Annotated in this window: 59 protein-coding genes (2 of these 59 only partly in view); 31 read left to right on the forward strand and 28 right to left on the reverse strand. The window is 51.3% G+C overall.

All coding sequences use genetic code 11. The features are described 5' to 3' along the window. The 4 genes from prxU to SYK_RS08995 all read left to right on the forward strand — a co-directional run. On the forward strand, positions 1–553 hold the 3' portion of the coding sequence (gene prxU, locus SYK_RS08980; RefSeq protein ID WP_281759923.1) for a thioredoxin-dependent peroxiredoxin. The gene continues 173 nt to the left of window position 1, outside the view; only the last 553 of its 726 coding nucleotides appear in the window; the start codon falls outside the window, past its left edge; it ends in the stop codon at positions 551–553. 80 nt (positions 554–633) lie between these two features. Continuing rightward, positions 634–975, forward strand: a complete 342-nt coding sequence (locus SYK_RS08985; protein WP_281763257.1) for a cytoplasmic protein — start codon at positions 634–636, stop codon at positions 973–975. A 396-nt stretch (positions 976–1,371) separates the two neighbouring features. Then, complete coding sequence (locus tag SYK_RS08990) at positions 1,372–2,856, forward strand: sodium-dependent transporter (RefSeq protein ID WP_281759924.1); 1,485 nt, start codon at positions 1,372–1,374, stop codon at positions 2,854–2,856. Between the two features lie 9 nt (positions 2,857–2,865). Further along, positions 2,866–2,967, forward strand: coding sequence for a MetS family NSS transporter small subunit (locus SYK_RS08995; RefSeq protein ID WP_281759925.1), 102 nt, complete (start codon positions 2,866–2,868; stop codon positions 2,965–2,967). 156 nt (positions 2,968–3,123) lie between these two features. Here the strand turns inward: SYK_RS08995 and trhA are convergent, their stop codons facing one another. The 5 genes from trhA to SYK_RS09020 all read right to left on the reverse strand — a co-directional run bounded on the left by trhA (position 3,124) and on the right by SYK_RS09020 (position 7,022). Next, entirely contained in the window at positions 3,124–3,765 is a 642-nt protein-coding gene (gene trhA, locus SYK_RS09000) for a PAQR family membrane homeostasis protein TrhA (protein WP_281759926.1), read from the reverse strand. A gap of 97 nt (positions 3,766–3,862) precedes the next feature. Beyond that, on the reverse strand, positions 3,863–4,318 hold the full coding sequence (locus SYK_RS09005; RefSeq protein ID WP_281759927.1) for an RrF2 family transcriptional regulator: 456 nt from the start codon (positions 4,316–4,318) through the stop codon (positions 3,863–3,865). Positions 4,319–4,453: 135 nt separating this feature from the next. Next, positions 4,454–5,035 (reverse strand): hypothetical protein, encoded by a 582-nt coding sequence (locus tag SYK_RS09010; RefSeq protein ID WP_281759928.1) that lies wholly within the window; start codon positions 5,033–5,035, stop codon positions 4,454–4,456. Then, positions 5,032–5,628, reverse strand: coding sequence for a cobalt transporter CbiM (gene cbiM, locus SYK_RS09015; RefSeq protein ID WP_281759929.1), 597 nt, complete (start codon positions 5,626–5,628; stop codon positions 5,032–5,034). The genes SYK_RS09010 and cbiM overlap by 4 nt, the downstream gene beginning before the upstream one ends. A gap of 146 nt (positions 5,629–5,774) precedes the next feature. Further along, positions 5,775–7,022, reverse strand: a complete 1,248-nt coding sequence (locus tag SYK_RS09020) for an HD domain-containing protein (protein WP_281759930.1) — start codon at positions 7,020–7,022, stop codon at positions 5,775–5,777. A gap of 229 nt (positions 7,023–7,251) precedes the next feature. On the opposite strand from SYK_RS09020, the gene SYK_RS09025 reads away from it, so the two are divergent. Then, positions 7,252–8,031: a substrate-binding periplasmic protein gene (locus SYK_RS09025; RefSeq protein ID WP_281759931.1), complete on the forward strand. Its 780-nt coding sequence runs from the start codon at positions 7,252–7,254 to the stop codon at positions 8,029–8,031. 102 nt (positions 8,032–8,133) lie between these two features. Here the strand turns inward: SYK_RS09025 and rlmD are convergent, their stop codons facing one another. Then, entirely contained in the window at positions 8,134–9,504 is a 1,371-nt protein-coding gene (gene rlmD / locus SYK_RS09030; protein ID WP_281759932.1) for a 23S rRNA (uracil(1939)-C(5))-methyltransferase RlmD, read from the reverse strand. A 68-nt stretch (positions 9,505–9,572) separates the two neighbouring features. Between rlmD and SYK_RS09035 the strand changes: the two genes are divergently transcribed. Continuing rightward, positions 9,573–9,878 carry a hypothetical protein gene (locus SYK_RS09035; protein WP_281759933.1) on the forward strand — a complete coding sequence of 102 codons (306 nt, stop codon included), beginning with the start codon at positions 9,573–9,575 and terminating at the stop codon, positions 9,876–9,878. Then, a complete protein-coding gene (locus tag SYK_RS09040) occupies positions 9,875–10,147 on the forward strand; it encodes a hypothetical protein (RefSeq protein WP_281759934.1) in 273 nt (90 codons plus the stop codon). Before SYK_RS09035 ends, SYK_RS09040 begins: the two co-directional genes overlap by 4 nt. Here SYK_RS09040 and SYK_RS09045 read toward each other — a convergent pair. Next, positions 10,144–10,926, reverse strand: a complete 783-nt coding sequence (locus SYK_RS09045; RefSeq protein ID WP_281759935.1) for a DUF3108 domain-containing protein — start codon at positions 10,924–10,926, stop codon at positions 10,144–10,146. The two genes, SYK_RS09040 and SYK_RS09045, sit on opposite strands and share 4 nt — an antisense overlap. Positions 10,927–11,067: 141 nt before the next feature. Between SYK_RS09045 and SYK_RS09050 the strand changes: the two genes are divergently transcribed. After that, complete coding sequence (locus tag SYK_RS09050; protein WP_281759936.1) at positions 11,068–11,556, forward strand: CBS domain-containing protein; 489 nt, start codon at positions 11,068–11,070, stop codon at positions 11,554–11,556. Positions 11,557–11,623: 67 nt separating this feature from the next. Further along, on the forward strand, positions 11,624–12,346 hold the full coding sequence (locus SYK_RS09055; protein ID WP_281759937.1) for a class I SAM-dependent methyltransferase: 723 nt from the start codon (positions 11,624–11,626) through the stop codon (positions 12,344–12,346). Positions 12,347–12,427: 81 nt separating this feature from the next. On the opposite strand, the gene SYK_RS09060 is transcribed toward SYK_RS09055, so the two are convergent. Continuing rightward, complete coding sequence (locus SYK_RS09060) at positions 12,428–13,441, reverse strand: HD-GYP domain-containing protein (RefSeq protein ID WP_281759938.1); 1,014 nt, start codon at positions 13,439–13,441, stop codon at positions 12,428–12,430. Continuing rightward, entirely contained in the window at positions 13,441–14,883 is a 1,443-nt protein-coding gene (gene pyk / locus SYK_RS09065) for a pyruvate kinase (protein WP_281759939.1), read from the reverse strand. Before pyk ends, SYK_RS09060 begins: the two co-directional genes overlap by 1 nt. Before the next feature lie 282 nt (positions 14,884–15,165). On the opposite strand from pyk, the gene SYK_RS09070 reads away from it, so the two are divergent. From SYK_RS09070 to SYK_RS09155, 18 genes are all read left to right on the forward strand, one after another. Beyond that, positions 15,166–15,612: a division/cell wall cluster transcriptional repressor MraZ gene (locus SYK_RS09070; RefSeq protein ID WP_281759940.1), complete on the forward strand. Its 447-nt coding sequence runs from the start codon at positions 15,166–15,168 to the stop codon at positions 15,610–15,612. Continuing rightward, positions 15,612–16,592, forward strand: a complete 981-nt coding sequence (rsmH, locus tag SYK_RS09075; RefSeq protein WP_281759941.1) for a 16S rRNA (cytosine(1402)-N(4))-methyltransferase RsmH — start codon at positions 15,612–15,614, stop codon at positions 16,590–16,592. Before SYK_RS09070 ends, rsmH begins: the two co-directional genes overlap by 1 nt. Then, on the forward strand, positions 16,589–16,873 hold the full coding sequence (locus SYK_RS09080; protein WP_281759942.1) for a hypothetical protein: 285 nt from the start codon (positions 16,589–16,591) through the stop codon (positions 16,871–16,873). The genes rsmH and SYK_RS09080 overlap by 4 nt, the downstream gene beginning before the upstream one ends. 51 nt (positions 16,874–16,924) lie before the next feature. Then, a complete protein-coding gene (locus SYK_RS09085) occupies positions 16,925–18,886 on the forward strand; it encodes a penicillin-binding transpeptidase domain-containing protein (RefSeq protein ID WP_281759943.1) in 1,962 nt (653 codons plus the stop codon). Further along, positions 18,861–20,390, forward strand: a complete 1,530-nt coding sequence (locus tag SYK_RS09090; RefSeq protein WP_281763258.1) for a UDP-N-acetylmuramoyl-L-alanyl-D-glutamate--2,6-diaminopimelate ligase — start codon at positions 18,861–18,863, stop codon at positions 20,388–20,390. Before SYK_RS09085 ends, SYK_RS09090 begins: the two co-directional genes overlap by 26 nt. Then, complete coding sequence (locus SYK_RS09095; protein WP_281759944.1) at positions 20,387–21,775, forward strand: UDP-N-acetylmuramoyl-tripeptide--D-alanyl-D-alanine ligase; 1,389 nt, start codon at positions 20,387–20,389, stop codon at positions 21,773–21,775. Before SYK_RS09090 ends, SYK_RS09095 begins: the two co-directional genes overlap by 4 nt. After that, positions 21,772–22,848: a phospho-N-acetylmuramoyl-pentapeptide-transferase gene (gene mraY, locus SYK_RS09100; protein WP_281759945.1), complete on the forward strand. Its 1,077-nt coding sequence runs from the start codon at positions 21,772–21,774 to the stop codon at positions 22,846–22,848. Before SYK_RS09095 ends, mraY begins: the two co-directional genes overlap by 4 nt. Before the next feature lie 13 nt (positions 22,849–22,861). After that, entirely contained in the window at positions 22,862–24,166 is a 1,305-nt protein-coding gene (gene murD / locus SYK_RS09105) for a UDP-N-acetylmuramoyl-L-alanine--D-glutamate ligase (RefSeq protein ID WP_281759946.1), read from the forward strand. After that, on the forward strand, positions 24,159–25,283 hold the full coding sequence (gene ftsW, locus SYK_RS09110; protein ID WP_281759947.1) for a putative lipid II flippase FtsW: 1,125 nt from the start codon (positions 24,159–24,161) through the stop codon (positions 25,281–25,283). Before murD ends, ftsW begins: the two co-directional genes overlap by 8 nt. Further along, the gene (murG, locus tag SYK_RS09115) at positions 25,280–26,359 is read left to right on the forward strand and encodes an undecaprenyldiphospho-muramoylpentapeptide beta-N-acetylglucosaminyltransferase (RefSeq protein WP_281759948.1); all 1,080 of its coding nucleotides are present in this window, start codon (positions 25,280–25,282) and stop codon (positions 26,357–26,359) included. The genes ftsW and murG overlap by 4 nt, the downstream gene beginning before the upstream one ends. A 62-nt stretch (positions 26,360–26,421) precedes the next feature. Then, complete coding sequence (murC, locus tag SYK_RS09120; protein ID WP_281763259.1) at positions 26,422–27,810, forward strand: UDP-N-acetylmuramate--L-alanine ligase; 1,389 nt, start codon at positions 26,422–26,424, stop codon at positions 27,808–27,810. Positions 27,811–27,819: 9 nt separating this feature from the next. Continuing rightward, the gene (gene murB / locus SYK_RS09125) at positions 27,820–28,701 is read left to right on the forward strand and encodes a UDP-N-acetylmuramate dehydrogenase (RefSeq protein WP_281759949.1); all 882 of its coding nucleotides are present in this window, start codon (positions 27,820–27,822) and stop codon (positions 28,699–28,701) included. After that, entirely contained in the window at positions 28,698–29,564 is an 867-nt protein-coding gene (locus tag SYK_RS09130; RefSeq protein WP_281759950.1) for a cell division protein FtsQ/DivIB, read from the forward strand. The genes murB and SYK_RS09130 overlap by 4 nt, the downstream gene beginning before the upstream one ends. A gap of 48 nt (positions 29,565–29,612) precedes the next feature. Next, entirely contained in the window at positions 29,613–30,848 is a 1,236-nt protein-coding gene (gene ftsA / locus SYK_RS09135) for a cell division protein FtsA (RefSeq protein WP_281759951.1), read from the forward strand. Positions 30,849–30,912: 64 nt separating this feature from the next. Continuing rightward, positions 30,913–32,175, forward strand: a complete 1,263-nt coding sequence (ftsZ, locus tag SYK_RS09140) for a cell division protein FtsZ (RefSeq protein ID WP_281759952.1) — start codon at positions 30,913–30,915, stop codon at positions 32,173–32,175. A 32-nt stretch (positions 32,176–32,207) separates the two neighbouring features. Beyond that, on the forward strand, positions 32,208–33,866 hold the full coding sequence (locus SYK_RS09145) for a radical SAM protein (protein WP_281763260.1): 1,659 nt from the start codon (positions 32,208–32,210) through the stop codon (positions 33,864–33,866). Positions 33,867–34,106: 240 nt separating this feature from the next. After that, a complete protein-coding gene (locus SYK_RS09150) occupies positions 34,107–34,859 on the forward strand; it encodes a substrate-binding periplasmic protein (RefSeq protein WP_281759953.1) in 753 nt (250 codons plus the stop codon). Between the two features lie 20 nt (positions 34,860–34,879). Next, positions 34,880–35,578: a M15 family metallopeptidase gene (locus tag SYK_RS09155; protein ID WP_281759954.1), complete on the forward strand. Its 699-nt coding sequence runs from the start codon at positions 34,880–34,882 to the stop codon at positions 35,576–35,578. Between the two features lie 128 nt (positions 35,579–35,706). Here SYK_RS09155 and glyA read toward each other — a convergent pair whose 3' ends face one another. The 8 genes from glyA to SYK_RS09195 all read right to left on the reverse strand — a co-directional run bounded on the left by glyA (position 35,707) and on the right by SYK_RS09195 (position 42,621). Further along, entirely contained in the window at positions 35,707–36,945 is a 1,239-nt protein-coding gene (gene glyA, locus SYK_RS09160; protein WP_281759955.1) for a serine hydroxymethyltransferase, read from the reverse strand. Between the two features lie 308 nt (positions 36,946–37,253). Beyond that, positions 37,254–38,492, reverse strand: a complete 1,239-nt coding sequence (fabF, locus tag SYK_RS09165) for a beta-ketoacyl-ACP synthase II (RefSeq protein ID WP_281759956.1) — start codon at positions 38,490–38,492, stop codon at positions 37,254–37,256. Between the two features lie 105 nt (positions 38,493–38,597). After that, complete coding sequence (locus SYK_RS09170) at positions 38,598–38,831, reverse strand: acyl carrier protein (protein WP_281759957.1); 234 nt, start codon at positions 38,829–38,831, stop codon at positions 38,598–38,600. A 31-nt stretch (positions 38,832–38,862) separates the two neighbouring features. Beyond that, the gene (fabG, locus tag SYK_RS09175) at positions 38,863–39,606 is read right to left on the reverse strand and encodes a 3-oxoacyl-[acyl-carrier-protein] reductase (protein ID WP_281759958.1); all 744 of its coding nucleotides are present in this window, start codon (positions 39,604–39,606) and stop codon (positions 38,863–38,865) included. Positions 39,607–39,744: 138 nt separating this feature from the next. Beyond that, positions 39,745–40,731 carry a beta-ketoacyl-ACP synthase III gene (locus SYK_RS09180; RefSeq protein ID WP_281759959.1) on the reverse strand — a complete coding sequence of 329 codons (987 nt, stop codon included), beginning with the start codon at positions 40,729–40,731 and terminating at the stop codon, positions 39,745–39,747. 76 nt (positions 40,732–40,807) lie between these two features. After that, on the reverse strand, positions 40,808–41,857 hold the full coding sequence (gene plsX, locus SYK_RS09185) for a phosphate acyltransferase PlsX (protein ID WP_281759960.1): 1,050 nt from the start codon (positions 41,855–41,857) through the stop codon (positions 40,808–40,810). Next, positions 41,850–42,029 (reverse strand): 50S ribosomal protein L32, encoded by a 180-nt coding sequence (rpmF, locus tag SYK_RS09190; protein WP_281759961.1) that lies wholly within the window; start codon positions 42,027–42,029, stop codon positions 41,850–41,852. Before rpmF ends, plsX begins: the two co-directional genes overlap by 8 nt. A gap of 73 nt (positions 42,030–42,102) precedes the next feature. Beyond that, positions 42,103–42,621 carry a YceD family protein gene (locus tag SYK_RS09195; protein ID WP_281759962.1) on the reverse strand — a complete coding sequence of 173 codons (519 nt, stop codon included), beginning with the start codon at positions 42,619–42,621 and terminating at the stop codon, positions 42,103–42,105. Positions 42,622–42,830: 209 nt separating this feature from the next. Between SYK_RS09195 and rpmB the strand changes: the two genes are divergently transcribed. The 3 genes from rpmB to SYK_RS09210 all read left to right on the forward strand — a co-directional run bounded on the left by rpmB (position 42,831) and on the right by SYK_RS09210 (position 44,656). Continuing rightward, positions 42,831–43,046, forward strand: a complete 216-nt coding sequence (gene rpmB / locus SYK_RS09200) for a 50S ribosomal protein L28 (protein WP_281759963.1) — start codon at positions 42,831–42,833, stop codon at positions 43,044–43,046. Positions 43,047–43,514: 468 nt separating this feature from the next. Continuing rightward, positions 43,515–44,174, forward strand: coding sequence for a type 2 periplasmic-binding domain-containing protein (locus tag SYK_RS09205; protein WP_281759964.1), 660 nt, complete (start codon positions 43,515–43,517; stop codon positions 44,172–44,174). A gap of 203 nt (positions 44,175–44,377) precedes the next feature. Then, positions 44,378–44,656, forward strand: a complete 279-nt coding sequence (locus SYK_RS09210) for an SHOCT domain-containing protein (RefSeq protein ID WP_281759965.1) — start codon at positions 44,378–44,380, stop codon at positions 44,654–44,656. Between the two features lie 131 nt (positions 44,657–44,787). Here the strand turns inward: SYK_RS09210 and gltX are convergent, their stop codons facing one another. The 7 genes from gltX to SYK_RS09245 all read right to left on the reverse strand — a co-directional run bounded on the left by gltX (position 44,788) and on the right by SYK_RS09245 (position 51,804). After that, positions 44,788–46,185 (reverse strand): glutamate--tRNA ligase, encoded by a 1,398-nt coding sequence (gene gltX / locus SYK_RS09215; RefSeq protein WP_281759966.1) that lies wholly within the window; start codon positions 46,183–46,185, stop codon positions 44,788–44,790. 235 nt (positions 46,186–46,420) lie between these two features. Next, positions 46,421–46,642 carry a NifU family protein gene (locus tag SYK_RS09220; protein WP_281759967.1) on the reverse strand — a complete coding sequence of 74 codons (222 nt, stop codon included), beginning with the start codon at positions 46,640–46,642 and terminating at the stop codon, positions 46,421–46,423. Between the two features lie 103 nt (positions 46,643–46,745). Further along, a complete protein-coding gene (locus tag SYK_RS09225; RefSeq protein WP_281759968.1) occupies positions 46,746–47,813 on the reverse strand; it encodes an HDOD domain-containing protein in 1,068 nt (355 codons plus the stop codon). A 121-nt stretch (positions 47,814–47,934) separates the two neighbouring features. Next, the gene (locus SYK_RS09230; protein ID WP_281759969.1) at positions 47,935–49,176 is read right to left on the reverse strand and encodes an OprD family outer membrane porin; all 1,242 of its coding nucleotides are present in this window, start codon (positions 49,174–49,176) and stop codon (positions 47,935–47,937) included. Positions 49,177–49,224: 48 nt separating this feature from the next. After that, positions 49,225–49,641, reverse strand: coding sequence for a hypothetical protein (locus tag SYK_RS09235; protein ID WP_281759970.1), 417 nt, complete (start codon positions 49,639–49,641; stop codon positions 49,225–49,227). Positions 49,642–49,651: 10 nt separating this feature from the next. Then, positions 49,652–51,079, reverse strand: coding sequence for a carbon starvation CstA family protein (locus SYK_RS09240; RefSeq protein WP_281759971.1), 1,428 nt, complete (start codon positions 51,077–51,079; stop codon positions 49,652–49,654). 98 nt (positions 51,080–51,177) lie between these two features. Next, on the reverse strand, positions 51,178–51,804 hold the full coding sequence (locus tag SYK_RS09245) for an MBL fold metallo-hydrolase (protein WP_281759972.1): 627 nt from the start codon (positions 51,802–51,804) through the stop codon (positions 51,178–51,180). 59 nt (positions 51,805–51,863) lie between these two features. On the opposite strand from SYK_RS09245, the gene SYK_RS09250 reads away from it, so the two are divergent. After that, complete coding sequence (locus SYK_RS09250) at positions 51,864–53,039, forward strand: SGNH/GDSL hydrolase family protein (protein ID WP_281759973.1); 1,176 nt, start codon at positions 51,864–51,866, stop codon at positions 53,037–53,039. Here SYK_RS09250 and SYK_RS09255 read toward each other — a convergent pair. From SYK_RS09255 to SYK_RS09270, 4 genes are all read right to left on the reverse strand, one after another. Further along, positions 53,036–54,427 (reverse strand): sigma-54-dependent transcriptional regulator, encoded by a 1,392-nt coding sequence (locus SYK_RS09255; protein WP_281759974.1) that lies wholly within the window; start codon positions 54,425–54,427, stop codon positions 53,036–53,038. The two genes, SYK_RS09250 and SYK_RS09255, sit on opposite strands and share 4 nt — an antisense overlap. Positions 54,428–54,439: 12 nt before the next feature. Beyond that, positions 54,440–56,281 carry a two-component system sensor histidine kinase NtrB gene (locus tag SYK_RS09260; RefSeq protein ID WP_281759975.1) on the reverse strand — a complete coding sequence of 614 codons (1,842 nt, stop codon included), beginning with the start codon at positions 56,279–56,281 and terminating at the stop codon, positions 54,440–54,442. Between the two features lie 6 nt (positions 56,282–56,287). Continuing rightward, the gene (locus tag SYK_RS09265) at positions 56,288–57,103 is read right to left on the reverse strand and encodes a DUF4405 domain-containing protein (protein WP_281759976.1); all 816 of its coding nucleotides are present in this window, start codon (positions 57,101–57,103) and stop codon (positions 56,288–56,290) included. Positions 57,104–57,254: 151 nt separating this feature from the next. Then, positions 57,255–57,671, reverse strand: partial view of a Spy/CpxP family protein refolding chaperone gene (locus SYK_RS09270; protein WP_281759977.1) — the 3' portion only. Its footprint extends 81 nt past the window's final position; only the last 417 of its 498 coding nucleotides appear in the window; the start codon falls outside the window, past its right edge — the gene reads right to left on this strand; the stop codon is at positions 57,255–57,257.

The raw sequence follows: 57,671 nt of genomic DNA on the forward strand, positions 1-57,671 counted from the left end.
CTTCGGCTCCGTGACCCTTTCAGAATATTTAGGGCAGTGGGTCGCTCTTTGTTTCTATCCCGGTGATTTTACCTTTGTCTGAGCAACCGAAATCTCTGCGGTCGCAGAAAAAAATGAAGAATTCGAAAAGCTCGGCGTTCAGATTTTGTCAATGTCCACGGACTCCATGTTCGTTCACAAAATGTGGGATGACCATGAACTTTCCAAAATGATCACCAAAGGCAAAGTACCCTTCCCCATGCTGTCTGACGGCGGCGGTGCGGTCGGCTCCATTTATGGAGTATACGATGAAGCTGCCGGCGTTGATGTGCGTGGCCGTTTCCTCATCGACCCTGACGGAAATGTTCAGGCATTTGAAATCCTGACCCCACCGGTTGGCCGCAACGTTTCAGAAACCCTGCGCCAAATTCAGGCCTTCCAGCTCGTCCGCGAATCCAAAGGGACCAAAGCCACACCATCCGGCTGGAAACCCGGAAAACCCGTCTTAAACCCCGGCCCCGGCCTTGTGGGCAAGGTTTGGGGAGAATGGAAAGTAGAACAGGCCTTCGACTAAACTTCCATTTGACGACACTCAGGCCCTCCGGCGATCATCGGAGGGCCTTTTTCATGAATCTATACCATAATGGAGCACCCATGAACTGTCTCTATGCCTTCAACGGCGAACTCATGTGTTTTGTTCACGTCCTACTCAACGCCCTGGACATGAAAGAAAAGGGTGAGGATACCATCATCGTATTCGAGGGAGCCTCGGTCACATTAATCCCCGAGCTTGAGAAAAAGGAAAATCCGTTCAGCACCTTATATTTCAAAGCCAAGGATGCCGGACTGATCGACGGAGCATGCAAGGCCTGTTCTGCCAAATTGGGAGTCCTCGACGCGGTCAAAGAAGCGGGTATTGAATTAATCGGTGACATGGCCGGACATCCATCCATCGCCGAGTATCAAAAAAAAGGCTACACGATCATCACCTTCTAACTTTCTACCCTGCCAACAGCCCGAAAAAATTAATTTTTTCGGGCTGTTTTTCTTTTTTGTAAAAGCCAGGACAAACGACCCAAAAATCAGACGAAAAACTTAACAAAAGCACACCTCTTTTATCATTTTGTTTAAAAATATCTATATTCTTTGGCAAAATCGACACATCACCGATTTTTATTCGTCCATAAGCAATTTTTATCAGTGGACAGTCGGATTGTTTTCACATATTTGGTGAGTGCTTTTTTGGGGAAAAGCATTGAAAACGGCCTCGGACAGTACTGTACTCGTCCTGGCCCGCTTCCGTTTCTGGACAGGTCAAAACCCATGTCCGACCGCCTTTTCCCTGACCCGCCAGAGGGGCGGGAGAGAATCTCAAACTTTATAGGTGATCACATGGCTCAACGTGAACAATGGGGCTCCCGCGCCGGTTTCGTACTGGCTGCAGTTGGCTCCGCAATCGGCCTGGGAAACATCTGGCGTTTCCCTTACATGGCGTATGAAAATGGCGGCGGCGCCTTCATCATTCCTTACATTTTCGCTCTTCTCACAGCTGGTATTCCTTTCATGATCATGGAATTCGGCCTGGGACATAAATATCGCGGCTCCGCACCCAAAGTTTTCCGGTCCATCGGCTCCAAATGGGAGTTCCTCGGCTGGATGCAAGTCTTGGTAGCCTTTGCTATTTCCATCTATTATGTGGCGGTTATCGGCTGGACCATCAACTACACAGGCTTCGCCTTCAATCAGTCATGGGGCGCTGATCCCAAGGGCTTCTTCTTTGGCGAATACCTTGGTCTGACAGGTTCCCCGTTCGAACTGGGCGGCATCCGCTGGCCTATCCTCGGCGCATGCACCCTGGCTTGGGGTATTACCTGGCTCGCTATCACATCCGGCGTCCGCAAAGGTATTGAACGCGCATGTAAAGTGCTCATTCCGCTGCTGTTCGTTCTGGTCTTGATCCTCATCGTTCGCGTTGTGAACCTGCCCGGCGCCATGACTGGCCTGGACTACCTGTTCACCCCGGACTTCTCCAGACTGGCAGACTTCTCGGTCTGGGCTGATGCTTACGGCCAGATCTTCTTCTCGCTGTCCATCGGTTTCGCCATCATGCTGGCCTACTCCAGCTATCTGCCGAAAAAATCTGATATCAACAACAATGCAGCAATAACCGTGTTCATCAACTGTGGTTTCTCCATGCTCTCCGGCGTCATGATCTTCGCCGTTCTGGGCAACATGGCTGAAGCGACAGGCCAAAATGTGGCTGATGTTGCTGGTGCAGGCGTTGGCCTTGCATTCGTCACCATTCCTGCTGCTATCAACACCATGCCAGCTCCTGCTTTTGTCGGTACTCTGTTCTTCCTCTGTCTGACCATGGCGGGCGTCAGCTCCCACATCTCCATTGTGGAAGCCGTCAGTTCCTCCTTTATCGACAAGTTCGCATGGAGCCGTAAAAAGACCGCATCCATAGTCTGCGCAGCGGGCTTTGCCTTGACTCTGGTCTTCACAACTGGTGGCGGACTGCTCATTCTCGATATTGTTGATCACTTCATCAACAACCTCTGCATCCTTGGTGTTGCGCTGGTTGAGATTATCCTAATGAGCTACATTGTAGGTCTCGACGACATCCAGAAGCACGTCAATGCCACCTCCGACTTCACTGTCGGCAATGCATGGAAGCTCTGCCTGAAGCTCGTGACTGTAGCCATTCTCGGCTACTCCTTTGTCATGAACATCTACACCGACATGGGCACACCTTACGGCGGTTACGCTACCAAGGACCTGATCATGCTCGGCTGGTCACTCCTCCCTGTGGCTTTTGTCCTTGGAATGGCCCTGAACAAGCAGCAGCCCGCACGTAGCTTCGTGCGCAACGACTAGGAGTCCATAATGACAACTTCCGCTATCATCATGATGATTGTTGGCCTTGGCGTTACATGGGGAGGAGCTGTATTCTGCATGCGTCTCGCCATGAACAAAAAGAAAAACTAGGTCCATCGACTACATACAATCAGGGCGGCATCGAAAGATGTCGCCCTTTTTTATATCCACGCTTCCAATAAGACATACATGGAAAACATATCCGCATTTGCCCACAAAAAAGGCCGTCGATAAACGGCCTTTAAAGAATACTTCATTGGGATCGAACTAAACGTACCAGTACATCAAGATAAAGTGGCATGCGCTTCCGCCAATCACAAACAGGTGGAAGATTTCATGAAAACCAAAAACATGAGGCAAAGGGTCAGGCCATTTAATGGCATAGACTACAGCACCGATGGAATAGACCACTCCTCCACCTGCCAACCATGCCAATGCTGTTCCAGACATGGATTGATACAATGGATAAATCCCCACCAGCACCAACCAGCCCATGGCAAGATAGATACCAGTAGAAAGCCAGCGCGGAGCGTTCATCCAGAATATCTTCATGATGATGCCGGAAGCTGCCAGCCCCCAAATAACACCAAAAATGGACCAGCCCCATGCACCACGCAAGGGGATAAGGCAAATGGGTGTGTAGGTGGCCGCAATATAAAAAAAGATCATCGAGTGATCTACCCGACGCAAAAAACGGACCCAATAATCAGACACAGGCAACCAATGGTACAGCGTGCTGGCCGTATAAAGCAGGATCATACCTCCTCCAAAAATGGAAAAGGTGACAATATGCCACGGCATGGCAGGACTGACCGAACGCAGGATGAGCAATACAGTGCCAAGTATGGCAAGCATTGCCGCAATGCAGTGGGTTAACCCACTGACAGGATCACGTAGAGAAGATAGCACACTTCACACTCCATGATAGATGGTTAGCCAACCATACTATTACACCACTCCCCAAGCATAAACAAGTGATTGAGGTGAAGGGGATCTCCCCCGTTTTTTATGCAGTATGACGCATATCCAATGGATTCAACTGAGGCTGTGCACACTCTTCGGCATCACGCATCAAGTCTGCCAAAGTAACTGTATTCAAATGATTATACATGGCGTCAGCAGCTTCCTGCCACAGTCGGCGGGTCAGGCAAATATCCATGCGGTCGCATTCTTCCTTACCGGACCGGCATTCCACCAAAGAACCATCGCCTTCCAGTGCATGAACAACCTCACCGATGGGGATATCCGAGGCAGGAACAGCCAAAGAATGTCCACCACGTGGCCCGCGCTTGGATTTTACAAACCCGATTTCCTTGAGTTTGCGAATAAGTTTTTCAAGATATTTTGCAGACACTCCCTGACGTTCAGCAATATCCTGAATACGAACAGGACCATCCTGGCAGTTCTGTGCGATGTCGAGCATCATCCGTGTTCCGTAGCGGCTCCGAGTTGTCAGCTTCATGGGTATTTCCTTATGTCGAGTTTTCAGTAACTTGGAATAATCAGATATATTTCATGGGGGAATTATCATAAAAAAAAGGCCACGACAATCGAATCGCGACCTTTTTAGTCTGTTTCATGCAAGCAATAATGAGATTTACTCGTTTTTCCGACTCTTCATATACGCAACAATGCCGAACAAACCAAAGATGTATCCAATGCCGCCAAGAATCTCGGTGACGGATGGGCCAGAGTCGTGCATTTCTGAAAGCATTCGCTTCACAGGAGCCAATTCACGGCGCACGATGGCTTCCACATCCTTGTTGGATGGATCAACAGAGGCCACGGCAACATGCTCATGGTTGGGCGTAGTATCCGAAAAGGGTCCTTTAGCTGCGCTAAACTCCTCATACTTCACGGTCCACTCTGCCTGATGGCCTGCGCCGGCCTTAAGCAGCAGCCGCAAATCGGCCTGATTGGCCCGAACCTCAGCAGGAATCTCGAAATCAAATCGGCCTGTTTCATCCGTCTTGCCAGACAAAAGTAATTTACCGGTGGAACCGTCCCGGACCTCGATTGTTCCATCCTGCACACGACGGGTTCTGCTGTAGCCGCTGTCCGTGATAACGGTGTTGCCTTCAACGTACGCAAAGACATTCACTTTGTGCGCCTCTGACACAGCGGCAAGGCACAACGTCGCAACCATGGCCATACAAACGGCAAGAATAAGACGAGTCATGCGGCAAGCACCTCCGGTTTAACCTTGGCAAGAAATGAATACGCGAACCCGGTAATGACACCTTCCACCACCATGATGGGCAAATGGGCATAAAACAACATTCGAGCCGCATCCTGAAATCCATCACCGGACAAAGCCAGTGCGCTGGCAGTCAAAATTGTACTGAGCAGCATGGCAAAAAAACCGCAGGCAAAGGCCGCCGCAAACCGGCTTCCGTTGCCATTAATAAGCATTGGACGAAACACATAAAAACAAAGAACTGCCGGAGCAGCCATGGTAAATGTGTTCACGCCGAGCACAGTCAAACCACCAAACTGGAACAATACGGCCTGAAGAACCAATGCCACCAATATGGATGGAAAAGCAGCCCAGCCGAGTACTACACCCAGCAAACCATTCAGGATCAAGTGCCCGTTAGCAGGGCCAATGGGAACGTGGATAAGCGAAGCAATAAAAAAAGCGGCGGATAAGATGGCCACCGACATAATCTGATCGTAGTCTATTTTTTTCAACCCAATGGACGTACCGAGAACTGCAAGACCAGCCCCGCCCAAAAGTACCGGCCCAGAAAGGACCCCTTCGGATATATGCATGAATTCCGCCTCAGTCCCTCATCACAAAGAACTTGAATTTCAGTTGAATTGCCACATCGTGTTAACAATTTGAATTTTGTATACACTCTGTATTCATTCTTTTCAAGGAGTGTTTGTCGTGATGAATACGTATCGGAAAAACAAGACTAATCAAAATCAGCGAGAAGCGCGCTGACCTGCACTCCGGCAATAACCGGCTTTTCCTTGTATGTCTGTTGAATGCGATACAAAGCCTGGTGTAACTGATCAGATGAAATACCGTTTTTCAAGGCCGTATGCGCCTCGATATAAGCAGCTATTGAATCGGATACCTTCAGCAAAGGTCCATCCTTGGGGTCCAAGGTATCCAGATTGTACTCCCCGGCAAGCTTGGCATCCGAGGCCTCAATCACCTCACCGTCACGATTGATGGTGGCCTTGAATTCGGAACCGACCTCCAGGCCAAGGAAGTATTCCAACCGATCCGCGATTTCAGCGTATCCACCATCCCTGAGAGGCGTCAGTACCACCCGTTCAAGTTCAATATTTTCATACTCGTGGATCAAATCTCCGATCTCTTGTGAAGCACCCTTAACCGGCGAAATGATATCGCGCGTCAATAGCTCGGGTAGATCGTGAAACAAACCGGAAAAGAAATTATTCTGGCACCGAGCCCGGCACGCGCCCACTTCCATACTGAAAAACCATGAATACGAAGCTACAATAAACATGTGGCCGAGTACCGAGGTCTCCGGTACGCGTGGAGTCTGTGACCACCGTTTCTGGTAGCGCAGTCGACCGCACATACGTGCGAACCGGCCAAGGACATTGTCATTCTCGTTGAGCAACTCGGAAACGCCCTTCAAATCACGCAACGCTTCCAGCCGAGAAACAAAACTGTCTTCGATCTCGGTAAGCTCATGATCCATGGTATTAATGGATTTAAGCAATTTGAACTCGGAATAACTGGCATACAGATGCGCTGCATTCAAAATACGCCGGGCCAACCCTTTGTCTTCAGGCTGCATGAGATATTCGCTCATGCCGCGCATGAAGCCCTCACCCAACGGCATGATCCGTGGCTTGAGTTGATCCAAAACCCAATTGGACAAAGTTCGATAATCGTCAGGATTTTCCTTGATACGATAAAAGACCGGCGGTTTGATGTCGGTAATAATGAGGCGATACAAATAATCGTAAATGCCGCCTTCAATAATAGACTCACCAAGTGCGCGCTTGCGGGCTACGTCCATTCCCTTTGAATTAAGCAGAAAGAGCAGCCAGGCCACAATCATCTTGTGCCCCTGTTTGTCCACTTCCACTAACTCCATGGGTCGCAACTTGTCATTCCACCGCTTCATGAATGCGCCGGAAAAAATAAGTTCAAGCAAGCTCTTCCTGATGATGACAGACATGGTCGCTCCCTGTTTTCGATGAAGAAAAACAGTGCCGAAATTACGAAATGATTGCAAGAAAAGAGGGGATGAACATCGAATCACAACTTTAATTAGATAAATCCCTTCATTTGAACCTATCAATCCCGTAAATAATTTTGGTGCTTACTTCTCAACGTAACAATGATAATCTCTATATACGAATCAAATTCATATTTCATGAACAAGACACACTTCCGGCGCTAACATCATGAATATTTGGACTAAAATTGTTATCACATGGATTCTTTTTATTATCGTCTCCTTTTCTGGAGTCGTCTACGCCGCCACACCCGTCAGGGTAGTGGTTGACGCTTATAATCCTCCCAACATGTATCTTCAAAATGGTCATGCTGCCGGTTTGTACTCGCTCCTCCTTGACGCGATCTTCCAACGCATGGAGCACGATGTTTCCATTGAAGCTGTTCCATGGAAACGAGCTATGGATATGGGGGCTCAAGGAACAGCCGGAGTAGCCGGTATATACAAAACACCTGACAGACTCCTGATCTATGACTACTCTGACCCGATTTATACTGAACTGCTTTTGGTTTTTGTTCAAAAAAACAAAACGTTCACGTTCGAAAGTGTAAAAGATCTGGAAGGGAAAAGAATTGGGGTAATCCTAGGATGGTCATATGGCCCGGAATTCGACAAGGCCAGAGCACAAAAGACATTTGAAGTGGAACCAGTCAATCGAGACCAGTTGAACTTCAAAAAACTGATGGATGGTCGGCTGGACTGTGTTGTCGCGTCCAGAGAAAGCGGCTTCTATGAAATCGCACGCAAAAAACACACAGAGATTCTCCCACTCCCAAAATCACTCTTGAGTAATCCGACATATCTCGCATTTGCCAAACATACGCACAAAAAAGACTTTCTTATGCGCTTCAATGCAGCCTTACGAGCGCTCAAGGAAAGCGGTGAATACGAACTGCTCGTAAAAGACTTCATGCATGAAATCGACTTTCACACAATACCTGTACAGTAACTCCAGCGCAAAGCTCAAAACGAATATTCACGAAATGACAATAAAAAGGCCTTGGTGAACATGTTTTCACCAAGGCCTCATTTCATTACATGACAGGAATTCCTATTTACGAACCAACAAGGCAACCGTCTCGATATGATGCGTGTGGGGGAACATATCCACGGCACGCGCACGCTTGATTTCGTATTTGTCGGACAACCGTTTCACATCGCGAGCCAAGGTTGCAGGATCACAGGACACAGCCACGATTTTGGGCGGCGCCAACTGAAGAAGTGCTTTGGCCATATTTTCATGCATGCCGGAACGGGGCGGATCAACGACCACGATGTCGAACTCGGGCAACCTCTTGAGATCGCCAAGTCCATCATCCAAAGAACCAACCGCGAAATCACAGTTTTCCAAGCCGTTGAGCTTGGCAGAGGAGAAGGCCTTGGCAATGGATTCTTCACTGATCTCGAAACCGATGACGCGTTCAACAGAGTCGGCCATATATACGCCGATAGCTCCTGCGCCACAGTAAAGATCAAGCAATGTCTCAGAGCCGTCGAACTCACCATACTCACGGATGGTATCGAATAACTTTTCGGCTCCGGCGGAATTGGTCTGAAAGAATGTATTGGGTGAAATATGATAACGGGCATGTCCAACTTTTTCTTCGATGGCCTTGGTGCCGAGACGAAATTCCACATATTCACCAACAGCCAAAGTGGTGCGCTTGGAGCGAGAGGAATGGACAAAAGCAGTCAACTCAGTGAATCTTTCCACCAAGGCTTCGCCCAACGCTTCGACTTGCTTGAACTTCCGCGAGTCCGAGGTGGTGATCACATGGACCATAACCTCGCCAAGGGCAGTATGTCGGATGATAAGATGCCGCCAAAAACCATTCTGAGTCTTGGGATCGTAGGCTGCAATACCGGACTCACGACAGAACTCGCGCACCATGCGTAAAATTTCCATATCGCGTCCAGCGCACAGATGACATTCCTCGATATCGAGAACCGGAGCCAATCCCTTCTCGCCTGCCGGGAGCTGACTCCGCAGACCGAGGTGCAAGCCGCCGTCACGCCGCTCAAAAGAAAATTCCATCTTGTTACGATATTTCCAGATGGCCGGGGAAGCTGCCGGAGCATCCATGGGCACATCCACTCCGCCGATACGGGACAATGCGCTCTGAACTTGGGCTGCTTTCTGGGCAAGCTGCTCGTCATACTCAAGATTCTGCAACGCACATCCGCCGCACTGACCAAAATGCGCACACTTCGGTTCTACACGATGTGATGACGGAGTCACCAGAGTTTCGGCCACGCCCTCGGCAAAACGTTTCTTTGCGCGGACAATACGAGCTTTCACAATGTCGCCGGGCAATGCATCCGCCACGAAGACGGCCATACCGTCCACACGGGCCACCCCTCTGCCGCCAAAGGCAAGGGATTCTATAGTACATTCGATGAGATCATCTTTCTTCAAGGGCATGGTGCCTCCAGTTGGTTGCAGGAGAGGTCGTTTGACATGCTTTTAAACGGCTGTCTATTGTATTCGACATGATCGACAAGGCTACAGCCCTGCAAACCGTGTTGCGCAAGCTCAAAAAGCTCCCGATGGAGCATGCTATCGACCTGCGCACTTACAAACGCAACAGGTCTGTGGTCATTAAACGAATCGGCGAGGACGAGTTCAATGTAGTGGAAAACGGCTTCTTTGAAGAACGATTTCTCGTCTCGCTCACCAAGATGAAGAAACTCCTGAAAATCCTATTAAAAAAAGAATTTCCACGATCAACCAAGATCCGCCTTTACGACCTCGGCCCTGCCGAAGCAGATCTTCACATCAAGCGAAAAAAAATATGATGCTCGACATCGCAAACGTTGTCCCCAACACACTCACCCGCCTTAAAAAGCTCACACCGGGAAGCGGCCTCGAATTATTGACCTATAAACGTGACCGATCTGTCCACATCGTTAAAAATAACGACAACGCCTTCACCATAACGGAATCCGGCTTTCAGGAAAACACGTTTTCCTCCGACCTTAAAGGCATGAAAAAACTCCTCAAGACACTCTTGAAAAGAGAATTTCCCCGCAGCAACAAGGTACGGATGCAGGAAATTAAGATTTAATTCCCGGCAGTTTGAGTCGGCGGCGTCGCTGGCTGATAATCCACCAACTCCATGGTGAAGTGTCCCACCTTGACCTTGGACTTAACTTTGACCGGAATACGCCGGGCATCTGCCGAGAACCAGACAAGAAGTTCCGCGTCCTTGGACTTCTTGAACACTCCGGACAGATGCTTGATATCCAGCCGAACGCGAAAAGCGTCGATCATGCCAATCCCGGTTTCGATAGTCTCCATGGCTTCCACCGTGGCCTCGCCCACCACGGACTTCTTGCCGTCAGAGACGTTCGCTCCGAACTGCATGGTCTTGTAGAGTATCTGTTTGCGGAAACTGAACAGAACAGACATGGGATCAAAAGCGTCCACAGGCTGGTCGATAGTATGCTTGAGCTCGCCCTTCACATACCGCCTAGATTGATTGGTCTTCTTATCAAATACCAAATCGACCTTCTTATGATATTTCCCTTCATTCTGGTCCTTCTTATACCGCAGGGAATGATTCACATCCAGATCGGTCCATGCTTCAAGCACATCCCGAACCTTGTAGAATTTATCCACCCACGGCACCGTGGTAGCCGTTGCCTTGAAATATCGAGCCGGAACACCGTCCATGTCCGTATCGGGCATAACCTCTAATACGGCATTTCCTGCATGAATGAATGTCCAATGAATTTCATAAGTAAGCTTTTCACCTGGACCAAAAGGGACTGTCCCGGCAGCAAAAACCCGGGAGACAAACAACACAGAACAAAGCGTCAAAACGATGATAATAATTTTTCGCATATAAGCACTTTCGCCATCTTTTACCTACAAGTCAAGATGCGTGCCCCTAACCGCTTCGTTGTTATGGACAAAAAAATGCACAAACGATACGACGGAGACAAGTGATGCCCTGATAACAACACGTTGACGAGGAGAAGCCCTATGATGCTAAGAAAACGCGCCTGGGACATGATGCGCGACGAATACCCCACTGTACAGGATGACGCCAGTCTGGCCGAAACCATTCGCGTCATGCGTGAAGCCATGGTGGATGCCCCTGATTCACAGGTTGTGGTAGTCAAGAACAAGGGCGGTAAGCTCGTTGGAACTATCAACCTTTGGAAACTGTTCAAGGCAGTCAAAAAATCGGTTCTCAAGGACGATAATCTCAAAGCTGACGGCAAAGTGGATTGGGATCAGCAATTTGCTAACGCCTGCCTGATCTGCACCCAGCTCCGACTGGATGAATATCTCATTACCAACCCGCCCATACTCAAGCCCAACGACCCCATTCTCGTAGTACTGGACGTCTTCCTCAAGTCTCGTCGCGACTGGGCTCTTGTCGTTGAAGGCGACCGAGTCATGGGCGTGGTCTACGTCACCGACGTATACCGCGAAATGACCCGTGACATGGTTCAAATTTTCAAATAAACGACTGTTGACCGGCCCCGGTAATGGGGCCTGTCAACAGTCACCTTCGACACGACAAGGACAGATTTTGAAACTGGATAAAACTCTTCTCCAATTCCTGCATGGCGAAATATTTTCATCAGGATGTAGCTTTACTCTGAAAGGCTCATTCAAGGAACGAAGCCGACTCACCTATATGCAGCGCGTAGTCAAAGGGGCCAAAGTACTACACATTGGTTGCGTGGATCATACGCCGGACAAGGTGAAACGGAAACTCGCTAGAGGCGTCTGGCTTCATAAGCTGCTCATGGACAGTGCCAGCCTGTGTGCCGGAGTGGACATCAATGAGAAAGGTATCGAATTCCTTTCCGAAGAGATGAAACTTCCGCACGTCTATTGCGGCAATATCCTCACCGACGAAATCCCTGGCGTCAACGACGTTCAATGGGATTATGTGATCCTCGGCGAACTGCTGGAACATGTGGACAATCCGGTCCAATTTCTCGAGACTCTGCGCCAAAGGCCGGGGCTTGAAAAAGCCAAGTGCATCGTCACGGTCCCGAACGCGTTCCACTACAAGAATTTCAAAAAAGCTCTCAAACAGTACGAAGATATCAACAGCGATCATCGGTACTGGTTCACGCCGTACACGTTATCAAAAGTCATGGTCATGGCTGGCTATGAAGTGGACGATATTCAGTTGACGCAAGACCGTGCCTTCAAATTTTTCCCACCCATTCCGTGGTTCCTCCTGACCCGCTACCCGCTCCTACGGAGTAAAGTTGTGGCTCTGGCGTCACCACCCCAATAGATATCGAAACAACACATGCAAAAAGGCTCGAACGAAAAATTGTCCGAGCCTTTTTTGCATTCTTCTGTGAATAGTAAAAACTTACGGTTTCATCTTGAGATCCATCATGAGCAGCATCTGCAAGGCCTTGGTAATTTCACGATCATATTTAGCATCCTGAGCCAACGCCATGGATGCCGGCACCAAACCCACGGGTTCCGCGTAAGGACGCTTGGTAATCATGGCACAAAAGGAGTCGGCCACGGCACACAGGCTGCCCGCAAAATCCTGCTTGATGCTCTTGAGTGGATAACCCGATCCATTAGCCCGTTCGTGATGTTGGGTCACACACTGCTCGATTTCAGCAAATCGCAAACCGAGCTTATTGAGCATCTCATAACCAACTTTTGTATGGGCATTGATCTTACTCCGTTCATCGCCGGTCAATGGTTTTTCCTTGGAACGAATAAAAACCGGTACTTTGGCCATGCCAAGATCGTGCAAAAACAATCCGGCCAGAACATGATCAAACGTCTTACGCTTCACTCCATCAGTAAACCCTTTTTCCTTGATCTTGCCCCACAAGGCCAAACCAAGAAATCCAGTATTCACGGAATGATTTTCCAGGGAGTGTTCGGTATGAAGTCGACGAACCAACGCGCGGGAACGGCGAATATCAGTGTATAGATATTCGGAGAGAACCATGAGGTCCACCCAGAGCTTCTCGAACACGGCTTTCACCGGCTGTTCGAAAAATTCGGCCAGCCTTCGGGTCAATGCCTGAGTGAAGATGTCGGCAATCTCTTTTTCCTTGAGATTTCCGTCAACCAACACCAAATCAAGCTGGTAACTGATATGCTTAACGTACACAGAATGGTCTTCGCGTGAAACAAAGATCATCCCATCTTTGGTCATGGTGAGCAATTCTTCGATCTGCTCATTGGTCAAGCGCCCCCCCACCTTGTAGTAAGGGATAATTCGGGAAACATCTTCCTTGAACGAAAAGATATTCAACGGTGGACGGTATTTATTAAAACTGCCCAGAATGTCGGCACTGATCTGATAGTATTCCTCATTGAGACCGTCGGGGATGTCGTGTTTCTGCGCAGAAGTCATCAGTTCTCTTCTTTTTTGAGCTTTTCATACAGCTTGACCACATTGGTCTGGGTAACCGCCTTGCCTTTCTCCGGCTGCCCCGCTGTGACAACAACAATATCACCTTCCTTGAAGGCGGGAGACTGCCGAACAAATACTTCGGCGCGCTCCTGATGGTCGTCTATAACGTCCAGCGGTTCTGCAGGGATAACTCCCAATGAAAGATTTGTGAAGTGTCTAACCATAGAATCAGTACTTAAGGCATAAATTGACTGTGCGGGACGGCACGAAGACAAGATTCGCGCAGTCGCACCGGAAGTGGAATGACAAACGATGGCCCTGGCGTCCACCTTGCCTGCCAACATGGCAGCGGCGTGAGCCAAGAAGGTAGACGGATGTTCCTTGACGCCATCCGCAGCCACATTACTCAAGCCAGTCTCAAACATGTACGCTTCTATCTCGTAGGCGATCTTGCGCATGAACTTGACCGCTTCGCCCGGATACTGCCCCACAGCGGTTTCTTCTGACAGCATGACACAGTCCGCACCGTCCAGAATAGCGTTGGCGACGTCAGTTGTCTCGGCACGGGTGGCCATGGGTGAATTAACCATGGACAGCAGCATTTGGGTCGCCACGATAACGGGCTTACCCAACTTGTTGCAGGCACGAATGATCCGTTTCTGCGCCGTGGGCAATTCAGCCAGATCAAGTTCCAAACCGAGATCGCCACGGGCAACCATGATGCCGTCGGCTTCCTGAAGAATTCCATCCAAACAGTCCAAAGCTGCGGTCCGTTCAATCTTGGCAATAATGGGCACACGCCGCTTATACTGAATCATCTCGGCGCGCAGATTACAAATGTCCTCTGGCTTCTGCACAAAACTCATGGCGACAACGTCCACACCCAAATCCATACCAATGGCCAGATCAGCCTTGTCCTTGTCAGTCAACGGAGCAAGCGTGGTGGTTGTACCGGGGAAAGTGATGCCCTTTCGCGGTGGACAGATGCCAGAATTGGTCGCCACCAAACGTATGAGGTGCTCCCCTTCGATCTTGACGACTTTAAACCGGATAACGCCATCACCAAGGGCAACAGGATCGCCTTCCTTCACACCCTGCAGCATCTCGGGAATGTCGAGACAAATGAATGGCCCGCTATCTTTTTTATACTCGTCAGGTGTTCCCAACAGAACTTCAGTCCCCTTGTTGACCTCGAAAGCGCCAAGCCCCACATCACAGGTACGGATCTTGGGTCCTGACAAATCCTGAAGCACCGTCAGGGTGTATCCTGTCTCCTGCTCCAGTCGACGAATGATCTCCACCATCTTGGCAAAAAACTCTCGCCCGCCGTGAGAAAAGTTGAGTCGAAAGATCTTCGCCCCAGAAGCCACCAAATCCCTGACAGCTTCGTAAGTCTCGGTTCCCGGCCCCAGAGTAGCGATTATCTTGATATGCCTATCCATGCCAGCCTCCTTGTACAGCCCCCATTCAAACGGATGATTTACCCGAAATGGGAACGTCTTATACGCTGAATTTACTCTTTTTTTAAAAAACCCAATCCCTCAGATTTACGGCAAGTCTAGGCCGCACCCCCAAAAAAAGCAATGATACTCGATTATTTTTGCCGATCATTCTTCGGCGGAGTGGTTGACTTTCCCTTGATTTTCAAGCACAGGTGGGAAGAAGTGGAAATCAGTGTAAGATTGGTGTAAGAATGTGGGGCACACGGTTGTTCCGGGGGAAAGATGAAGTTTAAAGGTCACGCACACAGAAGTCTTGACGACAAAGGACGGCTCATATTGCCGCCCGAGTTCAAGGATTTGATCCGCGCCGAATCACCGGACGCGGTCATGGTGCTGACCATTTACGACAAACATGTCATCGGCATCACCCCGGAGCAGTGGACGTTGCTTGAAAGCGAACTTGACGGGATCAAGGCACCGAGTCGCGCCCTCCAGAACATCATTCGCCTTTTCAATCTCGGCTACACCGAAATAAAAGTCGGCAAGCAGGGACGCATAGCCATTCCCGCGCACCTGCGCAAGTCGGGCAAACTGGAAAAGGAAGTGGTGGTCATGGGAGCAGGGAAACGGTTTGAAATCTGGTCTGCAGAGAGCTTCGACCAGCTGCTTGAAGAGGACAATGACGTGTCCGCAGAGCTGGCTGAAAATAACGTCGCCCTCCCCTTCTGATGAAGCAGGGCAACAACGATCCCGCATCGCTGCACACGACTGTTCTTTTACATGAAGTTGTCGAGTGGCTTCGACCCAAACCCGGTGGCCGTTATATGGATGGCACACTTGGTATGGGCGGCCACAGTCTGGCGCTGTTACAGGCGGCAGGTGACAAAGCCGAACTTTTGGGGCTTGACCGTGACGAAGAGGCTTTGACGCTGGCAAGAAAGCGTCTCGTGGATTTCGAAAACAGGGTTCACCTGTACCACACCCCCTTCTCCGGTTTTGAGGAAGCTCTGGATGACATCGGTTGGGATACGGTTGACGGCGCGGTCCTGGACCTCGGCGTCTCCTCCATGCAGTTGGACGTTGCTGAAAGAGGATTCAGCTTTGTTCACGACGGTCCATTGGACATGCGCATGGACCCGGATTCCAACGCTTCGGCCGAAGATTTGGTCAATACGCTGAAACACGGTGATCTGGCGCGAATCATCAGAGTCTATGGGGAAGATCCCCTGGCCGGGAAAATCGCGTCTGCAATATTGAAAGCACGGGACAAGGAACGAATCACACGAACGCTCCAACTGGCGAGCATAGTGAGATTGGCCTATCCGCCCAAGATGCGGCACACAGCCCGCAATCATCCGGCGACCCGTACCTTTCAGGGACTGCGCATAGCAGTGAACAGGGAAACTGAGGAACTTGAGTATTACCTTAAAACCATCATCGGACGCCTAAAACCGGGCGCGAGAGTGGCCATCATTTCGTTTCACTCCCTGGAAGACAGGGCGGTGAAGCATTCATTTCGGGATGCTGCCAAGGGGTGCAAATGCCCCCCGCATCAACTTCACTGCACCTGCGGTGGCATACCCGAAATGAAAGTGCTCACCAAGAAACCGTTGGTCGCCTCGGAAGCTGAAAGGAACGTGAACCCCCGCGCCAGGAGTGCCAAACTCAGAGTCGCGGAGAAACTCGGACCAAACGGGGAAACCGTATGAGCAAAACCGACAAAACGCTCCTCTGGATGACACTGTGCCTCCTTGGCATGGCGCTCACTCTTGGCTTAGGAGCTGTTTGGTTGAACATTGAGCGTATGGATCTCGCCTATGATCTACGTAAGATGGAATTGAGTCTGGACCAGAAAGAGGATCTGGCAGTGAAGCTGACGGTTGAGAGGAACAACCTGGTTTCACCATATCAGCTCAAGAAGCTCGCAAGTCGGCTCGACTTGGGAGTGGCCGCGCCGGGACAGATACGGCGAATAACGGACACAAGGTAGCTTCGCGTACTGCCATATACGCGCCGCACAGTGGGAACAACAGGGATTACAATGGCAAAGGACAGAAAAAGGCGCACCGATCTAAGCGGAATCAAAATAGGGCTAGTCATAGCCTTGTTTACGGTTGCGCTTACTGGTTTGTGGGCTAGAGCCGGATGGGTTCAACTCCATGACGGCGAATATTTGGCCAACAAGGCCTCCAAACAAAGCCTCGCCGCCGAATGTGAATACGGTGAACGGGGTCGCATCTTTGACCGCAACGGTCAGATGCTCGCCACTTCTGTCGAAGCCAAATCAATTTTCGCCCGTCCCTATGAAATCGAAAACATCGATATCGCAGCAGACACCCTTTCCCGCGACCTCAAGTTGACCCGAAGAACAGTCTACAAGAAACTCAAATCCAAGAAAAAATTTGTCTGGATAAAACGGCAAGTTACAGACCGTGAAGCCTCTGCTGTTGCCAAAGCTGATCTGCCCGGCATTCGCCTGACCAGTGAATTCAATCGAATTTATCCCAATGGGCACCTTGCCGGACAGTTACTTGGTTTCGTGGACATAGATGGTCAGGGCCGGGAAGGCATGGAACTGGTTTTCAACAAACGAATGACGCCAAGCAAAGCGGAGTTCGTCGTACAACGTGATGCCACTGGCCGCCGCTTGTATCTTGACGCCCATGGACGCGAAATGGACATCAACGGTCTTGATGTCACGTTGACCATTGACACTCATCTCCAGCACGCCGCAGAACAAGCTCTTGCGAAATCCATCGCCAAATACGAAGCACGTGCGGGCATCGTACTCGTGGTCGATGTAAAATCCGGCGACATCCTCGCCATGGCTAATCAGCCCTTCTTCAATCCGAACATGGTACGCGTATCCAAACCTTCCCATAGGCGGCTGCGCCCCATTACTGATATTTACGAACCCGGTTCCACCATGAAACCGTTCCTGTTCGCTGCAGCTCTTGAAGAAGGTGTGATCGAACCGGACACCTTGATCAACTGCGAAAATGGCAGATGGCGCGTGGCCCGCAAGGTCATTCGCGACACTCACCCCGAGAAATGGCTGCCCGCGCACAAGGTCCTTCGGTATTCCTCCAATATAGGCTGCGCCAAAATCGGAATAAACATGGGCGCGAGCGTCTATCATTCATACTTGACCAAGCTCGGCTTCGGCGAGAAGACCGGCCTCGGCCTGCCTGGCGAATCGTCCGGCATTGTCATGCCTGCTACAAAATGGACATCCGTTGATCTGGCGGCCATCAGCTTTGGTCAGGGAATCGGAACAACTCCCGTTCAGCTCGCCAAGGCCTTCCTCTGCATTGCCAACGGCGGTATCACCAAAGACCTCAATCTGGTCAAACAGCCTCGAGTTGAACGTAAAAACACGGCCACTCAGGTCTTCAGTCCCGAGACCACAGCCAAAGTCCTCTCCATGATGAAGGACGTTGTCCACGAAGACGGCACCGGCCGTAGAGCCCGCATTCAGGGTATCACCATGGCTGGTAAGACAGGCACAGCCCAAAAAGCCTCTTCAAAAGGTGGTTACGGCGATCAATACCTTTCTTCCTTTGTGGCTCTTGTTCCCGCCGACGAGCCGGAACTGCTGGTCATAACCATGATCGACGAACCACAAAAATCCAACTACGGCTCCATGGTCGCGGCCCCGGTCTGCCGCGAAGTTACCGTGCGGACTCTGGCCTACCACGGCAAGCTGTCCGAAACACTCGACACCGTTGTTACCGAAAACATGTCTGTCGATTCGCTGGCCGAAGAAACACTGCCTCAAGCAGCCTCTGGACCTCTGGCGCATGTCGATACCAACGCGGTTCCGAACATTACTGGAATGCCCGTTCGCAGAGCTCTGGAGTTGTTAACTAAAATGGGAATAGTCCCTGTGCTCAAAGGCCAGGGAATGACGGTCAAAAGCCAAAAGCCCGCAGCCGGGCAACCATGGCCCACGGACCAAAACACGGAGGGTACGGATGATGTTTTTGTTCTCTGGCTCTCATAGTGGCAAGGAAAAGGACAAGGAACACGGCGTTATGGAATTTGAAACCCTGCTGAAAGAAGCGGAAAAAGGCCTTGTTGTGCGCACGGACTCGCGCAAAGTTCAGGATGGAGAATGCTTCGTCGCCATGCCCGGGACTGCGGTCCGGGGACTCGACTACATCCCCAGTGCTCTGGACAATGGTGCGCGCTATATTGTCGCACCCGAAAGTGCCCGTGATCTTGTTGCTCCCGTCGTGGAGGAAAAAGCCTTGGCCGTGTACGTGGAAAATCCCGCAATAGCTCTGGGGGAACTGGCCCGTGCCCATTTTCATCTCACAGACCGTGACGTAAAGTTGGTGGGCATTACCGGCACGAACGGCAAAACCACGACATCCTACATCATCGAGCACCTGCTCGCTTCCGCCGGTCTGAAAGTCGGCGTACTCGGCACGGTCAACTATCGCTGGCCCGGTTTCCAAATCGAAGCCTCCCTGACCACACCGGACTGCTGGATGATTCACGAACTCATCTTCAACATGAAGAAAGCCGACGTGGATGTTGTTCTCATGGAAGTATCTTCCCATGCGCTAGAACAATACCGCGTGGCCGGTCTCGACTTCAACGCCGGGGTCTTCACCAATCTCACGCAGGACCATCTCGACTATCACGGCGACATGGAAACTTATTTCAGAGCCAAAGCCAAACTTTTCAAGGATTACCCGACTGAAACCAAGACGAACATTTCCAACTACAACGACCCGTATGGCCGAATCCTCCTGGCAGAATGCCCTAATTCCATAGGCTACGGCATCGGCGAGATTTCCACTGTACGACAGGAAGTCGGTGACCGAGACATGATACAGGGCCGCATTGCCTCCATGGACGGACAGGGTATCGAACTGGAAACCACGTACAAGGGTAAAAGCTGGACCATACACTCTCCCTTGATCGGCGCTTTCAACGCCATGAACCTAATGGCCGCTCAGGCTGTTGGACTTCAACTCGGGCTCAACTGCAAAGACATGCGTTCGTTGAAAGATTTCCCAGGTGTTCCCGGCCGCCTTGAGCGCGTCATGAACGATCACGGCCTTGATGTTTTCGTCGATTTCGCCCACACACCGGATGCTCTGGAAAACGTTCAGCATACACTCAAATCGCTCAATTTCAAACGACTCATCACCCTGTTCGGCTGTGGCGGAGACCGTGACCGCACCAAACGCCCGATTATGGGACAGGCCGTGGCGCGGTATGCAGATGTGGCAGTGCTCACATCGGACAATCCCCGTTCCGAGGATCCCACGATGATCATGGACGATATCCGCCCCGGACTGGCAGGCACCCCTCAGGTTATTGAACACCCTGACCGCAAAACCGCTATAGCCATGGCCCTCAAGGAAATGAAACCAGGCGACGTTCTGTTGGTTGCTGGAAGAGGTCATGAGCCAAACCAAAAAATCAACGGTGAAATTATTCCCTTCCTTGATACGGAAGTCACCGCCCAACTGCTTGAGGAAATGTATTCGTGAATCTGACATTGGCTGACGTAGAACGCTGCCTCGGCGGCATGGCCGAAGAGGGCCACACTCAAATCGTCATCGCTTCGGTGAAGACGGACTCTCGTACAGTGGAAAAAGGCGACCTGTTCTTCTGCGTCAGCGGCGAGAATTTTGACGGTCATGAATTTGCGGCACAGGCCGTGAAGCAAGGTGCTGTCGCGATTGTTGCTTCACGTATGCTGGACGACGTAGATGCACCTGTCATCATGGTCCGCGACGCCGTAGACGCTCTGGGGCGTCTGGCCGCATGTTGGCGTGACATGTGCGGAGCCAAACTCATCGCAGTCACCGGCACAGCGGGAAAAACCACGGTCAAGGAAATGCTCTATGCTGTGGCCTCACAAAAATTCAACACGGCCAAAAACTACCGTAATTTCAACAATCAGATAGGTCTGCCCCTGTCCATGCTCAAAGCAACAGTTGAACAAGATCTTTGGATCATGGAGTTGGGCATTTCACAGCGCGGCGACATGGAAGAACTGGCCCCTATCGCCAGCCCAGACATCGCGGTCATCACCAATGTCGGCCCCGGCCATCTGAAAGGACTGGGCAACGAAGCCGGTGTCGCTCACGCCAAATCCACCCTGCTCAGGTATCTACGCCAGCCCGGTTCCGCCATTATTTCGATGGACTATCCATTACTCTGGGACGCTGCCCGCGAACTCGTGGACGCTCCTATCGGATTTTCCACCAACAACGATTCTCACACCTCCTTTGTTGCCTCGTTTCTCGGGGCCGGAGCCAGTAATCTGGGACGTTTCCGGCTTCGGACCCCCGAGGGCGAGGAAGAATTCGAGGCACCATTCTGCGGCGAACACTACGCCGAAAACTTGGCCTGTGTAGCTGCCGTGGCCCATGCTCTCGGCATGAGTCGAGCAGACGTTATTTCCGGCGTTCAGTCGCTTGAACCGGACACCCAACGGTTCTGCTGCAAACCCAACGGAGACCTCATGATCATCGACGACACGTACAACGCCAACCCCCTTTCCATGGAACGGTCCATTGAAACCGCAGCCAACATGGCTGACGGCAAACCATTGGCCCTCGTTCTCGGTGATATGCGCGAACTCGGAGACGAAGCTGTTATGCGCCATGAGGAACTCGGACGCACCATCAAGGACATCTCCCCGGCGGTTGTCTTCTACAAAGGAAACCATTTCGAGGACGTTGCACGAGAATACGGCAAGAAAATGCACAAGGTCGACACGCAGGAAGATTTCGCCCATGCGTGGCAGTCCTTCGGCGCGGCCGATGGCGTGGTTCTGGTCAAAGGATCGCGTTCCCTCAAAATGGAACTCTTCGTGTCCGCCTTATGTGCAGGACGCACTGTGAACGCCCAAGGAGGCAAACAGTGATATATAATTTTCTCGTACCGCTTTCCACGGACCTGGGTATTCTCAATGTCTTCAGGTACATCACCTTCCGCTCGGTGTGGGCGTTGTTGACCGCTCTCATTATTTCCATCGTGTTCGGTCCAGCCATGATCCGCTGGCTCAAACGCATTAAATGCGGTCAGTACATCCGCGAAGACGGCCCTCAGCATCAGGCCAAGGAAGGCACCCCGACAATGGGTGGCATCATGATCCTGATCAGCGTGGGCGTGTCCACTCTGCTCTGGGCCGACCTGTCCAACATCTACATATGGCTGACCCTGCTCGTATACTTCGGGTTCAGTGCCATCGGTTTCGCCGATGACTACATCAAAGTCGTCAAGCGACAGAATCAGGGATTGTCCGCCAAGGCCAAATTTTCCCTGCAATGTTTGGTGACTGCCGTGGCCATTGCCTTGCTCATTCAGGAGCCAGCCTATTCCACGCAACTGTCCGTACCGTTTTTCAAGAATTTCAACCCTGACCTCGGCTGGTTCTACCTGCCCTTCGCCATGGTGGTCATGGTCGGAGCGAGCAACGCGGTCAATCTGACAGACGGACTCGACGGACTTGCCATCGGTCCAATGGTCGTTGCCATGGCCTGCTTTGCTATTTTCATCTACGTGTCCGGCCACGCAAAAATGGCCGATTATTTACAGGTACAGAGCATACAGGGCATCGGAGAAGTGACCATTTTTTGCGGTGCCATGGTCGGCGCAGGGCTGGGCTTTCTCTGGTTCAACGCGCATCCGGCGCAGGTCTTCATGGGCGATGTCGGTTCACTCGGACTCGGCGGTGCACTCGGATTCGTGGCCGTACTTGCCAAACAGGAACTCCTGCTCGCCATTGTAGGCGGCGTGTTTGTTTTTGAAACCCTCTCGGTCATTCTTCAAGTCGGATATTTCAAACTGACAGGCGGCAAGCGTATCTTCAAAATGGCCCCGCTCCATCATCATTTCGAGCTCAAAGGCATCCCTGAATCCAAGATCATTGTCCGATTCTGGATTCTGTCCATACTCATGGCTCTCATGGCCCTTTCCACACTCAAACTGAGGTAATCGAGGCATCATCGTGAATCGTATCGTCCGCAACTTCATTGACCAGCACATCCTCTCCGGCAAACAAGCCGTAGTGGTTGGCGTGGGCAAATCAGGTCTGGCCGCAGCCCGTCTTCTCGACGTGCTGGGTGCCAACGTGCGCGTGGTGGACAGAAATGAAGATGTGACCGAAGACACTCTGGGTGAACTCAAAGGGAAAGTGGAACTCGTCACCGGACCGCATAAAAAGAGACACTTCTCAGACGCGGACATCATAGTGTTCTCCCCCGGTGTGCCGGTAAAAAAACTTGCCCCGGTACTGGAAGGCATTGCTCCGCACACCATGGTCTCCGAACTGGAATTTGCTTCGTGGTTCATCGAGGCTCCCATGTTGGCTGTCACCGGTTCCAACGGCAAAACCACGACGACCACACTCATTTCCGACATTCTGGAACAGGCTGGTCGCACGGTCTTCACGGGCGGTAACATCGGCGTCCCCCTGTGCGAATATCTGTTAGACATGGAACCCGCCGAAATCATCGTGCTTGAAGTTTCCAGCTTCCAGCTCCAAAACTGCCGTCTGTTCAAACCCCATGTCGGCGTATTCCTAAATTTTGCGGCCAACCACCTCGACTACCATGAGGACATGAACGAATACCTTGAGGCCAAGCTGACGCTGTTCAACCGCATGACCGGCGAAGACATCGCCCTCATGCACGAATCCATGCGTGACATCATGAAGGACCGCTCCTTCACCAATGCCCATGTCCAATGGTTCGACGCAACAGACCGCTTCGACGCCCCCCATCTTCCCGGTGAACACAACCGCTCCAACGTGGAAGCCGCATGGCAGGCAGTGAAGCAGTTCGGCGTAACCAAAGAACAGGCTGCCAAAACCATCCTCAATTTCAAACCGCTGGCTCACCGCATCGAACCTGTGGGTGAGAAAAGAGGCGTCCTGTACGTCAACGATTCCAAAGCCACCACGCTAGAAGCAGCTTTAGCCGCAGTCCGCTCTTTCGATCGTCCGGTCCGCATTCTTATGGGCGGTGTTTGGAAAGGAGGCGATGTGGTCGCTTTTGCCAAGGGCATTAAAGGTTCGGTTGTTCATGTAGGTCTGTTCGGCGGAGCCAGAGAAGAACTGGAGCCAGAACTGTCCAAATCTTTCACCGTGACATGGGATGAGACGCTGGAAAAAGCGATCAAACGGCAAACTGCCAAAGCCGATGCTGGTGATGTCATCCTGCTTTCCCCGGCCACGGCCAGCTTCGATCAGTACAACGGAATGGCCCAGCGCGGCGCGGATTTCAAACGTGTAGTTGGAGGTCTCGATGACTAACCGACTCAACGCGAAGAAAAACGGAACCGCCAGAGGCCGCATTGATCCGTGGCTGCTCACTGCCACCATGATTCTCGGCGGCTTCGGCCTCATCATGGTCCTGTCCGCATCCGGCATCATGGCCGAACGGGTCTATGGCGATAAATATTTCTTCTTCAAACGGCAACTCATGTTCACAGGCGTGGGCCTCGCTGCCATGTTCTGCTGCATGCAGATTCCCCGGCGCGTGCTCTACTCCATGACCTACATATGGGTCGGCATTGCCATCGTGTTACTCAGCATGTGTATCTCGCCACTCGGCGTCTCGGTCAACGGGGCCAGTCGATGGATCAACCTGGGGCCGGTCAACCTCCAGCCCCTAGAATATGCCAAAGTCGCGCTGGTCCTCTATCTCGCTTACTTTTTCGCCCGAAAACAGGACATGGTCCGCACCTTCTCGGTCGGTTTCCTGCCGCCTTTCCTCGTAACCGGCTTCCTGTGCGGCCTATTGTTGCTGCAACCCGATTTCGGTGGCGCGGTTGTCATGTCAGGCCTACTTTTCTTCATGTGTCTGGTGGGCGGCACCCGGTTCAGTTACCTGTTTATCTCACTCATCTTCGCAGGTGGCGCGGGCTGGTTGCTCATCTCGTCCTCCCCATACCGTTTCAAACGGTGGACTGCCTTCCTCGATCCATTCGCCTCGGCACAGAATGAAGGCTACCAATTAGTACAATCCCTGTACGCCTTCGGTTCCGGCAAAATTTTCGGCACAGGCATCGGCGCAGGCCAGCGCAAACTGTTCTTCCTGCCCGAAGCACACAACGACTTCATCATGGCCGTTGTCGGCGAAGAACTCGGCTTTGTCGGCATGTCACTTTTCTTCATCGCCATTGGATTATTCCTTATCAGAGCCTTCCGCGTGACGCTCAAAGTAGAAGACCTGCAAGACAGATTCACCGCATTCGGTGTGACCTGTATTCTTGCCCTTGGCATGATCCTGAACCTCGCGGTCGTGCTGGGAACAGTACCGCCCAAGGGTGTCGCCATGCCATTCATCAGTTACGGAGGTTCCAGCCTGACCGTTTCCTTCATCTGCGCAGGCATCCTGCTGAATCTCTCCAGGAGGGTTAAAGCATGACGCTCAACAGAGTCATTCTCACGACAGGCGGCACAGGCGGCCACATCTTTCCGGCTCTGGCTGTTGCCACGGAACTCACCCTGCGCAACAAGGGTGTTGAAATCATGTTCATGGGCGGCCCCGGCCCGGAAGGCGACATGGCGCGCAAACACGGCCTCCGTTTTCTGGAGCTCCCGGCCTCGGGCATTATGGGACGCGGCATTCCCGGTATTATTTCCGGCATGGGCTGGCTCGGAACAGGGATGCCCAAAGCCATCGCCGCAGTCTGGGGGTTCAAACCGGACGCAGTTATCGGTTTCGGCGGCTATGCGGGCTTTTGCCCGGTGGTTGCAGCCAAAATCCTCGGTATCCCCACGGCCATTCACGAACAAAACTCCGTTCCCGGCATGGCCAACAAGGTGCTAGGGAAAATGGTCAAACGAATTTTCTTAAGTTTCCCGGACGCCCTACGGGTATTCCCAACGCACAAGACGTATCTCACCGGCAATCCGGTGCGACTCGACATCATTAAAGCTGCCTCCAAACGCAGAGCCCGTCCTGAAGGCAAACGAGTTCTCATACTCGGAGGCAGTCAGGGTGCACGGCCCATCAATGATGCCGTTATCAAGGCACTCCCCTCGCTCATGGAGGCAGGTGTAACCTTGGTACATCAGGCAGGCAAAATGGATTTCAATAGAGTTCGTGCCTCCTATGAAACCGCAGGAGTCGATCCTGCACAGGTATACGAATTTATCGAGGACATGGGGACTGAATACGCGCTCTGTGATCTGGCAATATGCCGATCTGGTGCAACAACGGTCTTCGAAATCGCGGCGGCAGGGGTTCCAGCCATTTTCGTGCCTTTCCCCCAGGCCACGCACAACCATCAGACAATGAACGCCAAAGCCATGTCGGACATCGGCGCGGCCCGGTTGCTCCCTCAGTCGGAACTGACTGGGGAATCGTTGGCAACCGCCACACTGGATTTGCTCAACACCCCCGAGCAGTTGACCAACATGGAAACAGCGGCACGCGAATTCGCCAAGGTGAAAGCGGCCGCGGATATAGCGTCAGGGTTAGAAGCCCTGACGGCGTAGGAGTTATAGTTATGGCAGCACAAGGACCATACCTGACTATCGGCGGCGAAGCCTGTCCGGCAATGCGAGCTCGAGTGAACACCATTCATATGGTGGGCATCGGCGGCTCCGGCATGAACGGCATCGCAGAAGTTCTCATCAACATGGGATTTGAGATTACCGGCTCGGACTTATCTGCTTCGGCGGCAGTCAGACGGCTGGAAAAACTCGGAGCCACAGTTTTCATCGGCCATGGCGCGGACAACGTGGGCAACGCGGACGTGCTCATCAAATCCACAGCCATCCCGTCCAAAAACCCGGAACTGGTAGAAGCCCGTGAACGAGGTATTCCCATCATCCCCCGCGCTGAGATGCTGGCCGAACTCATGCGGTTGCGCACGGGTATCGCCGTTGCCGGAACCCATGGCAAGACCACGACCACCTCGCTCATGGCGACAATTTTCACGGAAGCGGGTCTTGACCCCACCGTCATTATCGGCGGCAAGCTGAACACCTATGGAGCCAATGCCCGGCTCGGCGACGGCGATTATCTCATTGCCGAAGCCGATGAGTCAGATGGTTCGTTCCTGCGTCTATCTCCGATCATCACCGTGGTGACAAACGTGGACAAAGACCACATGGACTTCTACGACAATCAGGATGCCATCGACCTGTCATTCATCCGATTCATGAACTCCATTCCCTTCTACGGCATGAACGTGGTCTGCGGTGACGACGAGGGTGTGCAACGACTGCTGCCCCTGATCAAACGCCCGTATATGACCTATGGAATCGGCCAGCAAAACCGTCTGCGCGGCGAAATCATCAGTTCTCACCTACGCTCTCTGTTCAAAGTCTATCTGGACGGCGAAGAATGGGGCGAAGTGACTGTAGCCCAACCCGGCACTCACAACGTGCTGAACTCTTTGGCCTGCATCGGCGTGGCCCTGGAAGCGGGACTGAAAAAAGAAGACATCATCACAGGTCTTGCCAACTTCGGTGGTGTGGGCCGACGCTTTGACCGCAAAGGCGAGCATAAGGGTGTCATGGTTGTGGATGACTACGGCCACCATCCGGCTGAGATTCAGGCCAACCTCAAAACCGCTAAGGAATGCTATCCTGACCGGCGGTTGGTTGTGGCCTTCCAGCCGCACCGTTTTTCACGGACTCAGGCTCTGTTCGGCGAATTCTGCAAGGCATTTACCGACGCGGATCTGCTCCTGCTCACGGAAATCTATCCGGCATCGGAATCACCCATTCCCGGCGTCTCCGGTCTTTCACTGGCTCAAGGCATCAAACAGGTGTCTGAAACCAAGGTGCAGTTTTTCCCGGATTTCGATTCCATCGAAAAACGACTCAAAGACACACTCAAACCCGGCGACCTGTTCATGACACAAGGAGCAGGCTCAATCTGGCGCATCGGCGAAAACTGGCTCAACCAGCCCGACGAACCGGACGACAACGAGGAATAAGGAACACATATGGGCCTTGAATTCATCTCCAATCCGTCGCTTTCCAAGCGAACGAGCTTACGCCTTGGCGGTACCGCCGAAGTGGAAGTCGTGGTGCGCGACAAACAGGACCTTGATGCCCTGTCCAATTTTCTCCTGAAAGAAACCCTGCGCCCCTTCGTTATAGGTGAAGGTTCCAACCTGCTGGCACAGGATGGTCAGCTCGACGTAGCCCTCATTCGAACAGAAACGCCTCCTGGGCCTGAACGGGTAGAAAAAAATGACGACACGCTCATCGTCCGTTGCGGTGCAGGCCAACGCCTGCCCGGACTGCTTGGATGGGCGCAAATGGCCGGTCTATCTGGCCTGGAAGGACTCACTGGCATCCCCGGTTCCGTGGGTGGATGCGTGGCCATGAACGCAGGCTCCTATGGCACGGAAATAGGAGATCTCGTGACCCGTGTCAGACTCTGGGCGCCCGGTCAGGGGCTTATCTGGCTGGACCGTGACCAATGCGAATTTTCTTATCGCCATTTCTCTCCCGCTATTGCCATGGGTAAATGCCTAATCTGGGAAGTGGAAATGGCCCTGAGCGAAGCCGATCCAAAAAAAGTCCGCAAGACCATGCAAGAAAACTACGAAAAGAAGAAATCCACCCAGCCAGTCACGGCCAGAACCGCTGGATGCGTATTCAAAAATCCTGAAGGACACAGTGCGGGCCGACTGCTCGACAAGGTAGGGATGAAGGGCGCCAGACTCGGCGACATGCTTTTTTCGGACATCCATGCAAATTTCCTCGTCAACAAGGGCAAAGGGACCAGTTCGGCCGCTCTGGAGCTTATTGAAATGGGCCGTATCGCCGTCAAAGAGCAATTTGACGTCAACCTCGAACTGGAGGTCATCATACTGTGAGTACCCTGACCATGGGCAAACAGAGCCGTCTTTCTCTCAACAACAAACGGAGCAAGCGAAACAATACGCTCAGGCGTAAACCGAAATCTCCGCGCAGGTTGACAGGTACAGGCCAGTTCATTGTCCGCACTATTATGAGTCTGCTTGCCCTGTCGCTCATCGCTGTTCTCGGCGTGGGGCTGCTCTACGGGTATAGACTCATGACGTCTCATCCCTATTTCGAACTCAAGGAAATCCACGTCACCGGCAATGACCGGTTGACCCATGGCGATATTTTGAACAATGCAAATGTGGCCCTTGGTCTCAACTGCATGGAAATGAACGTGGGAGAGGTTGAGCGTAAACTCTCGGCTAATCCGTGGATCAAATCCGTGACCGTACGCCGAGATCTTCCCAACCGACTGTATATCAAGGTGCAGGAAAAAGTTCCGGCTTTCTGGACCCGTAAGGGCGACGGCCTCTATTTTGCGGATGCACAGGGTGAGGACATCGCCCCCATGAATCCCGGCGAACTGGCCTCCCTGCCCATCTTAAGCGTAGCGGAAGGATTGGAAGAAGGACCACGAGTACTCACTGGCATCCTACAAAAGATCAAGGATGGGCAAACGCCTTTCACGCAATCTCAGGCGGCCTGGATCAAATTGACCAGCGCACACGAAATGGAAATTTACCTGGACGGCCACGATATGGGCAAAGGACTGACAATCAAACTTTCCACCGACAGATGGGAAGTACAGTTAGAACGCCTCAAGGTGGTCTGGCGCGACCTCATGCGCAGAAATGAATTCAAGAACGCCGCAATTATCGCGGCCAGTGGCGATAAGATTTGGATAAAGAAGCGTACTTTTCCCACAGCGGGATAAACGCATCAAAATATTACAGGATTACCGGGAATAACAGAGGAGTTACTTATGGCTAGAAATGATTTAATCGTCGGATTGGACGTCGGCACCACCAAGATATGCACTGTGGTGGGCGAGGCCTCTGAGACTGGCGTCGACATCATCGGCATCGGCACGGCTCCCAGCACAGGTCTGCGTCGAGGCGTGGTCGTCAACATCGAAAAGACGGTCCAATGCATCAAAAAATCGCTTGAGGATGCCGAACTCATGGCCGGATGTGACATCCGCACGGTCTACGCCGGAATCGCCGGAAGCCATATTCAGGGCTTCAACTCTCATGGCGTGATCGCAGTCAAGGGTGGCGAAGTCACCCAACGCGACGTGGACCGCGTCATCGAGGCAGCCAAGGCCATCGCCATCCCCATGGATCGCGAAGTCCTACACACACTGCCACAAGAATTTATCGTGGATGACCAGCGAGGCATAGCCGATCCGCTCGGCATGGCTGGTGTTCGCCTTGAGGTGAAGGTCCACATCGTTACCGGTGCGGTCACTTCTGCCCAGAACATCATCCGTTCGTGCAACCGTTCAGGGCTGGACGTTTCCAACATCGTTTTGGAATCACTTGCATCCAGCAAGGCCGTACTTTCCCCCGAAGAAAGGGAAATCGGCGTGGCTCTGGTCGATATCGGCGGTGGAACCACGGACATCGCAGTCTTTTCCAAAGACTCCATCAAGCACACCAGCGTCCTTGCACTCGGTGGTCATAACCTGACCAACGATATCGCATATGGCCTGCGGACACCCATGATGTCGGCGGAAAAGATCAAGATGGACTTCGGCTGCGCCATGGCTGATCTGGTCACGCAGGAAGAAATCATCGAAGTCCCGAGCGTGGGCGGACGTGAGTCCAGAAAAATGAGCAAGCGCGTGCTGTCAGAGATCTGCGAACCGCGCTGCGAAGAGATTCTTGCACTGGTCGATCAGGAACTCATCAAATCCGGGTTCAAGAACATGATCGCGGCAGGCGTAGTCCTGACCGGCGGCACAGTCATGATCGAAGGTATGCAAGAACTTGCCGAACAAATTTTCGACCTGCCGGTACGCATCGGAATTCCGGGTGAAGGCATTGGCGGCCTGACCGCTGAAGTCCGCAGCCCGAAATATGCCACGGCGGTCGGTCTGCTGCTCCACGGGGCCGAAGAGGAAGGCCTGCACAAGGTCCGGCCCTTCAAGATTCGCGACGATTCCGGTTTCGACCGTATCGTGTCGCGCATGAAAAAGTGGTTCACAGACATTGCTTAAGGAATGAGCTTTTTTTGAGGATACAGGGAACATTCAACAGGGAATATTCTGAGGAGGACACGTAATGGAATACTTTGAAATCGAACATGAAAGTAACGCTAAAATCAAAGTCGTCGGTTGTGGCGGCGGTGGTGGTAATGCAGTCAACAACATGATCCAATCCGCGCTCAAAGGCGTGAAATTCATCGTTGCGAACACTGACCATCAGGACATTGACAAATCTCTGGCCGAACACAAAATCCAGATCGGCGAAAAGCTGACCAAGGGACTTGGCGCAGGAGCCAACCCGGAAATCGGTCGCTCGGCTGCCATGGAATCCGTGGATCATATCCGCGAGGCTCTGGAAGGCGCTGACATGGTCTTCATCACCGCCGGAATGGGCGGCGGTACCGGCACTGGCTCCGCTCCAGTCGTGGCTCAGGTGGCCAAGGAACTCGGCGCGCTCACCGTTGGTGTCGTAACCAAGCCTTTTTATTTTGAAGGCAAACGTCGTCTGGAACAAGCTGACGAGGGTGCCAAGGCACTGTCTGAAGTGGTGGATTCCATCATCACCATCCCCAACGACCGTCTGCTCCAGTTGGCCGCCAAAAAGGCATCCTTCTCCGACATGCTGAAAAAAGCTGATGAAGTCCTGTACTACGCAGTCAAGGGTATCGCTGATCTGATTACCGTACACGGCTTGATCAACCTCGACTTTGCGGACGTAAAAGCCGCCATGTCCAGCTCCGGCATGGCACTCATGGGCACCGGAATCGCTTCCGGCGAAACTCGTGCCAAAGAAGCAGCCATGAAGGCTATCACCAGCCCACTGCTGGAAGATGTCTCCATCGAAGGCGCCAAAGGCGTACTTATCAACATCACCTGCGGCCCGGACATGCTCATTGATGAGGTTTCCGAAGCAGCAGATATTATTTACAAAGAAGCACATGACGACGCCGAGATCTTCTTCGGTACGGTCTTTGACCCGGATGCAGGCGACGAAATGCGCATCACTGTCATCGCCACCGGCATCGAAACCGTCATGGAAGATGCCGAACCTGTCCTGAGCAAGGCTGAACAGCAGAAAGTTCTGTTACTCGGCAAGCCTCGCGGTATGGGACAGCCTGCTGCAGACACGCAGCCTCGTCGTTCTGGTCACCAGCAGGTGCTCAACACCGACCGAAACATTCCTGCGTACCTGCGCAAGGCCGGTGGAGAATTGAACACCACGGAAGCACCGTCCATACAACAGACTCGTCGAGTCGTTGCCGGTCCCGGTGAAGAAGAGTTCATTTTCGAAGATGACAACTTCGAAGTCCCGGCCTTCATCCGAAAGAATGTTGACTAGGACCATGAAAACTCACGTGGAGGAAAACCGCTATCGTTAAGCGAACCCTGTATTATGGCGTCGAGGAGCCTAACGCTCCCGTCCTCGGTGGCCGGCTCCCTGTAGCTCTGGCTGTTCCAGGAGGCGATAAAGCCGCCATATCCACTCTCGGCTGGCAAGCCGTCTATCGGACGCTGACCGAGGAACCCGGCTTGGCCGTTGAACGTGTCTTCCCGGACAAGCTGGGATTGACCGATGGCGCTGATCCAAAAACACGTGAATCAAATAGCCCACTATCCTCATTCCCTGTAATCGCCTGGAGCATTACGTTCGAGGAGGACTTCCTCAGCCTTCCTCGAACGCTCCGGGCAGCGGGCGTTCCGCCTCTTGCGGCGGAACGCCCTTCTCTTCCCTTGGTCATCTGCGGTGGCCCCATTGCCTTTCTGAACCCCGCCCCTATTGCGCCCTTCATTGATCTCTTCTGGGTGGGGGAGGCTGACAAACAATTCTTAAACCTCTTCGACACACTGAAACGACTAGTCTTTGATGGCAAAGACAAGGAAGAAATCCTTGAGGCCATCAAGGATATGCCGGGAGTCTATGCCCCTGGACGCTCAAAAACGCCGGTCAAAAGACTCACATCCGGCCCGACCGGCATCTTGAACGACCCTGCGTTCTCCTGCTTCATATCGGGCCGAGCTGCTTTTCGAGACACCCTGCTGCTTGAGGTCAACCGAGGATGTCCGTATGGGTGCCGCTTCTGTGCTGCCGGGTACATCTATCGCCCGCCACGCCTCGCAAAAATAGAAGAACTCAAACGCATCGTTGAACTCTCCGATCCACCCAAAGTAGGATTAGTTGGTACAGCCCTGACTGATTGGCCCGATCTGGTTCCCTTCCTGAAATGGCTGCACAGTAAGAAAAAGAAATTTTCGCTCTCTTCCATGCGTGCCGACGGCATTACCGAAGAGTTGCTCGTCTACTTACGAGAACGCGGTATCCGTACCGTAACTCTTGCCTTGGAAGGCGCGTCTGAACGCCTTCGTCGCATGATGAGCAAGAAACTTGATTCCAAGGATTTCCTGAATGCAGTCCGACTGTGCGCCCGGTACGGGGTCAATCATCTGAAACTCTACCTCATTGTCGGATGGCCCGGAGAGACAGATGCCGACTATGAAGAACTTGAACAATTCCTCAATGAAATACTTCGCATTCGCTCTGAAGAACCGGGTGGCAAAAAGAAACACCTGATGCGCATTACCATCGGCATCAGTTCACTTGTCCCCAAGCCGTTCACACCGTTCCAGTGGGCTCCCATGATGGACGAAGCCTCTCTTGAGGCACGCATGAAGCAACTTGTTCACATGGTCAAACCTTTCAAGGGCGTCACTTTACAACACGATTCCCCCTTTCAGGCCCGACTCCAGGGCGTGCTCGCCCGTGGGGGTGAAGAACTGGCCGAATTCATCCAGCTCGCAGCTGAGCATGGCGGTTGGAAAAAAGCACTCAAACGATGGGATGGCGATCCGTCCCATATCATCGATAGAGAGCGAGACAAGGACGAAAGCTTCCCGTGGGAAGTCGTTGATGTCGGCGTCAAGCGAGAATTTCTTTGGAAAGAATGGGAAAAGGCAAAAATCGCCAAGGTCTCACCCAAATGCCCATCCATGGATTGCACCCAATGCCGCATGTGTGGAATGGAAAGAGGCTAGATTTCCAAATCACCGCCGTCCTTTTTTCCATAGACAAAATTCTCACGGAATGGACAGCCTCACATATAGAAAATATCTTTCTTATATTTATTCAAGTCATTGAAAAAACAGTTGTACTTTTAGGAACTACTTATTGTATATATCAAAACAATATCACTATGAAGTTGATACACAATGGCTTTCAGTCGACTCTCCGAAACGCTTATCGGAGAACGACAATTTTATTTACTGAGGATCTTCATGCGCCTGTTGCACGTCTTCATTGCCTTCATACTCCTGCTCATGTCGTTTACGCCATGTCAGGCAAGACAATTAATCGTTCTCTTCGGCACAGACTCCAAACCACCTAAATCTTGGAAAAAAGAAAACAGCCCTTGCGGTATCCAAGTCGATATTCTGCGTGAAATCGAATTTCGCACAGACCTGACTTTTGACATCCACATGTACCCTTGGAAACGGGCTTATATGAATGCCATTGAAGGAAGAGGGGGCATTTTCGGTCTTTCCATGACTAAAGAACGCCTGAAGATATTCGACTACTCACAAGTTATGTGCATGGATGAAATGCGCTTGATCACCCTCAAAGGACACGAATTTCCTTTCCATTCCATTCAAGACCTCAAAGACAAAACCATCGGAGTGACTCGCGGCGCTTCATACGGTGACACCTATGATAACGCGCTCGGGACCGTCTTTACGCCATGTTACGACGGCCAGCCTCTCATCAGACTTCGTATGCTTCTGGCAGGTCGCACCGATGCTGCATTAATCGGTCCCGGCAAAACCGCAATTACTTACATCGTTAGGAATGACCCTCGTCTGAAGGCCAACATCGATAAATTTTCCGTTTTGGAAACGCCTTTCAACATCGATCCCAATTTCATCGGCTTCCATAAAAGCATGCGACAAGGGGAAAACCTGCTCAAGATAAACCGAGCTCTCAAATCCATGTGGAAAGATGGAACCATATCCAGAATCGTGAATAAATATTGAGATCAAACAAACGGAGCACCATGTTTCAACGCATATTTCACGTCCAACGTCTGCTACTTTCAATACTTATTCTCACGTGTCTGCTGACAATTCCTGCTTCTGCCGATTCTCTCCCTGATGGATTTGTCCGACTCAATCAATTCATACCGGATGCCACTTACGACGTGCGTTATTACAACGGTCACAACTTCGTTGGCGTACAGATCGACGGGTACACTGCTCCGGTAGTCATCCTAACAATTCAGGCAGCCACCGCACTCAAACAAGTTCAAACCGATCTCAAGCCATTCAATCTTGGCCTTAAAATCTTTGACGGCTACCGCCCTCAACAGGCTGTCGATCACTTTGCACGCTGGGCCAAAGACATTAACGACACCCGAACGAAGCCGGAATTTTATCCTGACGTGGATAAACGCCATCTTTTCCGCGACGGCTACATAGCAGCCAAATCCGGCCACTCGCGCGGCTCCACAGTCGATCTGACCATCATCGACCTCACCACAAAAACAGAACTCGACATGGGCACCACCTTCGACTTCTTTGGTCCTAAATCCTGGCCCGACAATAAATCCATGCCGCCCAAAGTTCGCGCCAACCGAGCCCTGCTTCAATCCATTATGCGCAACAACGGCTTCACACACCTCAAAGAAGAATGGTGGCATTTCACTTTGAAGAATGAACCATATACGAATAATTACTTCAACTTTCCAATAAATTAAGCACTTCCCCTTTGCGCGAAGCGCAGACAAGAAGTTTAGGAAAAGAGAGGGATGGGGGTCCGGGGGAGACAAAAAAGCCCCGGTTCAGCATCAACTGAACCGGGGCTTTAAATTGTATAAATCTCAATCTACCAAGCGAAGAGCGGGAATTCGCGAGCAAAATCTTCGACTTCTTCGGAGATGCCTTTGAGGGCCTTGTCGTCGTTCATGTTGTTCAGAGCGGCGACAATGGCTTCGGATACCACGATCATATCTTCTTCGATCATACCACGAGTAGTCAGAGCCGGAGTACCGACACGAATACCTGAAGTCTGAAACGGAGACTTGGTCTCAAACGGAATGGTGTTCTTGTTGACGGTGATACCGGCCTTGTCCAAGGCGATCTGAGCATCCTTACCGGTGTAGTCCTTTTCGGACAGATCGAGCAGCATCATATGGTTGTCAGTACCACCGGATACAAGCTTGTAACCGGCTTCCTGCAAGGACACGGCAAGCTGCTTGGCGTTCCTGACGACCTGCTGCTGGTATTCCACGAAACCGGGAGCCAAAGCTTCGCCAAAAGCCACAGCCTTGGAGGCGATGACGTGCATAAGCGGACCGCCCTGAATGCCGGGGAAAATGTTGGAATTGAGTTCCTGTTCCAAATCTTCGCTGGAGAGGATCATACCGCCACGAGGACCGCGCAGAGTCTTGTGAGTCGTGGTGGTGGTGTAATGAGCGTGCTCAATGCAGCTTGGATGTTCACCTGCGGCGATAAGACCCGCGATGTGAGCCATATCCACCATCAACTTGGCACCAACCTCATCAGCTATCTGACGGAAACGGGCAAAGTCGATAACACGCGGATACGCGGAAGCACCGGCAATAATCATGGTCGGCTTGTTCTCTTTGGCAAGGGCTTCGACGGCATCATAATCTATGGTCTGGGTTTCCTTGGAAACACCGTAATGGACCATGTTGAAGAGCTTGCCGGAAAAGTTGACTGGAGAACCGTGGGTCAGATGACCACCATGGGACAAATCCATGCCCAGCACAGTATCACCGGGCTTGCAAGCCGCGAAGTAGACAGCCATGTTTGCCTGAGAACCGGAGTGCGGCTGAACGTTTGCATAGGTAGCACCAAACAACTCCTTGGCACGATCTCGGGCCAGGTCTTCGACCTCGTCCACATGTTCGCAACCGCCATACCAACGCTTGCCGGGATACCCTTCAGCATATTTATGGGTCAAAACAGACCCTTGTGCTTGGCGCACGGCCGTGGACACGAAATTTTCACTAGCGATCAGTTCAAGTTTAGAAACCTGACGATCAACCTCATCGGCGATGACAGCGGCTACTGCCGGATCCTGGATAAGCAGTTCTTCCATGAAGATACCCTCGTGTTGAATGTGGATGCGAATGGCTTCCCATGCCGATCACACGTCGGTTCAGTCATAACGCCGCTGTCCGAAAGTCAACTTTTTCATCGACTCCGTCCAATGGCTGCCGTCCGAATGTGCGGTATGGAGATCCGTCCTTATATAGTCACGAAAAGGTTGTTCAACCCTTTCGATTGGTCTTTGTACAGCAGAGCCTTTGTAAAGCGTTCGGGATTAGGGTGCAAGGAAAAGACGCTTCAAGAAAATTTGAAAATTGATCCCACGAAAAAAGGGAGGCCGTTTGGCCTCCCTTGTCGTTATCGTGTAAAGCGCTTGAACAGCATGCAGGCGTTGGTACCGCCAAAGCCGAACGAGTTCGACAAGGCGTAATTAGCCTGAATTTCTCGCGGCCCGTCAGCGCAGACGTCCAGATCACATTCCGGGTCAGGATTGTCCTGGTTAATAGTGCCGGGGATAATTCCCTCATGCAACGTCTTAACTGCAAAAACCGCTTCCATGCCGCCTGCCGCACCGAGCAAATGTCCGGTCTGCGACTTGTTGGCGCATATGTTGATGTTATAGGCATGATCACCAAAGACCTTTTTGATAGCCCGTGTTTCACACAGATCATTCAATTTGGTGGAGGTGCCATGCGCGTTAATGTGATCGACCTCTGACGGATCGATCTTCGCCTCACGGATGGCCGCTTCCATGGCATATGCCATGCCTGCGCCGTCTTCCGGCGGAGCGGTCATGTGGTGGGCATCACCAGAAGCACCGAATCCGACCACTTCGGCCAAAATGTTCGCACCGCGAGCTTCAGCGTGCTCCAAGGATTCCAGAAGCAACAGACCGCAGCCTTCCCCCATGATAAAACCTGTACGGTCTGCATCAAACGGGCGGGAAGCTAGTTCCGGCTCATCGTTGCGAACGGAAAGAGCTCTCATGGCGTTAAACCCGGCCACACCCAAAGGAGTTATGGTGGATTCAGAGCCACCGCAAATCATTGCGTCCGCGCGGCCCATGGCGATATCGGTGTAGGCGACGCCAACACCATGCGTACCGGAAGCACACGCGGTGGTGGTGCAAATATTAGGTCCCATGGCTCCAGCTTCAATGGACACCTGACCGGCAGCCATGTTGGCAATGAGAATAGGGATAAAAAACGGGGAGATGCGACTTGGGCCCTTTTTCAGGAGCTTGGCATGCATTTCCTCGATAGAGTGCAATCCACCCAACCCAACACCAACGACAGTGCCGACCCGAGCACGCTCGGACTCAGGGACAGTCCAACCGGCTGATTCAAACAACATCTTGGTACAGCACACCGCATATTGAGTAAAAATCTCCATGCGACGTGCTTCTTTCTTGCCGATAAAAATGGTCGGATCGAAATCCCTGACCTCACCGGCAATCTGGGTGGCATAGTCTGCAGCGTCAAATCTGGTGATCTTGCCGACTCCGGATTTCCCGGCCAGCAGATTGTCCCAACTGGTATCAGCATCATTGCCAAGGGGAGTAATGGCAGAAACACTGGTAACAACAACCCTGTTCATAATACCTATCCGTAAAGTCTACGTATTGGAATGAAAAGGAGCGTCTTCCACCACTCTGGTGTACAAGACGCTCGCAATAAATAACTTTTATTTAGTCGAGCGAATCTATTGAGCTTTCTCGATATGAGAAATAGCGTCACTGACTTTGAGGATTTTCTGAGCTTCCTCATCGTCGATTTCCACGTCAAACTCTTCTTCCATGGCCATGATCAGTTCGGTCAGGTCCAAAGAGTCTGCACCCAGATCTTCAACAAATGCTGCGCCTTCAACGACTTCGTCTGCGGACACACCAAGCTGCTCAACAATAATCTCTTTCACTTTTGCTGCTACATCGGACATAATTTCCTCCAATATCAATGTTTTTCTTAAATTACATGTACATGCCGCCATTGACTCCCAACACCTGACCGGTGATGTACCCGGCACCAGATGATGCCAGGAAGGAGACTGCGGCTGCGATATCCTCGGACTGCCCGAGGGATTTTAACGGAATTTGTGCGAGCATGGCGTCAACGACCTTTTCAGGCAGTTCGGCGGTCATGTCTGTTTCAATGAAGCCAGGAGCCACGGCGTTGACGGTAATACCGCGCCCAGCCAATTCTCTGGCTGCGGATTTAGTCAAACCGATGAGTCCAGCCTTGGCAGCACAATAGTTGGCTTGCCCGGCGTTGCCCATCTGGCCAACAATGCTGGCGATGTTCACGATGCGGCCATGACGTTGCTTGCCCATAATTTTGGACGCTTCCTTGAGGAAAACAAAACAACCGGTAAGATTGATGTGGAGAACTTTGTCCCAGTCATCATCTTTCATGCGCATCATCAGACCATCACGTGTAATACCCGCATTGTTCACGAGTACTTCAAGAGAAACCTTGCCCTTAATTTCTTCTTTGAAGAATGTGGTCACGGCTTCGCGATCGCCGGAGTCCAGTTGAAAGGCCTTGGCCTTACCACCGTTCTTTTCAATACCGGCCACCACTTCTTCAGCGGATTCAGGGCGGCTGACGTAAGTCAGGTACACTTCGAATCCGTCAGCGGCCAGCCTCTCGGCGACCGTACGTCCTATGCCACGGGAACCGCCCGTTACCAGGGCGACGTTGCTCATATCGCTCATCAATTGTCCTCGTGATGCTCGTGTTGGTCAGCACCCAATATACCAATTGGTGCCGGACTGCAAATTCCAACTCAGATTGTAACGTAAAAGTCTATTCACTATTCGTAGAGAAAAAGCAAACAAACAGCCGTTTTAATCCTAGAATTGTATCAAGGCTGCACCCCAGGTAAACCCGCCGCCAAAGGTGGGGGTCAGCACAAGGTCGCCCTTCTTGATAAATCCGGTTTTCACGGCCTCATCCAATGCAACGGGCACGGATGCGGCGGATGTGTTGCCGTATTTCTCGATATTTACGAAAACTCGTTCCTCCGGGATGTTGAACCGACGGCCCACGGCATCAATGATGCGCATGTTTGCCTGATGGGTAATAAGCACATCCACATCGGACTTTTCAAATCCATTCCGTTTGAGAATGGCTTCGCTTATGGAAGTCATGTTGCGGACGGCGTGCTTAAACACCTCGCGGCCTTGGAATTCAACAAAATATTCAGGGCCGACAGTGTCGCCCAAGGCGTAGGAGTAAGCTGAACCTCCGCCGTTGACAGTGAGTAAATCACCAAGTGAGCCATCGGCCGCCAACATGACGTCCAAGACACGGGGGCCATCGGTAATCTCACCGCCGGTCAAAACGGCTGCGCCTGAAGCGTCTCCGAAAAGGACACAGGTTGCACGGTCTTCCCAATTCATTCTGCGAGAAAGAGTTTCACTGGAAACAACCAGAACTTTACTCTCCGGCTCCAGACACAGATACCCGCGCCCGGATTGCAATGCGTAGAGAAAGCCGGAACATGCGGCCTGCACGTCAACACACATCTGGCCCTTGATACCCAGCTTTTCCTGCAAACGGCAGGCAGCAGAAGGAATCATGGAATCCGGAGTAAATGTGCCACATATGATATGGGTCAGTTCAGCAGGTTCAATGCCTGCGTCGGCCAGTGCTTTTTTGGACGATTCAAACGCCATGGAAGACGTTGTTTCACCGTCAGCAGCTATGTGCCGTTCCTTGATGCCTGTGCGGGTGGTTATCCACTCGTCAGTGGTATCGACGATTTTTTCGAGGTCAGCGTTGGTCAATATGCGCTCGGGGGCGTAACTGCCAAAGCCGCGTAGGATGAAGTTCATCATGGGTTGGGTCTGTATGCCAATGGGCAGGTGTGGTCAAGCAGTGCGATATTTTGCACAACTTAAATTATATAGAATGCTATGCGGCGGTTTTGTCAGGTTTTCCGGTCAGATCAGCATGGGCAGCTAGCCCCTCAACCAAGTGACCATTGGCGTTATTTCGAACTGAAGTGGCAGCCATACGAATACAATTAATTATTGCCAATTCGTTGGATTTACCATGCGCCACGATGACAATATCCTTCAGGCCAAGCAAAGGTGCTCCGCCATATTCGGCGTAATCAACGACTTTCTTAAACCGCTTGAATGCCCGGAACGACAACAACGTTCCAAGCTTGGACAGCCAACTGGATTTCAGTTCGTCCTTGAGGATATGACTCAGGGAATGAGCCAGACCCTCAGACAACTTGAGGGCCACGTTGCCCACAAAGCCATCGCAAACAACGATATCCACTTCACCCGTAAAGATGTCGCGGCCTTCAACATTGCCGATAAACCGAAGATCAGACTCACGCAACAAATCAAAGGCCTCACGCACAGCGGCGTTGCCTTTTCCTTCTTCCTCGCCGATGGAAAGGATACCCACAGAGGGGTCCTTCATCTCAAGGACATACCGAGCAAAAACGTCGGCCATAAGACCAAACTGCGCCAAATGCTGAGGCTTTGAGTCCACATTGGCACCCACATCAATGAGCACCACGGGATTCTTCTCCGTGGGCAAAATGCCGGCAAGAGCCGGACGCAAAACGCCCTTGATTCGACCCAAAATGAACATACCGCAAGCCACAGAGGCTCCGGAATTTCCAGCCGAAACAACGCCATCGGCATCGCCTTTTTTCACAAGATGGCAAGCCACCTGGATGGACGAATCCTTTTTGCGTCTCAACGCATCAGCAGGCTTGTCGTCCATCTCCACCACCTGCGAGGCATGGACAACGGTAATGTCCAGCCCGGCGGTGTTCAGATCGGCAAGTTCGCGATTGATATGGTCTTCGTCGCCGACAAGGGCAACAGCAATGCCTTCGCGTGCGGCTTCAACCGCAGCGGGCACGACAATGCGGGGGCCGAAATCGCCCCCCATGGCATCCACGGCAATGCGTGGTGCCCGGGTAGCGTCAATGCTAGGCATCGTCGCTGCTGACTACCTGACGCCCTTTGTAAGTGCCGCAAACAGCGCAAGCACGATGGGGCAGAGTAGGCTCGCCGCATTCGCAGTAAATGACGTTGGGAGCTGCAACCTTATCGTGGGAGCGGCGCATGCCCTTACGGGACTTGGATGTCTTTTTCTTGGGGACTGCCATGATGTATACCTCTTAATATTTATTTTTAATCTTCACCTCGCCGTGGATAGCTGGGCCATCCGGGCAAGGGGCGTTACTTTATCTTCAAGTTGCGGAAAACTGCAAGCCTTTCGTCGCCCTCTTCCTGCTCACATTCGCATTCAGAGGTATTCAAGTCCTTGCCGCACCCGGAACATATACCCTTGCATCCTTCCGAGCACAACGGCTTGAAAGGCAGAGCCAAAGCGAATTCTTCCCACAGGACAGCACCGAGATCGAGTTGCAACTGGCCGTTTTCCAAACGGACACGCGCCACTTCGTCAAACTCTTCATCCGGAATCTGCTCATAGATATGATAATCTACATCAACAGGAAATTCAAAAAGGCTTACACATCGATCACAAATGATATTCACAGAACCCTTGAGGGTCCCACGAATAAGCACACCATTCTCGGATTGCGGCAAAAGGAAATACTCCGCCACCAAATCCTTACCCGGCTTAACGGGCATGGTGAACTCTTTCCACCCATCACGCCAAAGTGCTTGGTCATCATAGGTAAAATCTTTGCCCTCGGCGGCAATATCACTAATCGGAATCCATAATTCAAACATAATATTCTCCGTCCGCGAGCATTATGGCCCGCTGGACAACCGCTGCTTCCTATATGGTAACAAATTCTCCTGTCAAGAAAAAAAACTCTTGCCATTTCACAAAAGGCTCGGTAATGAATCACTCCCGCTGCTTGGGGAAGCTACCAACTCCAGGCTATGATTAAAAAGCCAAATTGAACTATTTTATTTGAATACATTAGGAGGTCGCAATGTCCCAGGTTTGCGATATTTGTGGAAAAGGCCCTCAGAGCGGCAACAATGTCAGCCACTCCCACATTAAGACCAAGCGTCGTTTCATGCCCAACTTGCAGAAGGTTCGTCATCAGCTCGAATCCGGTCAAGTTGTCAGCATTAAGGCTTGTACTCGCTGCATCCGCAATGGTGCCGTGACTAAGCCCGTCGCTCGCAAAAAAACTGACGCGTAAGTCCGTTTAGAATTTTAGCTACGAAAGCTATGCTGCCACCGATTCGCTCGGTGGCAGCTTTTTTGCGCCCTGTGAATATGCCACAGGTTCCCTCCTGTCTCAATTCAAAAACAGCTATAAGAACTCATGTCCTTGATCCCTTCCAATTCCCTTGTTACTATTTATAGCTTACAATAGTCGCCCTTTTGTACTGTGACAAATATTCTTTATTGAAATACTCTGATAAAAAAGAACTATTGCACTTTTGAATTAAGGATATCAATGCGACTACAAATTATAGTCTTGGCACTCACTATTGTCTGCATAGGGACAAACGCATATTCAATGGACCACATCAAGCTGTCTCCAGACTTCAAATCTGATTGCTATATTTACACATTGTTGGGAAAAGCACTTGAAGTAACAAAAAGGACCGATGGCCCATTCACCATTTCACAGGCCCCACTCGGGATGAAAAGGAATCGGGCCTTGTACGAACTGGTTGAAGGTTCCAACATCAATATACACATAGCGGCAACAAGAAGAGAATGGGAATCAAAAACACTTCCCATCCGCATCCCCATCATAAAAGGACTTTTAGGATATCGTCTTTTCCTCATTAACAAAAAGGATGCTCGCCTTTTTAAAAAAATTGTAAATATCGAAAAATTGAAAAAACTCAGAGCAGGGTCAGGACAACAATGGACCACAACTGCAGTTCTCCTAGACGCTGGTTTCACAGTTATTACCGGATCAGATTATGAAGGGCTTTTCGGCATGCTCGAAGCAAACCGATTTGACTATTTCCCACGCGGGATCAATGAAATCTTTTTTGAACTGGAAGCACAAAAACAAAAACACCCCGATTTGGACATCGACTCGGCATTGGCTCTTTACTTCCCCACTCCAAGCTATTTTTTCATATCCCCTCAACATCCGCATTTGGCTGATCGAATCCAACGGGGACTGGAAATTCTCATTCAAACAGGCGAATTCGACACAATGTTCAATAAAGAATTTGCCACATCCATATCGCGTGCAAAGTTGAACAGTCGAAAATTATTCGTAATCGAAAATCCTTTTTTAACCGATAAAACTCCTTTTGATCGACCAGAACTCTGGTTTTCCCCCGATGCTTCGACTCCGTAAAAAATCACACAACAAAACCATTTCTTTCCTTAGAATCATCACCGATCCTTCTGTGCAAAAATCAGCGCACAAGGAGTGCACAGACATGCACTCCTGCACATATCACATTTTACAATATTTGCTTAAAATACTATTATGCATGAACATTATCTTTGGCACGCCTCCTGCTATTCTTCAGTAAAAGCACGAGCGAGGTTACACATATGGGATTTTTTAGTACAATAGGTAATTGGTGTGGAGGGCCTGCCTTCTGGCAAGGCAGCGGTCACGGAATGGGCGGATGGATGCCCTTCCATTTTGGCGGCATATTCCAGCTCATCATTATCGGACTCATCATATATTTCACGGTCCGCATGTTTCGAAAACCCGCCACGAATAACGGACCGGACAGAGCTGAGGACATTCTCAGGCGCAGGTACGCAGCCGGAGAAATCGACACACAAACCTATGAAGCCATGAAAAAGGATTTACAAAATATTTAGCGATTGAACAACCACCTCCCCATGACAAAGCCCCCGCCGAATCTCTTCCGGCGGGGGCTTCCTCTATACTATTACAAGACTCTCCCTCACGCTATAAAGCCTGAGAGAGGGCTGGCTAATATACAGGGTCTTTACAGTTCAATAGCTCGCTTCATACGGGCCAAGGTCTGTTCTTTGCCAAGCACGATCATGGTCTCGAACAACCCGGGAGACTGAGTCTTGCCCATGATCGCCACACGAATAGGCTGAGCGATGATCTTGAACTTGATATCCTTGTCTTCGAGGAACTGACGATGCACATCCTCCAAAGACTTCTCGGTGAATTCGTCAAGGGCTTCAATACGCTCAGCGATCTCTTCCAGCAAAGGCTTGGTCTCTTCGGTAAGAAATTTCTTCACGGCCTTCTCATCGTACGGCAGGAAGCTCGCATCCACGATGAACGGACGGGATTGTTCCAGCATGTCTACGATAGATTTGGCACGTGGCTGAAGCAATGGCGCGACCTTGGCAAAATCAGCCTTGGACACGCTGGCCGCTTCTTCCTCTCCCACTTCACGGGCCAGGAAATCACACAGCATTTCAGCCAAACGCTCGGGGTCGGCCTTCTGCATGTACTGGCCGTTAACCCATTCAAACTTTGTCAGGTCAAATACGGAAGGCGAGTTGCCCAGATGGTCCGGGGAAAACAACTCCACCATTTCATCCATGGTAAACAACTCCTGATCACCATGGGACCAGCCAAGACGAGCAAGATAGTTTGTCACGGCTTCAGGCAGGTAGCCCATCTTCTCGTATTCCATGACCGAAAGTGCGCCGTGACGCTTGGAAAGTTTTTTCTTGTCCGGGCCAAGGATCATGGGAACGTGACCGAACTGCGGCACATCCCACCCCATGGCGCGATAAATCAAGATCTGACGAGGGGTGTTATTCACATGGTCATCACCACGCATAACGTGGTTCACCCCCATGTCGTGATCATCAACCACAACAGCCAGGTTGTAGGTTGGAGTTCCGTCGGAACGACGCAGAATCATGTCGTCCATTTCAACATTCTCGACATTGATCGGTCCTTTGACCATATCCGTAAAGCCGGTGGCCCCTTCCTGTGGAGTCTTGAGACGAACCACGCCCTCGGTCAGCCCTTTCTCACGGCAGGTGCCGTCATATTTAGGCTTGCGGCCTTCTTTCATGGCCTTTTCACGCATGGCGTCCACATCTTCCTTGGAACACAGACAGTAGTAGGCATGACCGTTCGCGATAAGTTGATCAATGACCTCGTTGTGCCGATCCTTACGGGTGGATTGGAACACGATCTCGCCATCATGCTCAAGACCGAGCCACTTCATAGAATCAATAATGGCGTCCGTGGCTTCCTGCGTGGAACGTTCACGGTCCGTGTCTTCGATACGCAGACGGAATTCACCGCCTGTAGCGCGAGCCAAAAGCCAGGAGAACAGTGCGGTACGAGCACCGCCAATATGCAAATACCCAGTCGGGCTGGGCGCAAAACGAGAAACGATCTTGGTCATGATGGAATGCCTCCGGCGGCTCAAGAAGCTTTTGGAAAAGGTTCTTGAGAATCTCCAAAATTTTTTGTTGCGCTTCGCGAGGATGGGCGAACGCGATGGTTACTTCAATAAATATTAAAATGGCCCGAGCATACGAAAAGACAGACTGTTTAAGTCACCAACAGCCGTAGCTTGGCTACGGTGAGGACAACTCAACCGTTCCAACAACACGTATGCACAACTATCAAAAGTCGGATTATACCGCCTCGACAGCTTTGACTTCGGGTATTTCTTTAAGAACAATACGTTCAATACCATTTCTCAGAGTCATCTGAGACATGGGACATCCTTTGCAGGCTCCGGTGAGTCGCACCTGGACCACGCCGGAATCGGTGATATCCACCAATTCCACGTCACCACCATCAGACTGCAACATGGGCCGGACTTTATCGAGAATAGCTTCAACTCTTTCACGCATATTATGTATCTCCGTCAATGTGTGTTCGGACGTTGAGAAGTAAGGCTTTGAACCGAACCTGTCAATTGGGCCAATGCAACACCCTTTGTTTTCAAGCGCCCTGCTATTGCTTGATCAGAATCTGAAAGGCCTCTTCCAGCTCTTCATCCAAATCCTCGACCATTTCATCTATACGCTCTGGCGTAAGCCCCATGGAAGTCCAGACATCCATATTCGGCGGCTGGACAAAAAACTCACCACTAGAACCGATGCCAAGACCGGTGGCGATGGTTTCAGCACAATGAACAAGTGCGGGTTCTGCCTCTTTCTGGCTGATCTTGGGATGATGGTGTTCCAGCACTGCGGCCACAAGAACGAACGGGAAATTCCATTTTCTCAACAACATGCCGCCCAAGGTCGCATGGTCAAAACCAAGCAAATTTTTCTCTTCGGCAAACAGGAGAGTATCCTTATCCCGTGCATGGGCATGAACAGCTGCAACTCTTTCCGGCTCAGCCTGCAACATGATCAACTGACCGATGTCATGCAGCAAACCCGAGACAAATGCTCGTTCCGGGTCACCCTGGCCGGTAATGCGACATAACCTTCTGGCTATAAGCCCGCAGGCAACCGAATGTTTCCAGAACTGCTCCATATCGAGCACTTCTTCGGGGATATCCTTAAACAAACTGATGACCGAAGTACCCACAGCCAAAGTAGAAAGCTGATTGACACCAACAACGGTGACAGCGCGGGAAATGGTATCGATCTGCATGGGCAAACTATAAAATGCGGAGTTGACCATACGCAACAAAAAGGCTGTCAATCCGGGATCCTGACTAATTATTTCGGCCAGATCGTCCGCCGAAGTAGATTCACTCGAAATCGCCTGTTGCAATTCCAGAAAGACCTGAGGCAAGGCTGGAAGTTGATGATCCTGACGCAAAATATCCAACGGATCCAACGGGGAGACATCAGGTATCACCCTGCCAGACTCAACGGGGGCATATCTTTCAGGACTCGCGACCATGTCTCGGGCAACATGCGTCGCACCGATCCAAGCCAGTCGCTTCATGGATTCATCTGGTTTCTTTATATATTTGTATCGCTTGACAAGCAGTGCCTTCGCAGCCTCAAGCATTTCCGGTGCAATATCATCTCCACTACCATTATAGACGGTGTCGTCTGCCATAAATCATTCCTCAGGTTTTATGAAGCAAGCCGAGTATTAACCCTAAAATAAAAACCCAGGAAGAAAAAGCGGTTTATACTATATGATCATATGATGAGGTGATAGGGAGATGCTTCCTCTCTTACAATAATTGAAAATTGTACTGGAATCTCAAACGCACCTGATAACCATCCCGGCCACCGAGGTCTTCGTCTGCATCCTGATAGGACCACCTATTGAGAATGGAAAGACCTTCAAGGCCACCGTCAAAGGCATAATTCAGATTTAAATTGTATTCGTTCCGGTCAAAGGAAGCATTATCGCCGGAATCCGGTGTGTCACCAAAACCGGTCTTGATATTAGCGGTAAAACCTTCGGCACCCAAGCGACTGAAATCATAGGCAGCTCCCAGATACAAAGCTTTTTCGCCAGCCCGATTAAATGCGTAGCTCATTAGGTTGTTAAAAAAAGGATAGTTACCCCATGAATTACGGATACCGGCCGAGTTACCGACAATGGTTCCACCCACGTCAAAGGTAAAACCGCTGAATGTGATGCCTCCCTTGAGACCACCTTCAGCCGTGCCATATTCCCCGGCCCGCTCATCACCGACACTGCGTTGATCAACACCCTGAAACAACACGGTAAAGCCGACGTCCTTGGGGTCTCCGAAAACATACGCTGCCTGGGTAAAAAAGGTATTATCCAGATCAGGCGCATAGTAGTTCCAGAACCTCAACGGGAGTTTTTCGACGGGGGTCCAATCCGCGCCAGCCATGAAAACACCGCCGTCCGTTCCGTCCAAGCCCGCCATGTCAGACATGGATTTGAAGAGTTCCGTGTCCCGCGCCTTTTCCTTGTCCACCCAGTATAGACTCCAAGTCAGGTTTTCGACATCGCTGGATTTGATACCATAGGCCTCATAGGTCTGGGGGATCATACGACTGTCGTTACTGTTGATGAACGGGGTCTCAAGACGTTGCCGCCACAACCGCATTTCAGTCTTGGAATACCGGGCTTTGAAATAGGCTTCACCGAGCACGGCAAACCCTTCATTATTGCTGGTCAACAGTCCGGTACCGCCCTCATCCGCTTGATTCAATTCACCGGACAACGGAGCAGTGCCATATACGGCAGCACCAAAACCAAACATATCGGCCAGCCACGGGGTTTCGTATTTAAGAAAGCCACCCAAGGCCAATGACTCTTTGATGTTGTCAAAATCATCACCCGTAGTTTTATTGCGCTGGGTAAAATAATACATCCGGGCCTGACCGGTCACAGTCCCATATTTCGACACGGTCTTTTCCGCGGCCAATGCGGGAAATGAAAACAGAATGAGACACAGAACCATAAGGAAGATACAGACTTTATTATTTCTCATGATGACTCCAAAATTTGCTGGACACTGTACAAGCAATCTCATTCGAGACTATTGCCGTTTCAAGACAAAAGAATAACTGCCGCCGCACGCGAAAACGCCGTCGCTCCACTGCCATAAAGTCTTCCCCGTTGCAGATTGACCATTTTCAAACGTTATGTCCACAACCTCGGTAAGATATCCGCCATCTTTCATATATGTCGCCCGCAAATGTGCTTTGTTCGGCATATCCGTCAGGAACTTACCCACGTACCGGACATGAGGCCTCTGCGGCACAATAATGATGGACTTTTCACCTTTGAAAATCTCAATGGTATAATTGCCGACAGGGTCCCAGCCAAGATCTTCACACTGAGTCTCGGCACTCGTGACATCAGCCAACCATTTGCCACTCAGGTCCTCAGCAAATGCTCCGCCGGCAATCAAAAGAAGAATAAAAACACATATGAGAATATTTATTTTTTTCATGTTTTTCTCCTTACTCCGTGTAGTCGACGGCTGCCGAGGCCGCAGCCTCTCCTGTCCGATACCGCAAGAACAGAATTAATGAAATCACGGAAACAGCTATACCGACGCCTGTAGCAACGGGCATGGGTAAATTGAATCCGATTTGAGCATAACAAAGGAATGTCGAGACAACACAAGTCATGAATAATGCTGGAATCGTCGTCAGCCAATGGCTCTTGCCCACCATGGCGAGGTGTGCCGAAGCCGCCCACAACACAATGGCCGCCATTGTCTGGTTGGCCCACCCGAAATAGCGCCAGATCAAACCGAATTCCGTCAATGACACCATGAATCCGACAAGAAAAAGCGGAACCGCGATAAAAATTCGCTTCATATTTTCTTTCTGAGACAGCCCCATGAAATCCGCGATAATCAATCGGGCACTTCTGAAGGCAGTGTCACCCGAAGTGACGGGGAGCAAGACCACACCAATAACGGCCAGAATACCGCCAAATGCACCGAGGAGTTCCGTGGATACCGTGTTCACTACCAGAGCCGGACCGCCGGTTCCCAGCACTTCATTGAGTTCCTCCGGTGTGTCGAAAAATGCAATAGCCAATGACGCCCAAATAATAGCGATAATACCCTCGGCAATCATGCCACCGTAAAAGACCATATGCCCATATTTCTCATTGGGCAGACAACGAGCCATCATCGGCGACTGAGTAGCATGAAATCCACTGATCGCACCACAGGCGATAGTGATGAAGACCAACGGCCAAAGCGGCAGATCTTGCGGATTGGTGTGTGTGAAGAGGGTCGAACTCTCGAACGAATACCCTTTGGCTATCATCATCACAGCCAGCCCCACGGCCATAAAAATAAGGATAGCACCGAAGATAGGATAAATGCGCCCGATGACCTTATCTACCGGCAAAATGGTGGCGATAAAGTAATAGATAAAAATGATGACCACCCACATCTGGGTAGAAATATCCGTCAAATTCTGAAGCAAACCGGCAGGGCCGAGCACGAAGACGATCCCCACCAGAATGAGCAGGACCACAGAGAAGCCGCGCATGAACTGCTGAAATCCTTTGCCAAGGGTCAACCCCACGACATCGGGAATACTGCACCCACCATGTCTAACTGAAAGCATACCGGAAAAGAAATCATGCACCGCGCCACCGAAGATGCACCCGATAACAATCCAGACAAGGGCAATGGGACCATAGAGTGCACCAAGTATCGGACCAAAAATCGGCCCCAATCCCGCAATATTCAACAACTGAATGAGAAAGACTTTCCAAACCGGCATTTCCACATAATCCACGCCGTCGGTCATCGTCTTGGCCGGAGTCGGCCTTCCGGGATCAATTCCAAAAACTTTTGCGACAAACGATCCGTAAATAAAATAACCAAGTATAAGCAGAATGATGGAACCAAAAAACAACGTCATTGGGGCCTCCGCACGCGCATTTATTGAACCGTCGAGGGACAATCAGCGCGTACGTTACACCAATATAGTAAAAAAAGTAAAGAAAAGGAGAATCTTACTCAGAGGACAAAATGCGGATTGTTTTCTTTTTCATGAATCACCGATGTCATGGGACCATGGCCGGAATAAATCCGAGTGGTATCAGGCAGTATAAAAATGCGTGAACGGATTGATCTAAGAAGCTCTGACGAACTCCCCCGAGGCAGGTCTGTCCGACCAACCGCGATCATAAAGATGAGATCGCCCACAAAGACGCAACCCGCCGCCGGGAAAAAAAAGGAGAGACTACCCGGAGTATGCCCCGGCGTATCAAAAACGAGCATGTCGTGTCCAAGGACCTTGCGCCGTCCCGGAGCAATCTCTTCAAAAGGGAACTCCAGAAACTCGACAAGTTCCCGGCACCCGCCCGCTTCGAGAGACAAGTCTTTCATAAACTCATCAACACCGCTGATGAAAACCGGCGCGGGACACTCCTGAAGAAGCTCCTGAACCCCACCCACATGGTCTATATGGAAATGAGTAATATAGATGCCAGTCAGCTTCAGCCCCAACTCTTTGATGCGTTGAATGAGTCGCTGAGGTTCAGTTCCCACATCAATAACCACGGCTTCACCATCCACGCTGAGCAGATAACAATTGGTCTCTTCCATACCAAGGACAAATGTTTCAACAGTCAAATTACTCATGCTTGACGAACGGCTCCGGTTCATGAAAGTTTTAAGAATACCAACATCAAGGATGAAGAATGCTTTACTTTTCGGGCAACTGTCAAATGGATTTCCTGAGTCGGGCTGTGGCAGACCGAGGAATTGACACTACATATCGAGTTCTGGCCTCGCCATTGACTTTGACCAGTCATCCCGGACAAGTACCGCCACAACTCGCCAGTATGGTCCTCGACATGGGGCTTGAGAATTTCTTCCATGGCCGTCTCCCGAGCAATCAATTCCAGATCATCACACCGAATGACCCGCCGCCAAAACTTCTGGTCATGAACCTGTTCCATGAAAACTCCCCGCTCTTCATCCACAAACAGGACAAGTACATTTTCTTCATGGACCCGGTGGTCTGGGAATCACATCCGAAAATGGGAACATGGATGAAGGCCGAATGCGGCATGATTCAGCCCAATCCGGCCACGTATCTCAAACGATACGGTGAGATGCTGGCAACACTACGATCCATGCACCCGGATCTTCCCATTGTGGTGGTTTCGCGACTCTCTCCTTATCCTGCCTTTGGCCCGGAACCACACTCCTACCTTGACGGATGGGCTGACATCTATCGAGAGGCCCCGGCTCACATGAAAGCCTGGGAAAAAGAACTTGGTAACGTGCACACCGTAGACATGAACCGAATCTTCGGCGGTATCTGGAATGAATCAGACAAGCGCATCGAAAGTCACTGTCCGTTCCTCAAGCTCTCTCTGGAAGAAACAGACGGAACCGTAACAGGCCTGCATGCCGGGCGTGACGTGGAGCATATCGGGTCCATGTGGCCACAGTTGGCAGAAAAAATCACCGCATATCTAAAAACAGGCCGTATCGGATACACGCAAAACGAAACAATCCCGGTCGAGTGGAACAGGCCGTGGCAACCCCACAAGCTTGATCAATCCACCATGCTGAAAAAACTTTCTTCAGGCGGCAATTATCTCTGTGCTGAAGCTGTGGGGAGTTTCTTCCTTGATCTCGGCACGGACTACACGGAACTGCTGGCACAAACCGGACACCTGACCCCTATCTGCCATAACACCCTGCACATGATTAAAACCTATAGCCGCATCTTCAAGAATCCGCTCATGGCACAGTGGTGCGAAGTCCACAGAAAAACCGCCGAACGCTATACGGACGGCGGCCCTCTTTATCAAAAGGATTATCTTGAACGCATTGAGACAATCAAAGCGTTCGTGACCGGCTAACGCCTCGTCAATCCGTACTTTTTCAATTTGTATTGCAAAGTTCTACGACTGATGCCCAAAGCATCCGCCGTGCGTTCGCGATGATTGCCGTTTTCTTCCAGCGCCTGAATGATTGCCTGCTTCTCGGCTTCTTCCAGATTCGCAGGGGCCGCAGGACTTGCCGAGATTGGTGGAGTAAAATCTATGTGAATAGCAGCCTCACGCGCACCAGTTATCTGGGGTGGCAACAAGTCCGTCCCCAAAGCATCGGCACGAGACAGAATCAGAGCGCGTTCCAAAACATTTTCTAATTCACGCACATTGCCGGGCCAGTCATAGCCGGACAAAGCATCGAGAAACGCGGGGGTTACCGTGCGAATAATCTTGTTGTTCTTGTTGCCCAAACGACGCAGCAGGAAACTGACTAAAAGCGGCAGGTCTTCCTTGCGTTCATCCAGTGGAGGGATACGAATCTCCAACACGGCCAACCGATAATACAAATCTTCCCGAAATCGTCCGGCATCGACCTCTTTTTTCAAATTCCGATTGGTAGCCGCGATAATACGCGTATCCACATGGATGGGTTTAACCGACCCTAACGGTTCAATAGTCTTTTCCTGCAAAGCACGAAGCAACTTGGCTTGAAGCGCAGCAGGCATTTCGCCTATTTCATCCAAAAACAATGTGCCGCCATCAGCCAATTGGAACCGACCAGGCTTGTCCTTGACCGCACCGGTAAACGCGCCTTTTTCGTAACCGAACAATTCCGATTCAAGCAGATCATCCGGCAAAGCCGCACAGTTGACCTTGATGAGCGGACGCTTTGCCCGATGGCTTGCCCGATGCAATCCTTCAGCTACAAGTTCCTTACCCGTGCCAGATGGTCCGAGTATAAGTACTGTCGCCTCGGAAGGACCGGCCTGACCAATGAGATCGCGTACCCGTTCGATACCGGGGCTGGCCCCAATAAAATCGGCCTCGCCGCTCACTTCGGCCCTGAGCCGTACATTTTCCTCAAGCAACTTGTGATATTCAAACGCCTTGCCAATAACTGCCGTCAACTCGTCGTTGTCAGCGGGTTTGGTCAAATAGTCGAAGGCTCCTTTCTTCATGGCATCAACGGCACTGCCGACACTGCCGAAGGCCGTCAACAGAACCACAGGCATGCTCGGACGCCGAATCTGCAACTCCTTGAGCAATTGCATACCGTCCATACCGGGCATTTTCATGTCCACCATGGCCACATCGGGAAATGTGTCCGACTCGGCTTCCTCGGCCAGAACTCGCAAGGCCTGTTCGCCTGAATCAGCTTCGAGAACCGTCCAATCTTCTTCCTCAAGAACGGCACGGACCATCATCCGATGGCCTGGCTCGTCATCAACAACGAGGACAATACGTTCTTCAGTCATATATCTACTTCCTTAGCTATCGCTTTCGGTATTCTTCGGGAAAAAAAGTTTCATTTCGGTGCCGTCACCCAGTTCGGAGTGAATAACCACCTCGCCCTTATGCGCCCGCATGATATTCTGGACAATGGCAAGGCCAAGACCGGTACCGGTCTTCTTGCCGGTCACAAACGGCTTGAACACGTCGCCTTCCAGATTGGGGTCCATACCCGGTCCGTTGTCAGCCACGATAAGCCAAACGCCGTCCTTGCCCTGAACCGAAGTCAGCAGAATATGCCCCGGCTTCATGCACTCCGGGCATCCCTCAATGGCATCGAGGCTATTGGTGATAAGGTTAAGCAAAATTTGTCTGAGCGCGTCCTGATCCGCAAAGACCGATTCCGGACCAAAGTCAAATTCCGGCACAGTTTCCTTGTCCTGAAAATCGAATCGCATGAGCTGCTTGATGGAATCTCCCAACGTGGATAGATCAATTTCCATGGGATCAAGCTGACGCGGACGGGCCAGATAAAGCAAGTCCGTAACAACTCGATTCAAGCGGTCCGCCTCCTGCACCATGGCTGCGGCATACTGATCAAGCGGAGCCTGCCCCTTGAGCTTGGTGGCAAACAACTGGGCAAAACCACGCAATGAGCTCAACGGATTGCGCACTTCATGGGCCACACCTGCGGCCAAAGAACCGATTTCCGCCAATCGCTTGGCCTCGTTCAAATCTTCTTCGAGCGACCGAAGCTGGGTGCGGTCACGTATGAGCACAAGCCGTTGACCGAGTTCAGGGGCTCCACCATCGTCATATTCCTGGAACGGCAACGTCAAAATTTCAAGCTGACGCCCCTGATAATCAAACTGCTCCCACTCATACGGCACAGCAAGCCCGATTTCATCATGGGTCTTTCCAAAATCGAAATCATGCCAGTTGGTACCGATAATTTCGGGCGCACCTTCTTCCCCTTCAGGAGCGAGAAGTTTTTTGGCCGAATGATTGGCAGCCAAAACCTCACCACTCTCAGCCAAAGTCACAAGGCCGTCGGGCATGTTGTCGAGCAGCTTGCTCTGGAACCGCTCGAGACGAATCAGCTGACGGCTGGCCCCTCGGCGGCGCAGATAAGCAAACGCCAACGACCAAAGAACAACTGCGGCAAGAAAGACATATCCGGTTTGATACGTGGCAGCTCGACGATACTGTCGAAACTGGGCCAGATGCTTCTCCGCATTAAGCCCCACCACCAAAAAAACCGGCGGTTCTTCCAGTTCCCTTTGCATACCATGTCGCATGCCTTGACCTTGATCCTGCCCTTGACCTTGTCCCTGACCACGGCGAGACATATGACTTGAACCATGTTCTCCGTCTTCGACAAAAGGAAGCATGCCACTCAGAGTGGAGATACCAGGCCGAGCGCGCAAGCCGGAAATGAGCACACTTTTCTTGCCCACCTGGGCCATCACATGCCACGCCCTGCCAGTCTCAATATCGCTGGTCACGGAATCGGGCAGACTAAACACGGGAGTGTCTTCTACGGCAGAAGAAACCAAAGGACGACCATCTTCGCCGAACAGAGTAATAAACACTATATCTTCGGATTTGGTCAGCTCTGCAAATAATTCCTCGGACATCGCCTGAAAAAGTTCAGGAGACTGAGGTGTCATGCGTAAATTCCGGGCAATACGTAAAATATTATTATCCACACCGCGCAGGATGGAGTTGCCTGTCATAATCATGTGATCTTCGACGATCTTGCGCTGTTGTGCAATGGATCGCCAAGTCAAATAGAGACTTCCCACTCCCAGCACGATAAGTGCCAGAACAAGGGCGACCAGAGGCCCTTTCTCCTTTCCGTCGGAATGAACAACTTCCATATTCTGCTACTTGCCTTTGATAATCAGATAAACGTCCTTGGGAGTACTGTCGTGCTTCTCGGCCAAGGACTTGAAGGAACTTTCAGGAGTGGCGTCCATGCCTGCAGCCTTGAGCTTCGCAAGGACTTCGTCAACGTCGAGACCATACGTGTTGCACACATCCCCAACCTTAAGCTTACCTGTACCAGCAGGGGGGACGGCAGGCATTCCCTTATACAAATCAACATCCTGACCGCCACGGATGGTGTCATAAACCTGCTGCGGACTGACACCCTTGGAACGGGCTATGTCTTTGATGAGAGACTGCTCGTTGATGGTGGAATCATATCCGGCAGCGTGAAGAGTCTCCACAGCCTTTGCCGCGTCAAGGCCAAGAAAACCACAAAACTTCATGAGAGGGCTAGTTTCGGCGTGACCATACGGCGGATTGCCATAGGTCGTTGTTGCTTCGTCCTTTATCTCGGCAGAAAAATCGAGCAACTGCTGCATGGGTGGCAACCCGAGCAATGTGCCAACAAGCACGAAAAGCGTCAGAACCAGACTGATGACCATAGGAACAGTCAAAATCACAAGCTCACGCGCCCGATTCTTCATGTAGGCCATGAGTGGCTTCCAGTTCAACCAGATATGCAGGAACATGGCGACCAAGAAAAGCGTTCCCACGGTAGTATGGATGTCCCCCCACTGGGTTTTGGTTAAACCGAGCAGATGCCAGTCAGCCCAGTAGGCCACGCGCCCCTCGGGTACAACGTACAAAATCACGCTGGTCAACAGCGTGATGAGAAAAGACAAAAGGCCTGTCAGGGATGTAATTTTCCTCATGGTCAAAATGCCTCCTCAAAAAGATGCATACTCCACTGTACTGAATTTTACGCGTGAAGCTATCCGAAGTTTATTATTATTTGCGGGACGGCCGCCACCATGGCAGACCGTCCCGCAAGCGTCCTGTTTTCCTGGTTATAGGAAATATTATCTAGTTAAAACGGGGGCCCTGACCGTTGCAGTTATATCCGTCGCCACGTCCCTGACCATAACAATCGCCATTATATCCACGTCCCTGACGTTGTCCGGGACCACGACCGTTGAATGCTACGATACCGGTTTCTTTTTCAAGTTCAGCACGCATGGAATCACGGGTGTCGCGCATCTGAGCACGCAGCTTGGTCATATCAGTCGTCAGCTTGGTGATCTTCTGCTCATCGGCATTGCCACCGTTAACCATGGCCTGCAAAGTGGCGTGTTTTGCCCACATCTGATCACGCAGCTCGGTGAATTTGGGCTGGTACTTATCAAAGATCTTGTCGACTGCAACCTGCTTTTCCGGGGTCAACTGACTGTATACACCGTTGCCGCCGCAACCGTTTCCAGCCCTTTGACCGTGTCCATACCC

This window comes from Pseudodesulfovibrio nedwellii (assembly GCF_027923765.1).
GTDB classification, from domain to species: Bacteria; Desulfobacterota; Desulfovibrionia; order Desulfovibrionales; family Desulfovibrionaceae; genus Pseudodesulfovibrio; species Pseudodesulfovibrio nedwellii.

Excerpts from the sequence above, each read along its gene's own strand:
- SYK_RS08985 (WP_281763257.1), top strand. The coding sequence starts at position 634 with ATGAACTGTCTCTATGCCTTCAACGGCGAACTCATGTGTTTTGTTCAC.
- SYK_RS08990 (WP_281759924.1), top strand. The coding sequence starts at position 1,372 with ATGGCTCAACGTGAACAATGGGGCTCCCGCGCCGGTTTCGTACTGGCT.
- SYK_RS08995 (WP_281759925.1), top strand. The coding sequence starts at position 2,866 with ATGACAACTTCCGCTATCATCATGATGATTGTTGGCCTTGGCGTTACA.
- SYK_RS09005 (WP_281759927.1), bottom strand. The coding sequence starts at position 4,318 with ATGAAGCTGACAACTCGGAGCCGCTACGGAACACGGATGATGCTCGAC.
- SYK_RS09010 (WP_281759928.1), bottom strand. The coding sequence starts at position 5,035 with ATGACTCGTCTTATTCTTGCCGTTTGTATGGCCATGGTTGCGACGTTG.
- cbiM (WP_281759929.1), bottom strand. The coding sequence starts at position 5,628 with ATGCATATATCCGAAGGGGTCCTTTCTGGGCCGGTACTTTTGGGCGGG.
- SYK_RS09020 (WP_281759930.1), bottom strand. The coding sequence starts at position 7,022 with ATGTCTGTCATCATCAGGAAGAGCTTGCTTGAACTTATTTTTTCCGGC.
- SYK_RS09025 (WP_281759931.1), top strand. The coding sequence starts at position 7,252 with ATGAATATTTGGACTAAAATTGTTATCACATGGATTCTTTTTATTATC.
- rlmD (WP_281759932.1), bottom strand. The coding sequence starts at position 9,504 with ATGCCCTTGAAGAAAGATGATCTCATCGAATGTACTATAGAATCCCTT.
- SYK_RS09035 (WP_281759933.1), top strand. The coding sequence starts at position 9,573 with ATGATCGACAAGGCTACAGCCCTGCAAACCGTGTTGCGCAAGCTCAAA.
- SYK_RS09040 (WP_281759934.1), top strand. The coding sequence starts at position 9,875 with ATGATGCTCGACATCGCAAACGTTGTCCCCAACACACTCACCCGCCTT.
- SYK_RS09045 (WP_281759935.1), bottom strand. The coding sequence starts at position 10,926 with ATGCGAAAAATTATTATCATCGTTTTGACGCTTTGTTCTGTGTTGTTT.
- SYK_RS09050 (WP_281759936.1), top strand. The coding sequence starts at position 11,068 with ATGATGCTAAGAAAACGCGCCTGGGACATGATGCGCGACGAATACCCC.
- SYK_RS09060 (WP_281759938.1), bottom strand. The coding sequence starts at position 13,441 with ATGACTTCTGCGCAGAAACACGACATCCCCGACGGTCTCAATGAGGAA.
- pyk (WP_281759939.1), bottom strand. The coding sequence starts at position 14,883 with ATGGATAGGCATATCAAGATAATCGCTACTCTGGGGCCGGGAACCGAG.
- SYK_RS09070 (WP_281759940.1), top strand. The coding sequence starts at position 15,166 with ATGAAGTTTAAAGGTCACGCACACAGAAGTCTTGACGACAAAGGACGG.
- rsmH (WP_281759941.1), top strand. The coding sequence starts at position 15,612 with ATGAAGCAGGGCAACAACGATCCCGCATCGCTGCACACGACTGTTCTT.
- SYK_RS09080 (WP_281759942.1), top strand. The coding sequence starts at position 16,589 with ATGAGCAAAACCGACAAAACGCTCCTCTGGATGACACTGTGCCTCCTT.
- SYK_RS09085 (WP_281759943.1), top strand. The coding sequence starts at position 16,925 with ATGGCAAAGGACAGAAAAAGGCGCACCGATCTAAGCGGAATCAAAATA.
- SYK_RS09090 (WP_281763258.1), top strand. The coding sequence starts at position 18,861 with ATGTTTTTGTTCTCTGGCTCTCATAGTGGCAAGGAAAAGGACAAGGAA.
- ftsW (WP_281759947.1), top strand. The coding sequence starts at position 24,159 with ATGACTAACCGACTCAACGCGAAGAAAAACGGAACCGCCAGAGGCCGC.
- murG (WP_281759948.1), top strand. The coding sequence starts at position 25,280 with ATGACGCTCAACAGAGTCATTCTCACGACAGGCGGCACAGGCGGCCAC.
- murC (WP_281763259.1), top strand. The coding sequence starts at position 26,422 with ATGCGAGCTCGAGTGAACACCATTCATATGGTGGGCATCGGCGGCTCC.
- murB (WP_281759949.1), top strand. The coding sequence starts at position 27,820 with ATGGGCCTTGAATTCATCTCCAATCCGTCGCTTTCCAAGCGAACGAGC.
- ftsA (WP_281759951.1), top strand. The coding sequence starts at position 29,613 with ATGGCTAGAAATGATTTAATCGTCGGATTGGACGTCGGCACCACCAAG.
- ftsZ (WP_281759952.1), top strand. The coding sequence starts at position 30,913 with ATGGAATACTTTGAAATCGAACATGAAAGTAACGCTAAAATCAAAGTC.
- SYK_RS09150 (WP_281759953.1), top strand. The coding sequence starts at position 34,107 with ATGCGCCTGTTGCACGTCTTCATTGCCTTCATACTCCTGCTCATGTCG.
- SYK_RS09155 (WP_281759954.1), top strand. The coding sequence starts at position 34,880 with ATGTTTCAACGCATATTTCACGTCCAACGTCTGCTACTTTCAATACTT.
- glyA (WP_281759955.1), bottom strand. The coding sequence starts at position 36,945 with ATGGAAGAACTGCTTATCCAGGATCCGGCAGTAGCCGCTGTCATCGCC.
- fabF (WP_281759956.1), bottom strand. The coding sequence starts at position 38,492 with ATGAACAGGGTTGTTGTTACCAGTGTTTCTGCCATTACTCCCCTTGGC.
- SYK_RS09170 (WP_281759957.1), bottom strand. The coding sequence starts at position 38,831 with ATGTCCGATGTAGCAGCAAAAGTGAAAGAGATTATTGTTGAGCAGCTT.
- fabG (WP_281759958.1), bottom strand. The coding sequence starts at position 39,606 with ATGAGCGATATGAGCAACGTCGCCCTGGTAACGGGCGGTTCCCGTGGC.
- SYK_RS09180 (WP_281759959.1), bottom strand. The coding sequence starts at position 40,731 with ATGATGAACTTCATCCTACGCGGCTTTGGCAGTTACGCCCCCGAGCGC.
- plsX (WP_281759960.1), bottom strand. The coding sequence starts at position 41,857 with ATGCCTAGCATTGACGCTACCCGGGCACCACGCATTGCCGTGGATGCC.
- rpmF (WP_281759961.1), bottom strand. The coding sequence starts at position 42,029 with ATGGCAGTCCCCAAGAAAAAGACATCCAAGTCCCGTAAGGGCATGCGC.
- SYK_RS09195 (WP_281759962.1), bottom strand. The coding sequence starts at position 42,621 with ATGTTTGAATTATGGATTCCGATTAGTGATATTGCCGCCGAGGGCAAA.
- rpmB (WP_281759963.1), top strand. The coding sequence starts at position 42,831 with ATGTCCCAGGTTTGCGATATTTGTGGAAAAGGCCCTCAGAGCGGCAAC.
- SYK_RS09210 (WP_281759965.1), top strand. The coding sequence starts at position 44,378 with ATGGGATTTTTTAGTACAATAGGTAATTGGTGTGGAGGGCCTGCCTTC.
- gltX (WP_281759966.1), bottom strand. The coding sequence starts at position 46,185 with ATGACCAAGATCGTTTCTCGTTTTGCGCCCAGCCCGACTGGGTATTTG.
- SYK_RS09220 (WP_281759967.1), bottom strand. The coding sequence starts at position 46,642 with ATGCGTGAAAGAGTTGAAGCTATTCTCGATAAAGTCCGGCCCATGTTG.
- SYK_RS09225 (WP_281759968.1), bottom strand. The coding sequence starts at position 47,813 with ATGGCAGACGACACCGTCTATAATGGTAGTGGAGATGATATTGCACCG.
- SYK_RS09230 (WP_281759969.1), bottom strand. The coding sequence starts at position 49,176 with ATGAGAAATAATAAAGTCTGTATCTTCCTTATGGTTCTGTGTCTCATT.
- SYK_RS09235 (WP_281759970.1), bottom strand. The coding sequence starts at position 49,641 with ATGAAAAAAATAAATATTCTCATATGTGTTTTTATTCTTCTTTTGATT.
- SYK_RS09240 (WP_281759971.1), bottom strand. The coding sequence starts at position 51,079 with ATGACGTTGTTTTTTGGTTCCATCATTCTGCTTATACTTGGTTATTTT.
- SYK_RS09245 (WP_281759972.1), bottom strand. The coding sequence starts at position 51,804 with ATGAGTAATTTGACTGTTGAAACATTTGTCCTTGGTATGGAAGAGACC.
- SYK_RS09250 (WP_281759973.1), top strand. The coding sequence starts at position 51,864 with ATGCTTTACTTTTCGGGCAACTGTCAAATGGATTTCCTGAGTCGGGCT.
- SYK_RS09255 (WP_281759974.1), bottom strand. The coding sequence starts at position 54,427 with ATGACTGAAGAACGTATTGTCCTCGTTGTTGATGACGAGCCAGGCCAT.
- SYK_RS09260 (WP_281759975.1), bottom strand. The coding sequence starts at position 56,281 with ATGGAAGTTGTTCATTCCGACGGAAAGGAGAAAGGGCCTCTGGTCGCC.
- SYK_RS09265 (WP_281759976.1), bottom strand. The coding sequence starts at position 57,103 with ATGAGGAAAATTACATCCCTGACAGGCCTTTTGTCTTTTCTCATCACG.